A 57,671-nucleotide genomic window follows, 5' to 3' on the forward strand; every position below is an offset into this window, starting at 1 on the left:
GTCGCGCGACGGCCACACCTGGGTGCTGAACTTCCGGAGCGATCCGGTCGCAGTGACGGGCGACGAGGACGTATCGTGGCGACTCGGCGGTCCGGAAATCGATTCGTTCGATCTCGCGATCGCCGAGACCGACGCGGTCGACGAGTTCTCGGTGCAGATTCGAGAGTAGCGCGACGGCGTAGCGTGCACGGAGTTATTCCCGTTTTGTCGTCGCCGCCGCCGTGCTCGCGTGGTTCGGCGATGCGAGCCCGCAGTCGAGAACTCGAGACCGGGCGACGACTGCCGGGCCATCGATCGCCGCGGAGGAGCCGAACCCGCGATCAATCCATTTTCAGCGTGACCGTGCCGTCGAAATTGAGCAGAATCCGCTGGGCGACGTCGCCGAACACCGCTTTGCCGGTCGGAGAGCGCCGCCGGCCGACGACGAAAACGTGGTCGCAGCCGAGGCGCTCCGCGGTCTCGATGATCGCGTCGGCGCGGTCGGCCTCCTTGCTGACGAGTCCGTCGGCGGCGAACTCGATCGACTCGTCGAACGACTCGAAGACGTCCTCGGCGAACTGGCGGGCGAACTGCGTCGCGGTGGCGGCCGGATCGGGCTCGCTGTACGACGTTCCCTCCACCTGCTCGATCGTCTCGAGGTTGTCCGCCGTTTCGTCGACCTGATCCGGCGTGATCCACCCGAGAACGGTCAGTTTCGCGCCGGTATCGTGTGCGAGGCGGCCGGCTTCCGCGAGCAGTTTGCGGTGCGTCTCGGTGTCGTCGACGACGACGAGTGCGTTATCCATGCCATCGTATTGATCAGTCACCGAAATAAGTGTACGGTCTATCGCGCCGGTCGACCGCTGGGGGAACCAAATCGTACGAGAGGGTACTCGAGGATGCACGAACGATGCCCGAGAACGGCTTCTATGGGTCGAACGCGATCGAGTTCCCGCAACCACTAAATGAGCCGGAGGGAAAGGGGCTACTATGACAGAAATCGTCGACTACGAACTGTTCGAGGTCCCGCCGCGATGGCTGTTCCTGCGTCTCGAGACGGCCGACGGAACGGTCGGCTGGGGCGAACCGGTCGTGGAAGGGCGCTCGAAGACCGTTCGGACTGCGGTAGAGGAACTACTCGATAACTACCTGCTGGGGGAGGACCCGGACCGGATCGAGGACCACTGGCAGGCGATGTACCGCGGTGGCTTCTATCGCGGCGGCCCGGTGCTGATGAGCGCCATCGCCGGGATCGACCAGGCCCTCTGGGACATCAAGGGCAAGCGGCTGGGCGTCCCGGTCCACGAACTGCTGGGCGGTGCGACCCGGGATCGGATCCGAGTTTACCAGTGGATCGGCGGGGATCGCCCCTCCGACGTCGCCGAACAGGCTCGAGCGCAGGTCGAGGCGGGCTTTACGGCGCTCAAGATGAACGCGACGGAGGAGATCGAGCGCGTCGACGATCCCGCGACGATCGAGGCCGCTGTCACGCGGCTCCGCGAGGTTCGCGAGGCCGTCGGCGACGAGGTCGACATCGGCGTCGACTTCCACGGTCGCGTCTCGAAGCCGATGGCGAAGCGGCTCGTCGAAAAGCTCGAACCCCACGAACCGATGTTCGTCGAGGAGCCGGTCCTGCCCGAGCACAACGACGCGCTGCCGGAGATCGCGTCCCACACCACGATTCCGATCGCCACCGGCGAGCGGATGTTCTCCCGGTGGGACTTCAAGCAGGTCTTCGAGAACGGGGCCGTCGACGTGATTCAGCCGGATCTCAGCCACGCCGGCGGGATCACAGAGGTCAAGAAGATCGCGTCGATGGCCGAAGCCTACGACGTGGCGATGGCCCCCCACTGCCCGCTCGGACCGATCGCGCTCGCCTCCTGTCTCCAGGTGGACGCCTGCTCGCACAACGCGTTCATTCAGGAACAGAGCCTGAACATCCACTACAACGAGACCAGCGACGTGCTCGAGTACCTGGCCGATCCGTCCGTCTTCGACTACGACGACGGCTACGTCCAGATCCCGGACGAGCCGGGGCTCGGCATCGATATCGACGAGGACCACGTGCGCGCCCAGGCTGACGTCGGCCACGACTGGCACAACCCCGTCTGGCGGCACGACGACGGCAGCGTCGCCGAGTGGTAACGGACGGCCGGTAGTGCGACGGATATTCTTTCGGGACACTCGCGGCGTGAGTGCTATCGCTGCCTCAGCGGCGCCTCTCGAGGGTGGACGCGTGCCGCGCTCGATCGTGAATTCTCGCTTCGGACTCGATTCGAACGCCCGAGCGGTTCCACCTTCGCGTCCGCTCTCGCCGGAAATAGCTGTGAGAGCGATACAGATCGACGATAGGGACGCTCGAGAGTTCTGTGCGTCTCGTTTCGTTCAGGATCCTGATACAGGCGTCCGCCATGGCCGGACAGAATACCGCGTCGATCGACTGGCCTCGGTCCCTGTATTACGTCCATACAGTTGTAAATTTCTGTAGTTGCTCGATCCGAAATCGATCGGGGAACTGCATTCACCCGATAGAAGGGGGGAGGACCGAGTTTTGAGGGCGTCCGGTCTCACCGAACACACCGTGCGCATCACTGCCACAGTGAGAGCGAATCCGAAGCGGACGGTCCGATCACGCCGTCGGTATCGGACGACGAACGACGCAACTACTTTATATTTCGATCGCCCTACGGAACGTATGCACCGACTCGAGGAGAGAGTGCCGTCGCAGTCGCGTTCGTCGGTGAAGATCGGCTACGTCGGCGGCGGCAGTCACGGCTGGGCGCACACGCTCGTCAACGACCTGCTCCAGTGCGACGATCTCGCGGGGACGGTATCGCTCTACGACGTCGACTACGACGCGGCCGAACGGAACGCGAGACTGGCGAACAGCCTCGCGGACCGGCCGGACGCCAACGGCGCGTGGACGTTCGAGGCGCGTCGGGACGTCGACGACGCGCTCGCGGACGCCGACTACGTGATCTGCTCGATTCAGGATCCGGTCGAGGAGACGTTCGTTCACGACATCGACGTCCCCCAGGAGTACGGGATCTACCAGACCGTCGCGGATACGGTCGGCCCCGGCGGCGTCCTGCGCTCGCTGCGAGCGATCCCGCAGTACCGCGAGATTGCAGCGACGGTCCGCGAGCAGTGTCCCGACGCCTGGGTCGTCAACTACACGAACCCAATGACGGTCTGTACGCGGGCGCTCTACGAGGAGTTCCCCGATATCAACGCGATCGGGCTCTGCCACGAGGTGTTCGAGACCCAGCGGCTGCTGGCCGACGTCGCCGAGCGGTACGTCGACGCGGCCGAGGACGTCGCGGCCGACGAAATCGAGGTGAACGTGAAGGGGGTCAACCACTTCACGTGGGTCGACGAGGCGTACTGGAACGGACGCGACGTCTTCCAGTATCTGGATCGCGAACTCGAGGAGCGAAAACCGATTCCGGGGTTCGAGCCCGGCGACTTAGACGGCGAGTCCTACTGGACGAACCACCACCAGACCGCCTTCGATCTGTACGATCGGTTCGGGCTGCTCGGCGCGGCGGGCGACCGCCACCTCGCCGAGTTCGTCCCCTGGTATCTCGACATCGACGAACCCAGGGAGATCCAGCGGTGGGGAATCCGGCTGACGCCTAGTTCCGCCCGGACCGGCGACGACGAGGGGCCGGCGAAGATGGAACGGTATCTGTCCGGCGACGAGGCGTTCGAATTCACCGAGTCCGGCGAGGAAGTCGTCGATATCGTGCGCGCGCTCGAGGGACTCGAGCCGATCAAGACACACGTCAACCACCCGAACCGGGGCCAGACGCCCGACCTGCCGACGGGCGCCGTCGTCGAGACCAACGCCGTCATCACCGGCGGCGGTGTCGCGCCGATCACCGCCGGCGACCTCCCCCGCGAAGTGCGGTCGATGGTGCTGACGGCAGTGAACAACCAGGAGACGCTCATCGAGGCCGGCTTCGCCGGCGATCTGGACCTCGCCTTCCGGGCGTTTCTCAACGACCCGCTGGTCACCGTCCAGCGCGATGAGGCCCGCGACCTGTTCGCCGATCTCGTCGACCTCGAGCGTGACTACCTTCGAGACTACGACCTCGAGGGCGCCGCCGTCCTCGAGGACTGAAGGCGAGAGGGGAGCGACAGCCCAGGAACCACAGCAGGCGGGTCCGCGCGGCGAAAACGACGGCATCGACACACCGTGACGTTCGACCGCAGAACGGGACCGCCGACTACCGTTCGATTCGCGGTCTCGATTTTCTCGGAGACGATGAGCACTGGCCAGTACTCGCTCGACTCACCGGAGGAAACCGGATTCTCGCTCGAGCCGGGTTTGAGTTCCGATCACGGCTATGCAGATTTTACTGTAGATACAATAATTATATTCTAGAAATAAACCTTAACAATACTGTCCACGATAGCTACGGATGCGACCATGTCACAAGACGACACACGAGAGCGGAACAGCGAAGAGACCGAGTGCGCCGACTCGAACACGACGATTCCGAGCGTAACCCGCCGCCGGACGTTATCGCTCGCAGCCACGGGGCTGGCAGCGGGTGCGATCGGGACCGCGCAGGCGGACAATCACGACGCTGAGGTCTGGCAGACCGACGGCACCTGGTACGCCGCGAACGACGGGACGGTGTACGAGGGGCCGGATCACCTCGACGCGATCCAGGCGGCCGTCGATAGCCTCACCGCCGGTCGGACCTCGAAGGAGACGGTCCTGATCAAAAACTCCGGGACGGTCGGTCCCCACTCGTGGGACGGTGACGTCAAGGCCGTCGATCTGCCCAGCTACACCGTCATCGATCACAACGGGACGATCTCCGTCGAAGACACCGGAGAGGATTTGATCGTGCCGTTTCGCGCACAGAGCGTCGAATCGATCGAGATCCGGAACGTCACCATCGAGGGCAACCCACGTTACGGCATCTGGGTTCAGAGCTGTTCGGACGTGCAGCTGGGGACGATCAACATGTCGCTGTGGGACACCGAGACCGTCGGGATCGGGATCCGGATCGACGACAGCGACGGCGGTCGGAGTCAGAACGTCTCGCTCGACTACGCCTTCGTCGAGGGATCCCAACACCACGGGGTGGAGACGTACGGCGTCGACGACCTCACGATCGGCACCGTGGAGACCGTCGACACGGGCGGCTGCGGGCTGTTGTTGAACGACACGGCCTACGCGACGGTCGACCACGTCGACGCCACCCGTGCGGATCAGGGCGGCGGCTACGCCGGGTTCCGGTGTGCGAACGGCGCCGGCCCGGAGATCGTCGTCAATCGGGTCGACGCGGTCGACTGCGGTCGCGGGATCTTCACCGTCTCCGGGAGCGAGGGCATCGAGATCTACAACGTCTATCTCGACGGCAACGGCGGGAACCTCGTCCAGGACACCCGGTATCTACTCATCGACAGCGGTACCGTCACGAACACCGGCAGCAGCGGTATCCGCATCGACTCGCGGAGCAGCGACACCCATCCGCACACGTCCGACATCACGATCCGAAACCTCGACATCACGGGCAACGCCGAGTACGGCGTCTACGAGACCGGGCCCGACACGGAATCGAACGCGATTGTCGATAACTACTTCTGTACCAACGCCAGTGGACCGGTCGAGACGTACGCGAACAGTACGAAGGTCAGCGGAAACTCCTACTGCGGCTAGGACGAATCGGGCTCCACGAGCGCAGGTCCCAATCGTGCCGGAAGCCGAGTCGCCAAATATTTGATATGGCGATCGGGAGAACGTGTCCGCTATGCACCACGACGGCGTCCAGTTTCACAACGTCGACGACGTGCGCTCGCTCGAAGACCGGGACGGGAAACTGCTGCAACGAGTTCCCGAAGCGGTCAGAACCGAACTCAACGACGGTGCGCAGTCGCGGATGCGCCACCCAGCAGGCGTCGAACTCCGTTTCGTTCCCGACGGCGCCGCGACAGTGACGCTCTCGACGGTGCCCGGCGGAAACGTCGAGGAGAGTACCGTTCGCGTCTTCTGGGGACCGATTCAGGGTTCGACAGCGGTTGTTGTTGACTCTGAGCCGACCGAGATAGAGGTCTCGCTGCCGGAGAAACTCGCCGACCTCGAGCCGTCGGCCGTCGAGGATCTCGCCTTCGATCCCCGCGTCTGTCGAATCCGACTACCGGGCGAGCACCGCGGCGGGCCGATAGCGTATCACGGTCTCGAGGGCGAGGTCCGTCCGCCCCACGAAGACGAACTGCCGGATAGACGCTACCTCGCTTACGGCACCTCGATCACCGAAGGCGCAATGCCGCTGGGCGAGCACCTGACCTACGTCAGCCAGACGGCCCGCCGACTCGACGCCGACCTCGTCAACCTCGGCTCCTGTGGTACCGCCTACTGCGACGCCGTGATGGCCGACCACATCGCCGAGCGCCACGACTGGGATATCGCGACGCTCTCGATCTCGGTGAACATGGTGGGAACCTTCTCTCCCGAGGAATTCCGCGATCGCGCCGAGCGGCTGATCGACCGCGTGGCGAGCGCCCACCCCGAGAAGCCGGTCGTCGCCATCACTATCTTTCGCAACGCTCAGGACGTCTGCCGGAGCGCCGATCCCGAGGGGCTGTGCGATCGGTTCCGCGAAGAACTTCGCGAAATCGTCGCCGAGACGCCCCACGAGAACGTGTCGCTCCTCGAGGGACCGGATCTGCTACCGACAATCGGCGGGCTCACCACCGATCTGGTTCATCCCGGCGACAACGCGATGATCTCGATAGGCGAGGCCCTCGCCGCCGAGCTCGAGCCGCTGCTCGAGGACTGATGAGAAAACGGGCACCGAGTCGCCGGGTTCGTCGCGTTACTCGAACCCGAACTCGTACGTCCCCGATTCGACGTCGATCTCGAGGCGCTCGCCGTCCCGAACGGCCGAGACGCCGTCGGGAAGCGTCGCCGCTTCGTCGCCGTCCCAAACCGGCTCGCCGTCGACGGTCGCGACGGCGTCTTCAGTACTCGTCGGGAGGACGACCGTCGCCGACGCGTTCCACGGAATCGTGGCCTCGAGATGGAACGACTCGCTGCCGTCGTCCGTCTCGGGGTCCGTGTGCTCGCCGCGCGTCCACGAGACCGCGACGGGTCCTCGCTCGGTCGGCACCCGACCGGACGCCGACTCGAGTCCCGCCTCGGGCGGACGGATCTCGAGGCGTTCGCCCGCGAGGCCGTCGGAGCGAACGCCCAGGAGCGTCCGGAGGATGTACACCAGCACGGTCGCGCCCATAGCGTGGGACTCGCTGCGGTTGTGCCGCTGGTCGTCCGGCAGCGAGGAGTCGCGGCAGTGCCAGGTTTCCCAGGTGAACGTGCCGCCCTGCGCGATGATGTTCGCCCAGCCGTCGTCGTCGGGGTTCGTCAGCAGGTCGACGACCGCGTCGGGACGACCCGCGGTCTCGAGGGCCTCGAGCAGCCACGGCACCATCATCGGCCCCATCGACATTCCCTGGTCGGCCACGCGCTCGGCGACGGCGTCGACGCGCGCGTCGGGAACGAGACCGAACGCCAGCGGCAGCGCGTTAGCGTGCTGAGAGGCGGAGTCGCTCGCGTCGGTCGCGTCGCAGCCGTCGACGTAGCGGTCGCCCTGACGGAGACGGTCGTCGATCGCCGCCTCGAGCGCGCGCTGACGGTCGCGGTAGTGTGACCGCTCGTGGTCCGGCCGGTCGAGTTCGGCCGCGATGTCGGCCGCCCGGCCGAGCGCGCTCGTACAGAGGACGTTGACCGTGGTCCTGACGGGCCAGTCTCGGTCGTAGCCGTAGCGCATCTCCGGCGGCCAGTCGACGATCCCCTCCTCGTAGGGACCGCCCCCGCCGCCCAAGAGGTTCGCGACGAGCCCGGTCTCGCCGTCCACGTGGCGCTCGACGTACGCCGCGATCGCCGTGATTACGGGATAGGCGCGCTCGAGCGTCGCCCGGTCGCCGGTCGTGCGGTAGTACCGCCAGACCCATTCGGGGAACGAGACCGTGAAGTCGGGGATGTCGCGCTTGCCGTCGCCGTTCGGATAGACGGCGTTCAGCCGGCCCTCGCCCGCCCAGTACCGGTAGTGCGAGCGGCAGAACTCCGCGATCGCCTGTCGGCTCAGCGCGCGCTCCGCGAAGGCTCGCGTCGTCGTCCGCGAGACGTTGAAGCCGTCCATCAGAAACTGGCCCTTCTCGCGGGTCGGCGTGTCGACGAACTGCCCCTGACAGCCGTACAGCGCCGAGTGGCGCGCAAGGTCGAAGACCGCGTCGACCGTCTCGTCGTCGGACTCGAACGTCGCCGCCCGCTCGTCGGGGACGGCGTTGCGCGTCGCCAGCAGCCCCACCTGTTCGGGCTCGAGCTCCTCGCCCGGATCGTCGATCTGCAGGTAGCGGATGCCGAGGTAGTTGAACGGGCGAAACGTCCCCTCGCCCTCGCGCTGGACGTACTCGTAGCGCATGTCCGTCCACTGCGTTCCTTCGGTCTCGGCGACCGAGCCGTCGTCCGCGAGCCGGTAGCCCGCTCTGAGCGCGACCCGGTGTCCGTCGGTTCCATCGGCAAAGCGCACCTCGGGAAGTCCGGCGTAGACCCGGCCGAAGTCGACCACGTACGAACCGTCCTCGAGTCGGTCCATCGAGACAGGCTCGATCGGCGACCGGACGACCTCGCTGCGCTGGGCGACGAGCCGTTCCCACGGCTCGGTCGGGTGGGTGCCGACGACGGTTGCGTAGTCCCACGCTCCCGCGTCGAATCCCGGTTCGTTCCAGCCGCGCGGGACTCGCCGAGCGTCGATTATCTCGATCGGCTCCGCGATCTCGTCGTTTCGCAGCGGGGCGTCCTCGCGCCACTCGGCCTCGCGGACGCGCCACGACCCGTCGGTGACGACGGTGCGCTCGGTCCCGTCGGCGAACGTCACCTCGAGCTGACAGATGAATCCGGGTTCGGCCGCGGGTCGCCCCTGCCCGGCGCCGTTCCAGTTGCACAACGCGCCGATCGCGTTCGCCCCCGTCTCGAGGTCGTCCGTGAGGCCGACGGTCTTGTAGTACTGGAAGTCCGGATAGGACGCCGACGGGCCGCAGTCGACCGTGCGCCCGTTGACCGACAGCTCGTATCGGTGGCTCGCGGAGACGTACGCACGGGCGCGTTCGATCTCCCCCTCGAGGGAGACCTCGCGGCGCAGATAGGTGAATTGACCGCGCTCGAACGCGCCGTCGTCCGGGCGAGAGATCCAAGATGCCTCCCAGTCGGCGGGCTCGAGCAGCCCCGTTTCCCACCGGGCCGGATCGCTCCACGCGCTCGGTTCGTCGGACTCGTCCCACACGCGAACCGCCCAGTGGTACTCGCGGCCGGACTCGAGAGGGTCGCCGTCGTAGGTCACCGCCGGCCGGTCCGACGACCGCTTGCCGGTGTCCCAGCAGTCCGCCTCGCCGGGCGAGAGTCGGTCGGGCGTCGACGCGACAAGCACTCTGAACGCGGTCTGTCGGGCCCCGCGGCGGTCGGCGTCGACCCGCCAGCGCAGGTCGGGTCTCGCGGCGTCGAGCCCGATCGGAGTCGACGCGTACTCGGTTCGAAGGGCTACTGGCTGGTTCCCTGACATCGTCGTGTTCGTGTGCTACCCCTTTCGGCGGCCGTAAAAACGTACCGACACGAGGGGGCTGGCGCTCGAGCTTGCCATCTCACATTCTTACTTTACAGCCAGGGCCAGCTTATGCACAGTATGCCGATGACTACGAATAATCCCCCGGCAGCTAACCGTTTACTCCCGGTCCGTTTCAGTCGTTGTACTACCTCGTCCTTGGATTGATCTGAGAGGACAAAATCTCCGGCTTCCGTTGGTTCATCAATCAGATACTTCTGTTCACCCCAGCTACCCTGTATCTCACGAGCTGTTCCGAGCACATAGACGTTCTCCCCGGGTTCAATTACTTCTTCCGTGTAGCGCCGATGTTCCCCGACACCCACTGGACCGTAGCGGCGTCTTGGGGCTTCATCAACATTCGGTTCGGTCTCGACATATCGCTGAATCCGCTCTGGAGGCTCGTGTCCACTATGAACCTCCGTTTGCATCTGCTCAACGATCAATTCTCCATCAAGGGGGAATTCAACTCGGATCTCACCGGTCCGATCGTCGACGACCAGTGGCTCTCTGATCGTTTCTTCGTGAATGATTTTCCAGTTTGTCCCCTCACTGGCGGTATTCTTCTCGACCGTAACGCGAGCTACTAGTGCATCGTCCATTTCTATCGGGGATTTTCTCACCGTTGCATCCTCCGCAGGACGAGCAATCCCTTCAACCCCAATCGCCCCTGGCTGGAGACTACTAATAGAGGACGTAGTGGTGTCCGTAACCCGATCGCTCTGTGCAGATTGCTTGTGACCAAGATTTATGACGTGACAGCCAACGCCGACAAAGAACAAGCCAAAGGAGATCGGTATTAGTGTGCTGAGTATCTCTGGGGCCATTAGATGCGGGTTGTTTTCACGGATAGATGAAAATTTCGTTAGTGTTTTCGAGTGGGACAAGATGCGGAGAGAAGAACGATATCGCTGCGAGATTGTGACCAGGCGAACGATCTCGCGGTCGACGTTTGGGTGACCGATCCCGACCCCGGCGCCGACTTACGCCACCGGAACGTACCCGACGGCAGCAACCGGCTCCGGTCGTTCCAGAATCGCGATGATGGAGAGGGCCCGTTTCGGCCGAAACCGTCCGGACCCATTCGCGTCGGTCTGCGACCGACTACAAGACAGGTGGACGTTGTAACGACCAAAATCTTGACACACGTCCGTCGAGTATACGGAGCTGCGCACTGAAACGTGCGCGGTACACGGAATAGCCTCTGGCAAGTCTATTCTCGGCTATCTCTCCCAGTGGGGCTGCTCCCACCAACCCCACTGGTGGGGAGATCCGACGGACGAAACGCAGAAGACGAACGAGCCCTACAGCCGCGAGCGACCGGTACGCACTCGAGCCCGACTACTCCGTCCCGTCGGTCTCCGAAATCTCGCCCGCCGTACACTCGAGGAGTCGGTCGCCGTCGGCCGTCTCGAGCGCGACGCGGTCGTCACTGTCGGCCGTCACAAGTTCCGGCGTCCGATCGAAATCGGTCGGCCCCTCGGGCGTCGCTCGGACGGCAGTGGCCAGCCAGTGTTCACCGGCGTCGTACCGCTCTTGAAGCGTCGGAACGACCGTGCGCGGGTGCATGAGATTCGTGTTTGGTTCCTCCGGGACGATCTCCGGCTGTCGATCGCCGCGCAGGTCGGTGACGAGACTCGTTCCGTTGGGATACGCGGCGCGGGCGGTCGCTCCCTCGGTCCCGTGGGAGAACTGCGTCGGGTCGTCGTCGCCCGTCCGATCGAGCGCGAATCCGCCCTCCTCGCTGTGAAGCGGTCGCGACGTCTCGAGGCGGTGGACCCGAACGTGCCAGGGAAGCGCCGGCGCCAGCCAGGTTTCGACGCTGACGTCGTCCCACGGGGTCCACAGCGATTTGAGAGTCGTCCCGTCGACTTCGGTCGCGGCGACCGACTCGGGGGCGGGGGACTTGTACAGGTCGCCGTCCGGGCTGAGCGCGAGCGTGCTGTCGTGTCCCGCCTCCCCGAGACCCGCGTTCTGCCCGGCCATGGAGAACCCGAAGGTCGCGGAGTAGGCGAACTTCCCGTACTTCTCCGGCCCGTAGATGCTGTCCTGGGCGAGCGAGAGCGCGAACAGGTGGTCGTCGTCCCGGCAGATGACCTTCCGAGGTTCGGACTGGACGACCGTCTCGGGGCGGTCGGGAAGCGGTTCCTCGTCGGCCTGCCAGAACGGGTGCGTCGGCTCGAGCGCGAGCGGCAGGAACGCCTTCGTCGCCCAGTACGGCGAGTTCGGCGAGTTGTACACCTCCGACGTCTTCAGCGTCGGATACCGGTAGCCGACCGACAGCAGGCCGCCGTCCGTGAAGATCGGCTGGTTCAGCCACCAGCGGATGTTCCGCGCCCAGAGCCCTCTGAGCACGCCCCACGGGAGCGGGTTCAGATCGGCGAACGCGAGCGCGCCCCAGAACCCGGCCTGCGCGAAGCGGTAGGTGAGGCTCCGTCCGAAGGGGAGCGCGCGCCCCTCGTCGTCGAACCAGTGGACGTGCTCGGTCGCGAATTCCCGCGCTCGGTCGCGAAACCGGCGGGCTCGCTCCGGATCCTCGTCGCCACAGACGGCGGCGTAGACGAGCCCGTAGAAGTGCATCGCCCACGGCAGGTAGTAATCGATCGGACTTCCATCCCCCGGCTGGCCGTCAGTGTACCAGCCCTCGCCCTGGTAGAACGACTCGAGTCGGTCGAGCGATTCCTGGGTACGCTCCCAGTCGTGGGCCGCGCCGACCGATCGGAGCCCCATGTTGACCATGACTCGGAAGAACAGCCAGTTGCAGTCGTGGAGCTCGGCGTCGTTGATCTGGTTCAGCCAGCGGACAAGTCGGTCGCGCTCCGGTTCGGAGAGCGGATCCCAGATTCGTTCGGGAGTCAGCGCGAGTCCGAGCCCGATCGCAGCCATCTCGACGTGTTTCTGGGAATAGTCGTCCGCCTCGCCCCAATACTCGTCGTGGCTCGGGTCCGTGCCGTTGACGAGGCCGCGTCGAACGAGGTCCCACTGATCGGACGTCCCGTGGACGCTCAGCGGGACGAGCCCCCACAGCGGTCGCGCGAACCCCTCGAGTTCGGCGGCGACGGCGGGAAAGTGTGCGCCGGTCGCCGTCGGTCTCACTCGCGCGCCGCCGGGGCTGGCGTGCTCGTACAGCGGCTCGACGAGGTCCTCGACGGCTCGTTCGAAATCGACTCGCGTCCGAAGCGGATTCTCCGAGACCGGATTCATGGCCGAGATATACTGACACGGGTCTAAAACGATTGCCATATGGGATCCGTTCGGCTTCGGACTCGTGTCACGCTCGAGGCGACGGACTCGACCCGTCTCGACCGAGGATTGATGATGGTTCGTCGAACACTAGCGGTCGATGACTCGAGACTGGGCCGACCCGGAGACGGTCGGTCGAAACCGGATCGATCCGCACGCGTACTTCCTCCCGTACGCCGAGCCGAGCGACGCGACCGCGAGGAACCGGGCGGCTTCGCCCTGGATCGCGTCGCTGAACGGCGAGTGGCGGTTTCAGTTGGCGGAGACGCCGACCGCCGCGCCCGACGGGTTCCACGAGCCGGAGGTCAATGTCGACGACTGGGACACCATCGCGGTGCCACAACACTGGCAGACTGCCGGTTACGGCGACCCACACTACACGAACGTAGTCTACCCGTTCCCCCTCGATCCGCCTCAGGTCCCGACGGAGAACCCGACCGCGTCGTACCGACGTTCCTTCTACGTCCCCGAGGAGTGGGACGAGCGCCAGCTCCGGCTCCGCTTCGGGGGTGTCGACTCCGCGTTCCACCTCTGGATCAACGGCGAGGAAGTCGGCTACGGCGAGGGGAGTCGGCTCCCGTCGGCGTTCGACGTCACCGACTACGTCACGCCGGGCGAGAACACGATCGCCGTCCGCGTCTACAAGTGGTCGACCGGCAGCTACCTCGAGGACCAGGACATGTGGTGGCTCAGCGGGATCTTCCGCGACGTCACCCTGTCGGCCCACCCGAGGGTACAGATTACGGACGTCGACGTTCGGACCGAACTCGACGAGCGGTACGAGGACGCCGTCCTGCGGGCGTCCGTCGACGTGCGCAACGTCGGCGACGACGCCGGGACGGCCCGGATCGAACCGACGCTGCGCGACGCGGACGGCGCGCCGGTCTCGACGACGCTCGAGGCCCGCTCCGTCTCGCTCGAGGCCGGCGAGACGACGACCCTCGAGTTCGAGACGACCGTCGAGGAACCTCGCAAGTGGACCGCAGAGACGCCCCACTGCTACGATTTCGTCCTCGACGTCTCTCAGGAGAAGGGTGAGGGAGAGGACGAAACGGTCGTCTCGCAAACGGTCGGCTTCCGCGAGGTCGAGATCACCGACGGGCAGTTGCTGGTCAACGGCCGACCGGTGACGGTCCGCGGCGTCAACCGCCACGACTTCCACCCCGACCGCGGCCGCGCCGTCCCGCTCGAGGCGATGCGGGAGGACATCAAGATGATGAAACGGCACAACATCAACGCGGTCCGGACGGCCCACTACCCGAACGATCCGCGGTTCTACGAGCTCTGTAACGAGTACGGGCTCTACGTGCTCGACGAGACCGACCTCGAGTGCCACGGGATGATCCGGGCGGAGACGACCGAGCATCTCAGCGACGACCCGCGCTGGGAGAACGCGTACGTCGATCGGATGGTCCGGATGGTCGAACGCGACAAGAACCACCCCAGCGTTATCTGCTGGTCGCTGGGTAACGAATCCGGCTTCGGGGCCCATCACGAGCGGATGGCGGCAGTGACTCGCGAGCGAGATCCGACGCGGCCGATCCACTACGAGCCCGACACGGAACAGGCGGTCTCCGACATCATCGGGCCGATGTACCCGCCCTTCGAGCAACTCGAGGAGTGGGCCGATACCGACCTCGAGCACCCGGTCGTCCTCTGTGAGTACGCTCACGCGATGGGGAACGGGCCGGGGAACCTCCGGGAGTTCTGGGACCTGTTCTACGAGCACGACGGGTTGCAGGGCGGCTTCGTCTGGGACTGGATCGATCAGGGACTCCGGCAAACGGCCAACGACGGGACCGAGTGGTTCGCCTACGGCGGCGACTTCGGCGACGAACCGAACGACGGGAACTTCAACATCAACGGACTCGTCTTCCCCGACCGGGAGCCCTCGCCCGGCCTCACCGAGTACAAGAAGGTCATCGAACCGGTCGTCCTGCGCGAGGCCGATCTCGAGCGCGGCGAACTCACCGTCGAGAACCGCTACGATTTCCGGTCACTCGAGCACCTCCGGGCCTCCTGGCGCGTGCTCTCAGACGGCCGCGTCGTCGAGAGTGGCCGGCTCCCGCTGCCGTCGGTCGCCGCCGGAGAGGCCGGGACGGTCACGGTCCCCGTCGATACCGACGGTCTGAACGGTCTGGATGCCGACGCCGAACGCGTCCTCACCGTCGACGTCTCGCTCGCTCACGAGACGGCGTGGGCGCCGCGAGGGCACACGGTCGCGACCGGCCAGTTCGAACTCCCGGGGAGCGAGGACGGGCGTTCCTCGAGTCCGGTCGCGACCGACGCCATCGCGGCACCGCTGACCTGTGAGGCGGACGAGGCCGAGATCGTCGTCTCGAACGACCGGTTCGAACTGGTCTTCGACCGGACGTTCGGCGCGATCGACTCGCTGACCTACCGGAACCGGTCGCTGCTGGAGGACGGTCCCTCGGTCGGAATCTGGCGCGCTCCGACGGACAACGACGAAGGACTTCCGCTCTCGCGGACGTTCCTCTCGCGGATGACCGACCGTTACGAGCGCGGCGAACCGCTCGAGGCGGGCGACCTCGCGACCGTCGGGTTCGCGCAGCTCTGGCGCGAGCACGGACTCGATCGGCTGCAGTTCCGCACCGACGAGGTCGCGTGTGTCGAGGGCGGGGAAGACGCCGACGGCGTCGCGATCACCGTCGAAGGGCGCCTCGCGCCGCCGATATACGATCACGGGTTCGCCGTCGAGCAGACCTATACCGTCGAATCCACCGGCGCGATAACGATCGATACCAGTCTCGAGCCCGAAGGCGACCTGTCGGTGCTGCCCTCGCTTCCCCGGGTCGGGCTCGATCTCACACTCGAGGACGATCTCGATCGGGTCGCGTGGTACGGCCGCGGACCGGGCGAGTCGTACGTCGACAGCAAGGAGGCCGCCCTGCTCGGCCGGTACAGTCGCTCGGTTGCCGACCTCCACACGCCCTACGTGCGGCCCCAAGAGAGCGGAAATCGGACGGACACCCGCTGGGTGACGTTCACCGACTCGAGCGGAATCGGGCTCCGCGTGACCGGCGACGCGCCATTCGATTTCGGCGCCCGCCGCTTCGACGTCGACGACCTCGAGGAGGCCGCACACGACCACGAACTGCCGGAGCGCGAGGGGATACGGGTGTCGCTCGACGACCGCCACTGCGGGCTCGGCACGGGGAGCTGCGGTCCAGCGACGCTCGAGGAGTACCGGATCGACCCGCAGCAGTCGGTCTCGTTCAGCCTCGAGTTCCAGCCGATCGACGCGAACGGCGGACCGCCGGTCGACGGCCGCTGACGGCGGCCGTCCATCGTCTCGACGGGAGGCGGGTAGATCGACTACGACGGGTGTTGCGTCCGGGGCGATTACTGCTACGTCGGGGGACTCGTTCGAGCGACCGAGCACTGATCCCGGTACTGGCGACGGACAGAGGATTTTTACCGGCCCGTTTCGAGTATCGAATCACGCGCTATGATAACTCACGAGCCGTCAGACGGCAGCGTGCCGATCGTCGCCGGAGAGTCGGTCGCGGACATCTACGTCGACGGGAACGATCACGAGGTCGCGACCATCGCGGCGACCGACCTCGGCGACGATATCGAGCGGGTTACGGGACGCCGGCCCGCGGTCACCGATTCGCTCGCCGAACTCTCCGAGACCGCCGTGATCGTCGGGACGATCGGTCGCTCCGCAGGCGTCGAGCGGTGCCTGCAAGCGAGCGACGTCGATGCCGCGGCGCTGACGGACGAGCGGGAGAGTTTCGTCGTCGGAACGGTCGACGATCCGCTGCCGAGCCTCGAGTCGTGCGTGCTGATCGCCGGGAGCGATCGCCGCGGGACGGCCTACGGGGCGTACGAGTTGTCGAAGCGGATCGGCGTCTCGCCGTGGTACTGGTGGGCCGACGTGCCGACGCCCGACCGGGAAACCCTCTACGCGACCGAGGATCTCGAGCGGGCGGGACCGCCGTCGGTTCGGTACCGCGGGGTGTTCGTCAACGATGAGGACTTCGGGTTCCGCGAGTGGGCGCAGCAAACGCACGATCCGGCCACACCGGACGGCATCGGTCCGGAGACCTACGAGCGGCTGTTCGAACTGCTCTTGCGACTCAAGGCGAACACGATCTGGCCTGCGATGCACGAGGGAACGAAGTCGTTCTACCGGTGTGCGGGCAATCGCGAGGCCGCCGAACGGTACGGCATCGTCGTCGGCACCTCCCACTGCGAGCCGATGCACCGCAACAACGTCGACGAGTGGGACCGGGAGACAGACGGCGAGTGGAACTACGCGACCAACGCGGAGCGGATCCGTGAGTACTGGACCGACCGCGTCGCAGAGGTCGCCGGCCAGGAGAATCTCTTCACGGTCGGCATGCGCGGGATCCACGACTCGGGGATGCCCGGCGGCGACACCCTCGAGGAACGCGTCGACCTGCTCCAGCGGGTGATCGACGACCAGCGCGAGATCCTCGACGAACACCACGAGTCGCCGGTCGAGACCGTCCCGCAGCTATTCTGCCCATATAAGGAGACGCTCGAACTCTACCGGAACGGGCTCGAGGTGCCCGAAGACGTCTGTCTCGTCTGGCCCGACGACAACTTCGGCTACCTCCGGCGGCTGCCGACCGGCGAGGAGCGAGCGCGGTCCGGCGGCCACGGCGTCTACTACCACCTCTCGTACTGGGGACGTCCGCACGACCACCAGTGGCTGTGTTCGGTCCCGCCGGCGCTGACCCGCGAGGAACTGCACCGAGCGTACCGCCGCGGCGTCGACACGCTCTGGATGGCAAACGTCGGCGACCTCAAGCCGGCGGAGAAAGAGACGGAGTACTTCTTCGAGTTGGCCTGGGACGTCGACGGCGTCGCGGAGCGATCGGCGACCGACTGGCTCGCCGAGTGGGCCGCCCGCGAGTTCGACCCGGCCCACGCGGACGAAATTGCCGACGTCCTCGCCGAGTACTACCGACTCGCGCTCGCCCGCAAGCCGGAACACGTCGGCTGGAACGCGGTGTACCCGAACACCGAGAAGAACGAACCGACGTTCAGCGCGGTCGATCACGGCGACGAAGCCCGGCGACGGCTCGAGGCCTACGAGCGGATCGACGAGGCGGCCGCGGCGATCCGCGAGGAACTGCCCGAGAAATACAGAACAGCGTTCTTCCACCTCGTCGAGTACCAGATCCGGTGTGCGCGAGCGATGAACGAGGGAGCCCTCGAGGCGATGCGGAGCCGGCTCTACGCGGGTCAAGGGCGGACGAGCGCAGCAGCGTACGCGGATCGATCGCGGGCGGCGCTCGACCGGATCGACGCGGCGACGGAGCGGTACAACGCCTCGTCGAACGGCAAGTGGCGCGGGATGATGTCCGCGAGCCCGCGGGACCTGCCGGTGTTCGACCCACCGGCGACCGGGCGCGTGACCGACGATCAGGGTCCGACCCTCGAGGTCGCCGTCGAGGGAACGGCGGCCGTCGCCGGAACCGGTCCGCGAACCCGCCGACTGCCGACGATCGTGCAGGGCGTCGACCGGCCGCGGTTCGTCGACTGCTACAACCGCGGCGGGGGAACGATCGAGTGGACGGCGACGGCCGCCGACGACTGGATCGACCTCGAGCGAACGTCGGGGACGTTCGAGACGGACGAGCGGCTGTGGGTCGGCGTCGAGTGGGACGCCGCGCCGGACTCGCGGACGACCGGCCGTATTCGGATCGCGGGCGCCGGTCGGGAACTCGAGGTCGCGGTGCCGATCCGGCCGCGGGAGCGACCGACTGCGGGCGGGGTTGACGGTGATTCCGAGCCAGGTCCCAAGCGAACGCCGGTCTTCGTCGAATCGAACGGCCGCGTCGCGATCGAGGCCGACCATCCGACGACCGTCCGACAGGCGGAGACGCGCTGGGAGCCCGTCGACGGCCTCAGCCGAACGACCGGGACCGCGATGGCCGGGCGAGCAATCGACGGCCCGCGCGTCGACGCCGATGCGATCCGCGAGCGGGCGGCCCGTCTCGAGTACGACTTCGAGGCCGATGCCGGCGCCGTTCGCGTCGAAGTGCAGCTGTTGCCGACGCACGCGCCGACCGAGTCGACACCCCACCGGTACGCGGTCGCGATCGACGGCGCCGCACCGACGGTCGTCGACTTCGACGCGAACGGCGGCGAGCACGACCCGCAGTGGCAGCGGAACGTCCTTCGCTCGAGCGTCCGTTCGACGACCGACCATGAACTCGATCGGGGCGGTCGCCACACGCTGTCGCTGTACGCGATGGATCCGAGCGTCGTCGTCGATCGGGCAGTCATCTACACTGATGACGACGCCCGCCGGTCGTACCTCGGGCCGCGAGAGACGCGGGATCGGCGACTCGAGTGACTCTCGCTCGCAATGTCGATGGATAACTCGTACTACTTCGATAGTGGAACGAGATCGCCGTGATTAGGACCGTTGAGACACGTGGCCGGCAGTCGACGACTGCGTACGGGAACTACAAATTCGGTCATAGCGAACAGTATTGGTCACATGTAGCACGGAACGTTCCCGAGAGGGAGAGACGAAGGTGATGTCTTTACAGCCATACATTTGTATATTGAGGGTCGAATACGTCGACCCTGGTTCGGCGCAACAGAACGTAGTGAATTGGACGCTCCAGTTCGCAAACGGAAACTGCTGTATCGGACCGCTGCGTATCGGCTTCGAGAGTTCGTCGTGGGAGACGTTCGGCGAGAGCGGACGAAAGTGCGGGAAGAGGAGCATCGGTCCCGTCCGTGACCGGAGTAGCAGCGTTGAAGAGACAGACGACCGACGAGATTGATATTCAATCTATCGCGACCGTTCGGAGTTACCGAACGAATTCCAGCCGTCGGGAGCGCGAAATGTTACTCGACGAGGAGACATACCAATCTCAGCCTATCGACTAATGAGATTCCGTGCTGTATGAACACACACATTGAATAAACCCGTTAGGTTACGATTCCTGTCCAGTGTCGGTAATTCTGTAATCGAGTTAATAAATAAAAGAAATAAAATACCATTGTATATCATTATATTCGTTGTCGCGAGACAACGACAGTTGTTATCGGGGAAGAGATAGTGAGCAGGCCATAGCGATAGATTTCGACCGCACGGAGAAGAATCGAGCCGCAAAGGCGGACACAGCTGATGCCACACCGCTCTCCACAGGGCAGTGCTCTGGCGATGCTCGGCGCGACCGGATTTGGCAGACTCCTCTCGAGCACAGCAGGCGGCCGTCACGGGTCCGGCGACGAGTCGGCGACCGACACCACCGCCTCGATGAACGACTCGTAGTGCTCCTAAAACTCCACTTCGGTATACTCGCGCTCGAGGCCGGGCCGAGTTCGTCCGGATCGTCGACCTCGTCGTAGTCGAACGCCGTCCCCTCGGCGCCACCGCGGAGTTCGGCTGTTCCGGTTCGCATCGGCACGACGCCCTGCGGGTTCCACTGATAGCCGAGAATCGGGATATCCGCCACGCCGAGGTTCCGGATCAGCGTCGTGATCTGCTCGAGCGTCTCGTCCACCCCGTCGCGGTCGAACATGATATCGCCGTACAGCGAGTACGGCAGCGACTGGATCCCGGCCAGGGAGAGGTCGGCCGCCTCGACGCGGTCTTTCGCTGCCTCGAGGTCCGCGACCGAGGGATCGCGTCGCGTCCGACCGCGAACGTTGCGTTCGCGTCCCGGTCGTTGAACTCGTCGGGTTCCTCGTCGACGTCCGCGTGATCGACGAAGACGTCCGTCGCGCCGAGCTGGCGAATATACTGGAGTCGCGGTCTCGAAAGGGAGCGCGTGCGAACGCCGACTCTGATCGTCGTCTCGGTAGTCATATGGTACATGTTGACGCAGTATGAGCTACCTGCTGACAGTGTGTCGTTCTTACGGAAACTAGTATCGAAATCATCGGGATACCCGGGCGGTTTTCGCGACGCTCACAGTCGTCGGCCCGGCCGAATCGGATCGGTTCCCCTCCGATTCACGGTGTACTCGACTCCCGTACCCCGTCGAGAATCCCCAAAGTTATGTTCGTCGCCGGGAACTCCAAATTGACCAGTATGACGGATTCCACCGATGGGACGACGACCGAGATTACGACGTTCGGTGAGACGATGCTCCGGCTGGCGCCGGAACGCGGAGAGCGACTGGAAACGGCGGAGTCGCTCGACTTCCGGACGGCGGGCGCCGAGAGCAACGTTGCGATCGCGGCGAGTCGGCTCGGCGCCGACGCGGTCTGGATCTCGAAGCTCCCGGAGACGTCGCTCGGTCGGCGCGTGACGACCGAAGTACGGTCGCACGGAGTGACGCCGGCGGTCGCCTGGAGCGACGAGGGGAGACAGGGTGCGTACTATATCGAAGAGGGCGGGGAACCGCGGGGAACGAACGTCATTTACGACCGGCACGACGCGGCGATAACGACGGCGAAACCAGACGACGTGCCGATCGACACGATCCGATCGTCGGACGTGTTCTTTACCACGGGTATCACGCCGGCGCTGTCCGAAACGCTGTACGAGACGACCGCCGAGCTCCTGGACGTCGATACCACGACCGCCTTCGACCTCAACTACCGGAGTAAGCTCTGGTCGCAATCGACGGCGCAGTCGGCCTACGAGGACCTCCTCCCGAAGGTCGACCTGCTGTTCGCCCCCGAACGCGACGCGCAGTCGATCCTCGGCGTCGACGGGACGGGCGAAGCGATCGCCGACGAACTCCGCACGCGGTTCGACTGCGAGACGGTCGTCGTAACGCGGGGCGCGGACGGCGCGGTCGCGAGCACCGCCGAGGGAAGCGCGAGCCAAGCCGCGTTCGACACCGAGACGTTCGACCCGATCGGGACCGGCGACGCGTTCGTCGGCGCGTTCCTCTCGCGGTACGTCCGCGACGCGTCCGTTTCGGAGGCGTTGACGTGGGCGGCGGCGACGGCGGCGTTGAAACGAACGATCAAGGGCGATCTGGCTGTGATCACCGAGGACGAAGTCGAAGCGGTCATCGCCGACGACGGGGCCGGGATCGACAGATAGCGAGCCGGACACCGACCGGGCGCTATCAGTATAGTTCGTCATCGGTACGATTTATTAGGTCTCGCACACGGAGTATCGATATGAGTACTCGAAAGAGAGAGCAGATCGTTGACAGTGGCGTGATCGGGATCCTTCGCGGCGTCGACCCGGACTCGGCGATCGACGTCGCTTCTGCAGTCGTCGACGGCGGCGTCACGGCGCTCGAGGTAACCGCGGACACGGAAAACGTCGTAGAAACGATCGACACGCTCTCGAGCCGGTTCGACGACGTGCTCGTCGGTGCGGGGACCGTCTTGGACGCGGAAACGGCCCGAGCCGTGCAGTTAGCCGGTGCGGAGTTTCTGGTGACGCCGACCGTCGACACCGACGTCATCGAGGTGAGCAATCGCTACGGGACGCCCATCGCGTCGGGCGCGTTCACGCCGACCGAGGCGCTACGAGCCTACGAGGCCGGCGCCGACTTCGTGAAGGTGTTCCCGGCAAAAACCGGCGGGCCGGAACACGTCGCGGCGATCGGCGGCCCGCTCTCGCAGATCCCGCTCGTTCCGACCGGCGGCGTCAGTCCCTCGAACGCGGACGCGTACATCGAAGCGGGGGCCGTCGCGGTCGGCGCCGGCAGTGCGATCGTCGAGGACGAAGCCGTCGCGACCGAAGACTACGCGAGGATCACCGAGAACGCGCGTCGAATGGTCGACACCGTCGAATCGGCGCGAGAATAACGCTGTACGACGCGATTGGGCCGTCGTACTCGATCTGAAAGGAGCGGTGGTGAGGATGTCCCCTGAATCATAAGTTACCAAATACTATTACATACATACCAGATTGGAGACTGTTTCGAGGAAGGAAGGTGATCGACTTCTGGACGGGATGAGGTAGGTGCTCTACTGGTGAAGTCAACTACTCGAGGAATACCTAGCAGCACCGTTCTCGTTTCCGTCCAACGGAAACTGATCCTTCCGCTCGTTCTCTCTAGCACTTCTTACATACGCATCTCATGTAGCGTATCGTAGGGGTATAGCCGGTCACTCGTTGATAGCGTAGTGCTCGGTTCATCGGGAAGATCTATGATTTTACTAGAGAACACGCCCTTCGACAGACATATTATCTAAGACCCTAATCTAAGAGTCAAATATAACTATCTGAGTAATACAAGAGGTTCGACGACTATACTCGAGGTGACCTGCCACCGTTCAAGTCGGGAAACGGAGTTATTCATGAAACTGATAGAAGAATCGTCTACCGCAATTGGAGAGAGCCGAACTATAAGCACCGACAGAGTAACAAGGAGTAGTGGAATAGATTTGTTGATGGAACTGTACGTACTGTCGGAACAGGTCGGGAATGATTCGGCAGAAACCAATAGCTCATGAAGAGGTTTCCATCGATACCGCCGATCATCGACGTCGCTGACGGCTGCTTCGAGGACGGGCATCTCTGGCTGATAGAGAAGGTCGACGGGGCGCATTTCCGCTTCCAACTCCAGGGGTCGGGATTGATTCGATTCGGCGATCGGAATCGCGTCTACGACGATCCGGCTGCCGTTCCGGAGCCGTACCAGCACGCCGTCCGTCACGTGCGAACGAACCTCGAGCGAGAAGCGCTTCGGGACGCCGTCGACGACGTCGAAGCGCTCGTTTTCTTCGGCGAGGCGATGCACCGGCACACGATCGACTACGACTGGGAACGGACGCCGTCGTTCCTCGGCTTCGACGTCTGGTCGGCCCAGAAAGAACGGTTCTACCCGGTCGATACCGTCGAGCGAATCTTCGATCAGCTCGGTCTCCACACGGTGAACATCTTCGAGCGCGAACGGCGGGCTCGAGACTTCGATCCCGACTCGTATTCCGTCCCCCAGTCTGCGTGGTACGACGGACCCGCCGAAGGAGTGATCGTCCGGAACAAACGGGGCCAGCGAGCGACGCTTCTGCATCCATCGTTTCGCGAGATCGAGGAGACGACGCCAGTCGACGCATCCGCGGCGGAGGTAGCCGAAACGTACGCGACGCAACGACGGTTCGAAACGCTCTCGAGCGAACTCGAAGACCGGGGCCGTCCCGTAACGTTCGACACGCTTTACGAGCGCGTCCTCGAGGATATCGGTCGCGAAGAACACAACCGGCTCTACCACGAGAGCGACCCGATCGACATGAAGGCGTTCCGATCCGAAGTTAGTGCGCTAACGCGCCGATTCCTTGACGAGTGACGGAATCTCCTAGAGACCCGCCTCGATACAGCGTGTGCTTGAGAAGGCCGTTTTGCTTGCTAACGGTTCCCTCACCCATACACACCCCGAATTTCCGTCATCCATTCGGACCCCCCTCGTTTCCGTCGTTTCCGTACGCCCCACCCCGGATTTCCGTCGTTTCCGTCGTAGTTCGAACACACCCCGTCGCACCCCGGGTTTCCGTCGTCCATTCGGACCCCCCACGTTTCCGTCGTTTCCGTACGCCCCACCCCGGATTTCCGTCGTATATTCTTGTTTGATATTCTGGAAATTTATTCGTCATCCCAGTTCTGCATTCGGCTATCCTCCAGAATGGTCTCGCGGACGACCTGCGGATCCTCGATGAGCCGGTTCTGCAGATGAATTCCGCCTGCGCTCCCCTTGTTGATCTTCTCGATCTCGAGGACGCCGAGAAACGCCTGCTCTTTCAGGATGTCTCGGAACCGGCGAACCGAGAGAATATCCATATCGAGGTGTTCGCAGATGCGCTCGTACTGGTCGTACACGCGACTCGTGAGGAAGGCGTCGTCGTCGGAGTTGACGCTGAGTTCGGTCAACGCGAGCAGCGCGGCCTTCGCCTGGGTTGGCGCACCGTTGACGAGTTCCCGAAAGCGGTCCTTTTCGGCGTGTTGTTGGGCCTGCCGGACGTGTTTCTCTCGGACTATCTCGGCGCCGTCCTCGTAGGCGACCTCGCCGGCGTGGCGCAGAATATCGATGGCCTTCCGCGCGTCGCCGTGTTCCTGGGCGGCGAACGCGGCGGACAGCGGAATCACATCGTCGGACAGAACCCCGTCCTGAAACGCGTCCGCACGATTGAGCATGATCTCGCGGAGCTGGTTCGCGTCGTAGGGTTTGAAGAACAGTTCCTTGTGCTGGAAGCTGCTCTTGACGCGTTCGTTCGTATTATCGACGTACTGGATCTTGTTGCTGATCGCGATGACGCCGATACTACAGTCGATCTTCCCCGCTTCCTCGGCCCGCGAGAGTTTCATGAGGAGACTGTCGTCGTTCATCAGATCGATCTCGTCGAGGATGATGATCGCGGAGTCGAACTGCGCGTCGAGCGTTTTCCAGAGCAGTTTGTAGTATTTCGACGTGCTGAGACCGGTATGCGGGACGGTGATCTCGGTAACGGATTCGTCGTTTAACTTCGCGGCGAGAGAAGAGATCGCCTGCGTTTCCGTATTATCTTCAGCGCAGTCGATATACGCCGTTCCGATCGTGACACCCTCCTGAGCCGCACTTTGTGCGCGTTGACAGACGTGCCTCGAGACCAACGACTTTCCCGTTCCCGTCTTCCCGTAGATCATCACGTTTTCCGGGGAGTACCCGTGAACTGCGCCGTTCAGACGTTTCGCTAGCTTCGAGATCTCCTCATCGCGCCCGACGATTCGATCGGCTTCGGGAACGTGACCGATTTTCAAGAGATCCTTGTTCGAGAAGATCCGATGCCCTGATTCGAAGAGCGGATCGTCGACGGAATCGGACGAGGAGTCGGGTGTCATTCGATAGGAAACGATGTGAGCGGTAGGAGTATAAAACTAGTGGGGAGGCCCACCCCACGTTTCCGTCGTAATTCTACTGAATACCTGGCTTAGAGAGTTTGGAAAGAGGGAATAAGACAGTTGATAGTATAACCGTATTTCCGACGTAGATCGGAATACCGCCGATAACGGGACGGTAGAGACGATAGAGAGAGAAGAGGACGCTCACCCCCACACCCCACGTTTCCGTCGTAACTCGATGAGAGGGAGTGGTGTGGAGTTGAAGCGATCGTTCGGAGGGAGATTTTTACGGATTACTCGCTAGATACCGGTGTTATCCACCAAAGACAGCTACGGAAAGGAGAAGTTAGCCAACCTCTATTTCGACCGACGAAACGAAGAACTACCGTTTCGTCAATAAACGAAGTTAGCTTAGTGGACTATAGTCAATCTAACTACTTCAATCTAGGTATTGGAAGCAGCTGCCGCCATTCAAGAACCGGTAACATGATCCGTTATCTGCACACCCCTGCCTCCGTTCGTGGAGAAACGACGGAAACGTGGGGGGTGGGGGTTCACCTCTGTTCTCAGCACCCCTTCGGTTCCCTCTCGATACGTCGGAAACGTGGGGTGGGTGTCTCCTCCCATCTAGCTCTCCTTTCCGAGTCGCCTTCCCAATACGAGCATACTCAGTAGTCTCGACGTCAGCTGATTTTCGAGTCGATGAGTTCCATCGCAGTAGCGAACTCACTTCCGGGAATACTCCCGTTGCTGACCAGGAGATCAGAGACGATTACTGCCGCTCGAGGACAGTCAGTCCGCCTTCCCGACACTCGAGGCCTCCCCAACACTCGAGGCCAAGAATATTTCCCCGTGGGTGGTTGCTGTTCTGGTCGCGAGTCGTACGGAAGAGCGTCACTTGAATCGGTCATGCTCGTACCGAAGTGACGACGTCTTCGACCTTGATCCGAGCTATTCGGTTCCCAGTCTGCTTAAGAGCCAGATGAGAACTACTGAAACGAACGCCACCGACGACGCGTCCGAATCGCATCGATACCGACTTCCTTCCGACCGGCGAGTGATCGGGTATGACCGATTCCGGTACCGCGCTTCGAGAGCGTCTCGACCGCGACGAACTACTGGTCTGTCCCGGCGTTCACGATCCGCTCACCGCCGGCGTCGCCGACGCCGTCGGCTTCGACGCGATCTACATGACCGGGTACGGGACGTCGCTATCGAAGACCGGCTATCCCGACGCCGGGTTCATCACGATGCCGGAGATGATCGACAACGCCGCGACCATTCAAGAGCGGATCGACGTTCCGCTTATCGCCGATGCCGACAACGGGTACGGAAACGCGACGAACGTGATCCGGACCGTCCGAGAGTACATCAACGCCGGCGTCGGTGCGATCCACATCGAGGACCAGACCTTCCCGAAACGCTGTGGCCACACGAAAGGCCGACAGGTCATCCCACGAGAAGAGGCGGTCGGAAAGATCGAAGCCGCGGCCGACGTTCGCGACGATCGCGCCGAAGACTTCGTTCTCATCGCTCGAACCGACGCCCGCGGAACGGGAGACGGCTCCCTCGACGAAGCGATCGGGCGCGCGAACGATTTTCTCGAGGCCGGCGCCGACGTCGCGTTCGTTGAGGGACCGACCGACGAATCGGAACTCGAGCGAATCGGCCGGGAGGTCTCGGGTCCGCTCGTCTACAACTTCGTCGGTGACCTCGGCTCCTCGCCGTACGTCGACCTCTCGTCGCTCGACGAGTGGGGATTCGATCTCGTGATATTCCCGATCGCGTCGACGCTGTCGACGATCCCGAACGTCCACGCCGACCTCAGCGCCTTCGCGGACGATCCCGTCGGGGCGATGCAGGCCATCGACGACGAGTTCAACGCCCAACCCGTCGGGAGCCTCCACGAGTTCGCCGGCTTTCCGGAGGTCGTCGACTGGGAACGGCAGTACCTCCCCGACGAGGAACAAGACAAATACGCGGGCTCGCTCGGAGACGATCCCGAATCTGAATGAGTTGAGACGGACGCAGCCCTATTTCACGACGCGCACGCGTTGGAGACTGTTGGCGACTTGGAATTTCCACGGCACGAATGAACGTCGCGGCGGCTATCAAGCGCGCTTACGGAGGGTGGCCGGCGTCGGCGAGTTGCTCGAGGAAGTCTTCGAGGAGTTTCCGCGCGGTATCGTCGTCGCCGTCGGAATTGCGGTGACTGTCGACGGGGAGGTCGTAGACCGTTATCTCCGCACTGGTGAGGTTCGTTAGCGTCCCCGTCCGACACTCGAGGTTGAGAATCGCACCGGCGAAGATAACGATCGCCCGATGGTCGTCGACGTCGAGGAACTGGATCTCGAGTCGCTCGAGGATCGTCGTGACGTCGATCGCCGACGCGAACGTACACTGTTTGGAGACGTCGACAGCCGTACTCATCGTAATCGTCTTCGAGACGCAGTCTATTAGAACCTTACCTCGTTTCGAAATCTGTTCGGCGAGGTCGCAGATCGCAGGAGCTTCGAGACGCCGCGCTCCGGCGGCTCAGCAGCGCTTCGTTTTCCTTCCGTCTCAGTGGGATTGTTCTTTTTCGCGACCGCCGTCCGATCGTACTGGTGAACATGTTGGAACGCGGGAGCAACGCCAGTTTCGACGCAGTATTAAGCCGCTAGAGGGAGTCGTTCGACGCGATTCCATGCGATTGCTCGTACTCGGCGATCTCCACCTCGGCGAGGACGGATTCGACGCCGAACCACATCCCTCGTGGGATCGATTCGACGCGATCCTCACCGTCGGCGACGTCACTCACTCCCGCGTGACCGTAACGGACGGACGACCACAGCAGGGGGAACTGGTGGGTCTCGAGGAAGCGCGAGCGTTCTTTCGGCAGTTGGACGATCTCGGCGTCCCGGTCCTAACCGTCCCCGGCAACCACGATTACCGACGGCATGCGGAAGTGGTCCGCGAGCCGACGCGAGTGCGGAACCTCCATCGCGAGACGTATCCGATCGAGGGATACCGCGCGTTCGGACTCGGTAGCGAGACGTTCGATGCCGGCCCGGAGGTTCGATACGATCCCGACGCGGTGACAGAACCGGACGATCCGGACGCGTGGCTCGAGCGGGCGCTCGACTGCGCCGGTCGCGGCGAGGCGGACGCGCCCCTTCCCGAGTTGCGCGAGCGAATCGACGCGTTCGACGACCAGTTCGCTACCTACACCGACCGGTACGAGACGCTCCGGTCGCTCGCGACCGAGTGCGAAGGCGAACCGAACGCCGGGCGGATCGCGCTGACTCATCTCCCGCCGTTCGATACGCCGCTGGATCGCGTCGCGGAGTCGGTCCCACGTATCGGTGGCCGCCACTGGGGATCGATCGCGCTCAAGAACGTGCTCACCGAGTGCGATATCTCGTTCGTCGCGTGCGGCCACATTCACGAACGGGAAGGCGTCGCTACTGTCGCTGATACGCCCTGTCTCAATGCGGGCTTCCGGAGCGGCTACGACGTAACGCTTGAGGGCGACGACGTTTCGATTGCCGACGCCGAACCGCCCGAGCGGTGACGATCGATCGAGACGGAACGCAAGCGGATGTTCCAGTCCGACTCTGTTAGTTTCCTCAGATTCTAATCTAAGTATCTTAGACGCCTTTCTTAGGAAAGTTATGTAGACAACAGTAGCAGACATCTTCGAAGCAAGGGTAACGATCCTGACTGTCCAAGGCCGTCGGTCTCCGGTCACGAAATCCTGCGAACGGCGAAGATTTGTTGTGTTTCGCCCCTCGAAATCGGTCTCGAATTGGAATATCCGCTGAGCTCCTTACAATCGCACCTCTCACGAAGAACAGCCTATATCATCGCTGAGTCGAAGATAGCGGATATATCTAAGATACATATCTCTGTTTCTTAGATATCTTATTTTGATGACTGAGTTTGATACCGTCTCCTCCGCCGTTGTAATCCATGTTGTCTCTCGAACGTCAGCGGGATAGTAGTATGATCAATGGGGCTGGGGCTCTCAGATAAGGTTCTTAGATATGCTTCTTAGATATGTTCTTTAGGAATCTTACTTAGGCATCATATCTGTATGGCTTATTTGGAGAACATTCATATCAGCGTAGACCATCAGGGTTTCTTATGCTCTCGTACACCGTTTACAGCGAAGCTGGAGGCGTCGGGAAATCGTCCCTCACAGCGAATCTCGCTGCCGCGCACGCTCGAGCGGGACTCGACGTTCTCGTCGCCCCGTTGGATCCCCAGGACGGCGACCTCAGCCGACTGCTCGGCGTCGACGACGAGCGCGCCGATCACGAAGCCGACAACCTCGTCCGCCACATGGTCGGCAGTCCCCGCGGATCGTTCGACGATTTAATCCGGTCCGCCGAAGGGATCGACGTCATTCCGGAACACAATCTGCTCTCGGACCTCTCCGATTTCCTCACGCGCGAAAAACAGCAAGCCGAGAAGCTCGGTGACGCATACAACATCTACGCCCAACTCCAGCGCGTTCTTCAGGAAGCTGGCATCGCCGAGCAGTACGACGTTCTGATCTGTGACCCGCCGGCGACCGAATCGGATCACCTCTACAACGCGATTTATGCCACGCGGAACCTCGTGATTCCGGTCGAGCCCTCCGCGAAGGGCGAAGCCTCCGTCGACGGCCTTCAGCAGCTCGCGACGAACTTCGCCGACCGGATGGGTATCGAGGTCGGCGTCCTCGCCGCGGTGCCGAACGGGTTCAAGGGAACGAACGACCAGGCGGAACTCCTCGAGGAAATCTCGTTCCCGACGCCCGAGGTAATCGGCGACCGAACGTCGCTGATGGAAGGCTGCTGGAAGCAGCAGTGCTCGGCGTTCACGTACCAGCGCGAGCACCGCGACTACCCGCGAGATCACGAACTCGAGACGCTCGCCCAGTTCGATCGTCTCGCCCGGTATCTCGAGGAACAACGCGGAATCGAAGCGCCGAACCCACCCGAACCCGGCGCGCTCGAGGACGAGGTGACAGCATGACCGGGTTCAAGAGCGGTGCGAGCGCTGACGATCCGTTCGGCGACGCCGACGAGACGGATGACGAGTCCGAGACCGAGTCGGGGTCGGCGACCGAGTCGGCCGACTCGGCGTCTCGAGACGAGTCCGAGTCACCGGAGTCCGCTAGTCGAGACCAGCACCAAGAGACGGACAGCGAATCGACGGCTGATAGCGAACCGACGACGGACGACGACTCGGCGACCGATAGCCGCGGCTTGCCGTGGATCTACGAGCGCAACAGCATCACGGACGGACGGAAGAAGACCGTCCAACTGCACCTGCAAAAGTCCTCTCTCGACCGCGAACGCGATACGCGGTTGGAGATCGAAGACGTGCTCGACGAGTCGGTCAAGAAGGCCGATCTCCGCGAAGCCGCGTTGCTCGTCGGCCTCGAGCACATCGACCAGGTCGCCGATCAGCTTCGCGAGTGGGGGTACGACTTCGACTAGCCTCGCTGTTTGCCCCGTTCTGACGGCGAATTAGCTGTACTCCCTTTACGCTAGTCATCAAGCGTGTCCAAGAGTCCTCTTCGTCTATCTGATCGCCAAATCACTGTTCGTACGTAATCCTTCTCAACCACTAAATAACTGAATCGAACCGACGCTGACACCCTCAACGGTCGCGAGAGACGCCAGCCGACCATCCGATCTTCATCCGTAGTGCGACTCGAGTGCGTTCCGAACGCGATTCAGGCAGGAACTGAAGCGCTCGAGTTGACGGTCGATTGAATATACCGTCGACCCACGAGCGTAGCAACGACGACGACCAGCATGATGCCGAGTGAGAGCGGGAGCGGTTGGCTCCCGACCAGCCAGTCCCCCGCCGGAGTTTGGTAGAGAATCGTCGCCGGGGCCGCTCCGCCGAGTGCGACGGCGGCGAGTCCGACCAGACTCTGGAGAACGTACTGCTCCGGTTCGACATACAGGTAGACGCCGATCAGGACCGGCAGGCTACCGAGTACGAGTCCCGACACCTCTCCGGTTAGCGGGTCGATGTACAGGATCCAGTACAGTGCGAGAACGGCACCGATAACGATCGAGAGATCGAATTTTTGGTCAGTATATATCGTTGATACCATACGATTTCAGACGGGAGAGTGATGTATAGCTCTTCGCGTGGTTCAAAGAGGGATTGTAGTTTATCAGCGCGTTCTCCCTACTTCACACGTTTCGCATTCAGCAGCCGGCCGAGTGCCCTTCAATATCGACGAAATTTCACCAACAAGCGCCTTCGCGATCACACCTACTCTCGAGCCGTGGACCCACTAGAAGACTGGCTCGAGACGCCCCAGATGAACAATAGGCTCCTTCAATACACAGTGCAGACGACTACTACTATGTTAGATATAGTTATTATACTATTACTTGTTGCACTCGTGATCCAGTTTCCGATAGGAATCCTCCTGTACCTCGATGCGAAACGGCTCGATCTCAAAAACCCGGAACTGTACTGGCTGGGTGTAATCGTCCCCGCAGGAGGATTTGCGGTGATCCTGTACTACCTCTCAGAACGAAAAACCCTCCTGAAGAACGAACCTGAGATGCCATAGACGTCTTCGATCGACCGTAAGAGGGACGAACCGAGCGGCTTGCTGGTAGCCGCTCACGCTGCCGGGAGCGTAAACGAGAACGTGGTCCCCTCTCCAGGCTCGGAATCGACGCGAATATCGCCGTCGTGGCGCTCGACGATCCGTTGGCAAAGCGAGAGTCCGATGCCGGTCCCCGGATGTTCGTCGCGGCCGTGAAGCCGCTGAAACACCTCGAAGATCCGGTCTTGGTCTTCGGGATCGATCCCGATCCCCTCGTCGCGGACCGAAACTTTCCACCTCGAGCCCCGTCGGTCGGCCGAGATCCGAACCCGCGGCGGCTCGTCGCCGCTGTACTCGAGCGCGTTGCTCACTAGGTTCTGGAAGACCTGCTGAAGCTGGCTCTCGTCGCCGCGGACCCGCGGGAGCGATTCCGTCTCGATAGAGGCGCTGGTCTCCTCGATCCTCACCTGCAGGTTCCCGATCGCGTCGTCGACCACCTCGTCGAGATCGATCGGTTCGAGCGGCTCGCCCTGCGTTTCGACCCGGGAGTACTCGAGCAGCCCGTCGATCATCTTGCGCATGCGCTCGGCGCCGTCGACGGCGAACTCGATGAACTCCTCGGCGTCTCCGTCGAGCTCGTCGGTGTAGCGACTCTCGAGCAGTTGCAGATAGCTCGTGACCATCCGTAGGGGCTCCTGCAGGTCGTGGCTCGCTGCATAGGCGAACTGCTCTAAGCGCTCGTTTGATTCCTCGAGTTTGCGCTGGTACTCCTTTCGCTCGCTCACGTCCCGAAAGTAGACCGAGAGTCCGGTCTCGGAGGGGTAGACGTTGAACTCGAACCAGACGTCGTCTTCGTCCACGTAGATCTCGAAGGTGACGGGCTCTTGGGTCTCCAGGGCCCGTTCGAACTCCTCCCGATGGCGGTCTTCCGTTCCGTCGGGAACGACGTCCCAGGCCTTCCGATCGAGGATTTCGTCTTTCGGTCGCCCGACGAGTTCCGCGGCGTGATCGTTGAGGTGGGTGAATCGGAACTCGTCGTCCAGCGCGTAGAAGGCGTCGGAGATCCGGCCGAGGATCTCGCTCAGTTCGGTCTCGAGCTCGCTCTTTCGTTGTTCGAGCTGTCGCTCGCGCTCTTTCAGTTCGGTGATGTCCTTGCTGCCCGTGATGATGCGTTCGATCTCCCCGTCCGGTCCGAAGACCGGCGCCGTATTGACCCGGAAGTACAGCCGCTCGCCGTCCGGCGGTTCGAATATCAGCTCCTCGTCGAAGATCGGCTCACCCGTCCGCAAGACGCGGCCCGACGTCGTCTCCTCGGGCTCGAGGAGTTCGCCGTCGGCGTCGTAGATCTTCCACTCGCCGGTGTCCACCGGATTGTCGGTGAACTCCGACTCCGAAAGTCCGAACGTCTCTTGGGCCCGTTGGTTGGCCAGTATCGTCTCGCGATCGGCGTTCTGGACCGCGATCCCCACCGGCGCCGTTCGCAGGAGCTTTTCGGTCTGCTCGTACTCGCGGCGGAGTTCCCGTTCTCGTTCCTTCTGCTCGGTGATGTCGTCCACCGCCAGGACGACCCTCGACTCGTCGTCCTCGGCGTGCTCGAGCGGCACGGCGGTGATCGAGAGCCACCGGGAGCCGACCGCCGGCACATCGACCTGACACTGGTAGTCCTCTATCGGGCGCCCGGTCTCGAGGACCCGCGTCCAGGGCCGCTCGTCGGCCGGAATCGGCTCGCCGTCGACGTCGTAGAGGTTCCACGAGTCGATCGATGACGACTCGGACGCTCCCGGCTCGATATCGAATCGGTCGGCCAGCCGCTGGTTCGCCCGAACGATGTCGTCCGACGGCGTGAGCAGGCCGATACCGACCGGGACCGTCTCGAGGATCTGCTCGGTGAAGTCGCGCTCCCGCTGCAGTTGCTGCTCGTAGGCCCGCCGCTCGGTCATATCGCGAGTGACCTTCGTAAAGCCCTGCAGCGTTCCCTCCTCGTCGCGGACGGCCGTGATGGTGACGGTCGCCCAGAACCGGGAGCCGTCGGCGCGGACGCGCCATCCTTCGTCCTCGACCCGGCCCTCGTCCCGCGCGATGTCGAGGTTCCGCTCGGGCGCTCCGTCGGCGACCGCCGCGTCGGTGTAGAACGTCGAGACGTGCTCGCCGACGATCTCGTCCGTCTCGTAGCCCTTGATCCGGTTCGCCCCCTCGTTCCAGCTGGCGACGGTGCCGTCGGGATCGAGCGTGATGATCGCATAATCCGTGACGGCGCTCACGAAGGCCTCGAACTCCGCGCCGTCGTTTCCGTCTCTCTCGTCGGTCGACCGCTCGGATCGCCACCACACTCGAGTCCCCGGCTCGAGTTCCCTCGTCTGCAGTTCGTCGCGTTCCGCGAGTTCCTCGAGGACTCGGCGTGCGGTCTGTGGCGGACACGCTATCCGGTCGGCGACTTCGGGTGCCGTGATCGGCGCGGACGACTGGTCCAACCCCGCAAATACGCTCCGGACGTCCTCGCGGGTCACGTCCTGAGCGGAATCGGGACGGTCCATGAATATGTGCTGCGTACGAGTCGGATCCGTAAATCCTTGACGTGAGAGACGAGTGCGGAGTGAGCCGTGTGCCTTCGTCCGAGCTACCGTACTTGCAGTGCCATCGCAGTGACGCTGGTAACGGGTGTCGCTCGCTGATCGATGCGGCGTCGAGATTGTCCGGGACAATGACGAGATCGCCCAGCTGCCGCCGGCCGACGGTCACATCGAAACCAGCGGGGTGATCACGTCTGGATCAAACACTCCTTCAACTGCCGTGTTGAATAGGGGTACGGCACGGTGATCAGAGTGGCTCACAAAGCTGTTCGATGTTTGGAATGGCAAACATAAGGACGATCTCACGGAACTCTCGATACCAAGCCTGCGCTCGCACGGCGGAGCCGAGCGAGCGCTTCGTTGTTTAACTAAGCGCTTACATGTCTCAACGAAGTCGAGGAGGTCTACTTCAGTCATACTGACTTTCCTCGGCTTCGTCCTTACTGATTTGACGGTCTACCCCGACGCTGTCTTGCTATTCAACAGAAGACTTTCAACAACTATACAGATGCGTCCCGATATCACTCCGTGGGAGTACGGCCGATCAGTTCGAACGGATTCAAAACCACCTCGAGACTGGCGTGGTCACGAACTTTCACGGGCCGATGTCGTTGGGGTCTTGATGGCGGACTTCGAGGAATTCGAAGCGGTACCGTTCGACGACGTAGCGGGCCGTGAACCGACAGTCTCCGAACTAGTGATCCGGCCTTCTCTCGAGGATGTCGAAAATATCGATCGCTTTGTACTCTTGATTCCGCTGTTTGCCAGTCGCCTCAACGAGAACACCGTCGGATACTAACTCCTCGATGGCGTTATACGCGGTTTGCCGACTGACATCGAACTCGTCTTGGACATCGGTAGCAGTGAAGTACGGCATGTCGAAGACGCCCCGCGCGAGGCGATGACTCGTTTTCTGGTGTGGATACCGTTGCTCGTAGTCGCGCCGAAGTTCCATCAGCCGCTGTGTCCGCTCGTACGAGTCCCGCGCCTGCACCTCGATTCCGTCGATGAAAAACGCGATCCAGTCGTGCCAGTCCCCGGTTTCGCTCACAGAGCGCATCTTCTCGACATATTCCTGCTTGTTGCGATTGAAGTAGGCGCTCGGATAGAGATACGGCTGACTCAGATATCCTTCAGCGCAGAGCTGTAATACGATGAGAATGCGACCAAGCCGGCCGTTCCCGTCTGCACAGGGATGAACCGTCTCGAACTGATAATGCGTAACCGCGAGATCAACGAGCGGGTGATATTGGCCGCCCATTTGGATATACGTCTCCAGAGAGTCCATCAGCTCGGGAACCGATTGGTGCGGCGGGGGAACGAACGGCGGTTGACTGGCGTACGGAGACGGGAGGTGGACATCGGTCGTCCGCCATTCTCCGACGACTTCACCTTCGTTTCGAACGTTTTCGAGGAGCAACTCGTGGAGCGACTGGAGGAGTTCGAGCGTTATCGGTTCGCCCTCTTTGATCGCGTTAAATCCTTTTTGAAGGGCGCGTTCGGCATTCAGGACCTCCTGCAAGTCTCGACTCACGTCGACGTTCTCGTTTCCGCTGGTCCGCGTGTGATGGGCGTATACTTCGTCCACGTCGACATTAGCGCCTTCTATTTCGGCGGTTTCGACGGCCTCGAGTCGAACGAGGGACGTATAGAGGACCGGTGAGAAATCGACGGTTGGACTGATTCCGTCGATTCGGCCGAGCTGAAAGGACGCCTCGGCGATACGTTCCGTGAGTTCGTCGTCGATATCGATTCGTGTCGAGAGGGGGAGCTTGTCCGGAATGTAGTATGGGTGTGGATGAGATTCGCGATAGTGTCCGGGTGCCTCTTCCGGAAGTTCTCGAGTCCGCATTTGACTATACCACGAACTCTGGCCTGTTAATCATACCGCTCTTAAATGGACTTGATTACTGGTGTCTGAGACGGCCCTACTCAAAATACGAGACGAGAGTTTGGAGAACGGGTCCTCTTGCGACAGCGATTGACTGCAGAGCAGGCCACGCAGGTCCCTTTGACGGATCGGCAGTTCGAGGTCTTTCTGACCGCTCTCGACGCGTGGTACTACGACGTTCCACGCGAGGCGACGCTGACGGCAGTCGCGTCGGCGCTCGGCGTGACCAAGTCGACCTGTAGCGACGTCTTACACCGCGCGGAGAGCGCGGTCGCCCGCTGGTTCGCGGACGAATCCGTCGACTCTCGTGAGCGCGCCTGATGAACGCTCACGGCGGATCGGGCCGGAGACGGTTCCGGTTTCGGGTCGCCTATCAGGCCGTTCGGTCCGGGGGGATCAACATGACGTTGCCGTCCGCTCGCGCGACGATGTCTTCGGAGACGCTCCCGAGCAACAGTCGGCGGAGCCGGCTGTGACCGCGCGAGCCGACGAGGACCGTCGTCGGCTCGTACTCCTCCTCCGCGGCCAGAATCTCGCCGGCGGGATCGCCTTGCCGGACCTCGGTTCGCGTCTCGATCCCCCACTCCTCGAGTTGCGCCGCCAGCTCCGCCAGTCGCGCTTCGGGATCAGCGTCCTCCGGAAGCACCGGATCCTTCGGCGTTTCGACGTGGACCAGCGTCGCCTCCTGCGTCGCGTGGCGGAGGTAGGAGAACGTCTCGAACGCCCGCTCGGCGTTCTCCGAGAAGTCCGTCGCGTACAGCATCCGCCGGAACAGGTGTTCGCGGAGGACGTCCGGCTCGTCCGCCCCGCGCTCGATCCGGTTGACGAGCAGCGGGACGACCGTCGTCCGCGCGAGGTTGCGCGCGGTCGATCCGATGACGCGGTTCTCGAGCGGGCTCTTCCCCCGCGAGCCGACGACCGTGAGGCTGGCGCCGATCGCCTCGGCAACGCCGTTGATTCGCCGGTGGGGCGTGCCGCGGACGACGTGCGCCTCGACGTCGAAGCCCGCGTCTTCGATGACGCGGCGGTAGCGCCCCAGTGCCTGCTCGCGCCGTTCCTCGAAGTCGATCCCAGGCATCCCCGCATGGACGTTCGACGGGATTACGGTCACGAGGTGGATCTCCTCGACGCCGATTCGACCGAGGCACTCGAGGCAGGTCTCGCTCTCGATCGTCGCCTCGCTGGCGGCGGAGAGGTCGGTCGCGCAGATCGCTTTCATACTACTCGTAGGGCCGACGCCATGATATTGTTTCCGGTGGTCAATACCGACATCGTCCGATCGATCGCGGACATGTGGACTGCGACTCGGACACCGGCGACCACTAGCCGGAAAGACGTCACTGCGGTGACCGATAGAATCGCTCGAGGCAGTCGCCTCGACCGCGCGCGAACTGTAGCAGACGGCTCGCCACTTGAACCGTATATCCGAATAGGTTATCCAAATATTTCCGTAGGATAGCCGTGTGATTGATCGCAGTAATATTGTACGCAATTCCCAAAAGCGTTATAGCCATCCTCCGGGTAGACGATAGTGAGCAGAAAACCATGAGATGCACACAACCGAACGGCGGTGGTCGATCGCGATGATCGACCTCGCCGCGTCTTCGTCAACAGTACAGGCGGGAACCCTCGTCGGCGCCGTCCTCCTCGAGGCGTTCGTCCTCTACGTCGGGTACGGCGCGCTCGAGCGAGTCGCAATGCCGATCGTCGAGCGGGTGAAACACGCATAATGGAGCTATTCGGAATCGCACTGGCGACGCTCGCGCTGTTCGTGAGCTTCGGCTTCATGGTCGGCGTGCTGTTCGGTTTCTTCGGGATGGGCGGCTCGTTCCTCGTCACGCCCGCGTTGCTCGTGATGGGATATCCCGCCAGAGTCGCCGTCGGGAGCGGGATGGCCTTCGTCTTCGGGACGGCAGTGATCGCGACGTTAAAACACCACGACCTGGGACAGGTCGACTACAAACTCGGCGGATTGATGATCGTCGGCACGTCCGTCGGCATCGAAATCGGGCGAATCGGGGTGTTCTACCTCGAGGAACTCGGTCTCGCCAGCGGGGTCATCGGCGTCACGTACGTCGTCCTGCTGGGCGCGATCGGCTTGTTCGTCACGCGTAACGCGCTCACGGACGACGGTGGAGAGGATTCGAGCGGCGGCCACCACGACGCCGCGGACGAGGAGATCGATCCGGACGCGATCCCGGACGTCGCGAAGAAGATCCAGTCGTACCGCGTCCCGCCGATGATGACGATCGCGGGTGGCATCCAGGTCTCGCTGTGGATGGTCCTCGGCGTCGCGTTCGCGACGGGGCTGCTATCGGGCTTCCTCGGCGTCGGCGGTGGCTTCATCCGGATGCCCGCGATGTTTTACCTCATTGGGGTCCCCGTTCCGGTGGCGGTCGGGACCGATCTGTTCGAGATCGTCTTCTCGGGTGGGATCGGCTCGTTCCTCTACGGGATGGAAGGCGGCGTCGATCTCTCGATCGTCGCGCCCTTGCTCGCGGGGAGTGCACTCGGTGCTCGCATCGGATCGGCCGCGACCGGTATCGTCGACGAGGCCGACATCAAAATCTACTTCGGGCTGATGCTGCTCGGTGGATCGATCGCCGTCGCGTTCCGCCAGGCTGGCGACTACCTCGGAATGGAAGTCCTGAGTACGATCAGCTTCGCGCTGATTCTGCTCTCGGCGTTCATGGTCAGCGGGGCCGTGATCTACAGCACGATCGCGACGATGCGATCGGAGTCGAAGGCGTCTGCGGCGTCCGCGGACTAACGTCAGAGACGCCGCTCACCGCGTTCGACTGCGGCGCATTGAGATTGCGCAATATTCACACAACCCTTATACCGGTGCGGTCCTTATCAGCGGATAGTAAAATGGCTAATTCGATGGCGGAACAACTGCAGCAGGATATGGAGTGTGAAGGGCTGTTGGAGTGTATTCACGGACTCAAGCAACTCGACAAGGAGTGCTTTCGCGTGCTGGTCGAGAGCGAAGAAGCGCTGACGATCGACGGGGTCGCCGACCAGGTCGACCGTGAACGCTCGACCGCGTACCGCTCGATCCAGCGGCTGCTCCAGAGCGGCTTCATCCAGAAAGAGCAGATCAACTACGACCAGGGCGGCTACTACCACGTCTACTATCNCTATCCGACGGACCCCACGCAGATCGCGAACGACATGCAGCGGATGTTAAACGACTGGTACGCGAAGATGGGGCAACTCATCCAGGAGTTCGAAGACAAGTACGAACACGCCGAAGCCGGCACCGAAATCCCAGCCCAGAGCTAACGAGAGCGCCTACAAGACACGTTCACGGTCCTCGAACGGGAACGACTCACCGCAGATGCGGTGCCGTTCACAGTTGTGACGTTCTTTTTCGATTTCTCTTCGAAATCCTATCCACGTATCGAATACGACCAGAGTCATGGACGCACCGTCAACAGGAACGAGAACAGTCGAATCGAACGTAAAGTCACGTAAATTTATTCGTTCGATCTGACCGACGGATTTAACACTGGGTATGGTGTAGTATTGGATGTAATGAGCAATACCAAACTCGATCCAGCCGACGTCGCTCGACGCATCGAGGAGGATGATGCAGCAGACCTCTTCGTCTTGGACGTCAGAAACAAAGACGACTACGAGGAATGGCGGATCGACGGGAGCACGAACGTCCCGATCTACGACGAGTTGCTGGAGTACGACTACTCCGGGCTCGAGGAGCATCTGGACGACCTCCCGAAAGACACGGAGATCGCGGTCGTCTGCGTCGCCGGTATCACGTCCGCGCGAGCGGCGGAGTTCCTGCGCGAACACGGATTCGACGCGAGATCCATCGACGACGGCATGAACGGCTGGGGTCGCGTCCACCGCCAGTACGACCTCGAGGAGCGTTCGGGTGTCGAGGGGGTCGTTCAGGTCGTCCGTCCCGGGACGGGGTGCGTCTCGTATCTCGCTCATGACGGTGACGAAGCGATCGTCGTCGACCCGAGCCAGTACATCGATCAGTACCTGAACGCGGCCGACGAGCGCGACCTCGAGATCGTCGGTGTCGCGGATACGCACGCCCACGCCGACCACGTTTCGGGAGCTCGCCGACTCGCGGGCGAACTGGACGTGCCGTACTACCTCCACGGGGACGACGCCGGCGACCTCGAGAACGTGACGGAACTCGAGGACGGCGAGACGATTCCCGTCGGCGAACGCGAACTCGAGATACTCCACACGCCAGGTCACACGCCCGGCAGCGTCTCGTTCCGATTCGGCGATGCGCTGCTCTCCGGCGACACGCTGTTCCTCCGCAGCGTTGGCCGTCCCGACCTCGAGGACGGCGCAGAGGAGGCCGTTCGGGAAGCCTCCGGCCAGTTGTTCGACAGCCTCGAGCGGCTGACGGCTCTCGAGGACGACACCGTCGTGCTGCCCGGTCACTTCAGCGACGAATCGGTTCGCCCCCTCGCGACCGAACTCGGTGACCTCCGGGCGGAGGCTACCAACGAACTCCTGAGTTACGTCGGGGACGGTGACGAGCAAGCGTTCGTCGAGACGATCGTCGAGAGCCTCGCGGACGAACCGGCCAACTACAACGAGATCAAGCAGATCAACTGGGGCAAGGAGCAGCCCGGTGGCGACATCGAGGCGCTCGAGCTCGGGCCGAACAACTGCGCAGCCAACTAACAGCCACATCGAATCCCGACACTGATCGCACCCGGTTCGGTTCGCGAGCAGGGACACGGTTCGATTCGGCGTGACGCTTCCAACTCGATCGACACGAACAACGGACCGGAGGCGACCACTGCTAGACCGTTTCGCCACTCTATTTTAGGATAGCCTAAATAAATTTGTTATTTTAGAAAAACTCTTTGTCGCCGCGTTCATACGTCGCATATGGCACTCGCGGAAAACCTCGTCGTCGTATTCGTCGCGGGCTTTATCACCGCGTTAGCGACGGGAATCGGCGCGTTGCCGTTCTTCTTCGTCGACGACTTCAGCGACCGCTGGAACGTTGGGCTGTGGGGGGTCGCGTCGGGAATCATGGTGACGGTCTCCGTGTTCGGTCTCGTCGACGAGGGACTCGCGTACGCTTCGGGCGGGGTTCCGGCGCTAATGGTCGGCGGTCTGCTCGCGGGCGTCGCGCTGGTTGAACTCTCCGACAGGGTCCTCGACGGGGTTGACCTCCACGGGAACGGGGACCACGAGCACGACCGCGAACGAGCCCGCAACGACGAACACGGACCCGACCTCGAGGCGGCGGACTCGAGCGAGGTCCGGGCGAACGGCGCCGGTCACGGACACGGTCACGGGGATGCGCCGATCGAGGCGACGGCGTTCGCCGAGGGAGACCTAAAGAAACTCGTCCTCATCCTCGGCATTCTAACGGTCCACAGCTTCCCCGAGGGCGTGGCGGTCGGCGTCTCGTTCGCCGAACTCGGACTCGAGGGCGGCGTCTCGATACTCGGATTTTCGATCCCGCTGCTCGCGGTGTTCATGACGATCGCCATCTCGATCCACAACGTTCCGGAGGGAACCGCCATCGCCATTCCGATGCGGACGATGGGGCTGTCCAACTGGCGGATGGTCGGTGCGGCGGTCTTCTCGAGCCTTCCCCAGCCGATCGGCGCGGTCATCGCGTTCGTGTTCGTCTCGTGGGCCGAGGCGTTCCTGCCGTTCGGTTTCGGATTCGCCGCCGGCGCGATGGTCTATCTGGTCGCGACGGAGTTCATTCCCGAGGCGCTCGAGACCGGCGCGGACCTCCCGAACAAGGGTCGTCGAGAGTTGCTCGTCGGGTTCGGTGCGGGTGTCGTGGCGATGGCACCAGTCACGCTCGTGTGACGTCCTCGCCTGCCCCAACTCGCGGGGCTTCCGACGAGGCGTACGAGAACGACATTCACTCGGCGACTCAGCGCTTCTCATCGGATCCGAGACCGGAACGCGCTCGCTCGAGTGGTTCCAGGCAGCCACGCCGAGCGTCGTCGAGGATATCCGGCCGATACGCACGGTTTTAGGTGCGTAGCGGCGATGGGGCGCTGTTGTCCGGAGGGGCCCGTCGTCCGCACGGCGATATATTCGACGATTTGCTGACCCAGCAAATCGTCACTGCCGTTTTGCTGTCGTCTGAGTTCGGGTAGAGTACGGTTACTTTCACGAGCCATGACTGACTATCGACTCGCGTTCAAACCCGCAATCGGACTCTACGGCCAGCACGATCCGAGCGCTGTCCTCTTCGAAGACGGCACGCCGGTCTTCGGCGTCGAGGAAGAGCGATACGCGCGGGAGAAACACGCGACGAACACCTTTCCGGAGCGCGCGATTCGAGCCTGTCTCGACCACCGCGATCTGACGCTCCCGAACGTCGATCGAATCCTCCTCCCGTACGAGCCGCGGCTCCGGGGCAAAATCGCCTCGCACTACGTCACCGACGCGATCCGAGCACCCGGCGGCGCACGGAAACTCTCCGCGCTCGAGGAGACGCTCGTCACGCAGGCTCGGAGTCGGTTCGTCCCGACTCGACAGATCGAGAACCGCCTCGAGTCCATCGGCGCGCCGGTGCCGCCGATCGAGACGATCCCTCACCACCGCTGTCACGCCGCGAGCGCGTTCCACCCGTCGGGATTCGACGAGGGCGTCGTCCTCACGATCGACGCGAAAGGCGAGTACGACTCGACGGTTGTTTGGCACGCTGACGGGGACGGATTGACGCGCGCCTACACCTACGAACATCCGAACAGTCTCGGTCTCTTCTTCGCGATCGTGACGGAGTATCTCGGCTACCGGATGTTCAACGGGGAGGGGAAAGTGATGGGACTCGCCCCGTACGGAAACGACAACCCGGAAATCGAAGGCGTGCTGCGCGACCTGATCGACACCGGCGCCGATTACGACGTCACCGCGCTGACGAAACGGTGGGGGACCGACCACGGCGTCGAGGTGCTCGAGGACGCGTTCGACCGTCCGCGTACCGAGACGCCCGGCGAGTTCGATCAGTGGGAGAAAGACCTCGCACACACCGCCCAGAAACTGCTCGAGGAGACGGTCGTAGCTATCGCGGAGACGGCCATCGAACAGACGGGGACGGACAACGTCGCGATCGCTGGCGGCGTCGCACTGAACTGCAAGCTGAACAAGCGCGTGCGCGAGTCGCCGCTGGTCGACGACGTCTTCGTCCAGCCGGTCGCCCACGATGCGGGCCTCGCGCTCGGCGCGGGCTGGTCCCAGCAGCCGCCGTCGGCCGTCGACCGCCAGACCGACGTCTACCTCGGGCCCGAGTACGACACGGCGGCGATCCGATCGATCCTCGAGACGAACAAGCTCGCGTACGCGGAGCCGGACGGCCTCGAGCGGTACGTCGCCGAACGGCTCGCGGACGGCGATCTCGTCGGCTGGTTCCAGGGACGGATGGAACTGGGGCCGCGGGCGCTGGGTGCCAGAAGCATTCTCGCCGATCCCCGCACCGCCGCGTCTCGCGATCGAGTGAATCGGTTCGTCAAACACCGCGAGGAGTGGCGCCCGTTCGCGCCATCGATGCTCGAGTCGGCCGCCGAGGAGTACCTCATCGACGGCGGTCCGGCGCCGTTCATGATCGACGCTTACGACATCCGACCCGAGAAGACGGACGACCTCGAGGCAGTCCTACATCCGGCCGACGACTCGACGCGCCCGCAGACCGTCCGCGAGGACCAGCACCAGCGCTATCACCGGCTCATCTCCGAGTTCGCCGACATCACCGGCGTGCCGGTCGTGCTGAACACCTCGTTCAACGATCACGCCGAACCGATCGTCCGGACGCCGACGCAGGCCATCAAGGATTTCTACGGGATGGGGCTCGACGTGCTCGTCCTCGAGGACTTCGTGATCGAAAAGAGAACGTCGAAAGCGGATCGGGACTCGGAGCTCTCGTTCGAGGAGAGCGACGGATCAACTCCGATCCCGGAGCAGTAGCGAAACCGCTCCTCGAGGTCGGTTAGCGCAGATTTAGTGCGCTGCGTGCGTTTCGAGCAGGTCGACGATCGTGTCGGCACTCTGGAAGCCGTCGTCGAGGCGAGCGACTTCCTCACCGTCTTTCAGGACGACGAGCGTCGGGACGCGCTGGACGCCGAATTCGGCGGTAAGGGCCAGGACGAGGCCAGCGTTCACCGTCGCCACGGCACCCGGCGCGCTGCGTGCGACTGCGCCGAGTACCGGTTCCATCGACGCGCAGATTCCGCATCCGGACGTGACGAACTCGAGCAGAACGAGGTCGTGTTCCTCGAGCAGGACCTCGTAGTCGGCTACGTCGTTCAACTGGACGGGTTTTTGCACCGGCCGGCCGTCGTCGGTGGGCTCCGAAGCTGTCGGTTCAGTCATTACCGGTGTTATGGGCCGGACGCATTTTAGTGTTGTGTGGATATCGTACAACACTACTGCGTCGATCGGCGAACAACGGTCGGTCGACGATAGCGTTCTGCCGATCGCGTACCCGCGGAATATATTGCTTCTATCTGTGACGGTCAGATCTCGCGATACGACCCCGAGAGTACGCTCGAGTGTGTCCGCTTCGCCGCTTTAGCGAACGATCGATGACTCGAACCGGAATGATTCTCGCCGTATTGCACAGTGGAATACGTTCGGGCCACCGAGAGGCTAACAACTTCGACTTCGTGTTGTCTTCCCTCGTCTTCGAACTAGTATGAGTGCCCCCGAATCCAGAGTCGACGTCGAACAGTTCCTGACTAACCTCCTCGAGTTCCGCTATCGCGAAGTGACGATGGTCGGCGCGGCGCTGACCGTTCTCGTCGCCTCGATCGCGTTCTTTCCTGGATTCGAGAACGTCGAGCAGGGCGTCCAGTCCGACCTCTCGGTCGGCTTGCTCGCCGGGCTGGTCCTGGTGGCGATCGTCGCCGGCGCCGTCAAGGGAATGACCGGGTTCGGCTACTCGCTCATCATGACGCCGATCTTCGCGTCGGTGATCGATCCGACCGTCGCCGTCGTCGTCCTGGCGATTCCGCCGTGGATGCTCAACATGTTCCAGATCGCCGAGACCGGTACCGGGCGGTCGTTCGTTCGCGAGGAGTGGGCGCTGCTGGTGCTCGCTATCGTCGGGACCGTCATCGGCGTCGCGGCGCTGGCGACGTTCAGCGTCGGACCGGTCGTCTCGTTCGTCATCGGCCTCGTCCTTCTGGGCTACGTCGCCTTTCAGGCCGTCCAGAATTTCGTCACGGTCGAGGAGGCCCACCACCCGTTCGCTCTCGGTACGGCCGGCTTCTCCCAGGGCTTCCTGCTCGCCTTCGCGAACCTCGGGCCGCTATTGCCGGCGTACTTCCACACCTTCGAGCGGGACGCCGAGCGCTACATCGGCGGGCTGTCGATGGTACTCGGGACGATTTTCACGGTTCGGATCGTCCAGATGGCGCTGTTCACCGACCTGCTCACGACCTACCGGCTCTGGCTCGGTTCGGCGATCGCCGTCGTCACGATCGTCGGCCTCCTGCTGGGCACGTATCTCCGGCGCCTCGAGTTCGACGAGCGGACGTTCAACCGGTTCGTCGTCGGGCTCCTGTTCGTCATCTCGCTCAATATCTTCCGGAACACCGTGCCGGCGCTGTTCTTCTGATCAATAGACGACCAGCGCCAGGTAGAGTTGGCCGATCCCTGCGACGATCATGATGGCGCCCGCGAGTCGCTTCAGCCGCTCCGAGTACGCCGCGAACCGGCCCGCGCTCGCGACCAGTCCCATCCCGGTTGCGACCGTCATCGCGACCATCAAGACCACCACGCTGCCGACGTAGGTCACCAGAACGAGCGCCGCTGCGTCGTGTGGGAGTGACAGCGCGCGGGCGACGACCGCGAGGAAGACCGGTGCGACGCACCCGGCTCCCGCGAGCGCGTATCCCGCACCGAAGATCCCGAACCCGAGGACGCTCGAGCGTCGCTTCGGAAGCGGAATCGACAGCGAAGGAGCGCGACCGGCGACGACGAGAGCGCCGAAGACCACCAGCAGTCCGCCGACGAGCGATTCGAAGATCGTGAAATTCGACAGCGCCGACCGACCGAGCCAGAACGTCACGCCGATGAGGGCCGCGAACGTCCCCAGAACGCCAATACCGGCGACGATGCCCCGGAGAGTCGCACCGACGAGCGACGCGTCATCCCTGTCCGTTCGACTCACGTAGAACCCGACGTATCCCGGCAACAGCGGATACGCGCAGGGGCTGAAGAAGGTCGCGACGCCGGCGATGACTGCGAAGCCGACCGTCGACAGGTCCGTCGCCTCGATCACGCGTCGGCCTCCGTCTCGAGCGCTCGTTCGATCCCCGCCGCGAGTTCGTCGGCGGTCTTGACGCCGGAATCGGACCACTGGACGTGTCCGTCCGCGTCGATCGCGACGGCGGAGGGGTAGCCGCCGGCGAGGTACCGCGCGGTCAGTTCGGCGGTCGGGTCGAGTCCGAGGAGCCAGCTCCCGCCGTGTTCGGTCCACCAATCGACCAGTTCGTCCTCCGTCACGGACGAGCCGACCGCCTCGCTCGTGACCGAGAGGAACAGCACGTCGTCGCCGAGTCGGTCGTTGGCCTCGGCGAGGGCGGGCATCTGCTCGATACACGGCGGACACCACGTGCCGAAGAAGTCGATGAATGTCGCCCGCGACGTCGTCGGTACGCGGACCTCTCCGGCCTCGCTTCCCGGTGCGTCGACCGTCTCGATCGCGACTGGATCGGGAGTCTTCGATTCCGAACCACTCGGCTCCTCCGAGTCGCCGGTTCCGTCGGCTGACGGCGGGCCGCGAATCGCGAGCACACCTGCACCCCCAACGACGCTCAGACTGCCGACGCCGGCGAGGACGTCCCGTCGCCGCATTCACGCGGTCACCACCGTTTCGAAGTCGTCGACCAACTTCGACGTCGCGACGGTGGCGCCGTCGGGATAGACGCGTTCGACGAGTCCGCGCTCGTTGACGAGGAAGATATAACTGTAATGGGGGAACATGTACTCGAGGTTCTCGTACTCGTCGGCGTCGCGTTTCTCGAGGGGCAGTCCGAACTGCTCGGTGACGATCCCTTCGGCCGTCTCGTATCGCTCCGGTCGCAGGAAGTGCCAGTTTTCAGCGTCGTGATCGACGCCTTGTTCGCCAGCGTACGTTCGGAGCACGTCTTCGGTGTCCCGCTCGGGGTCGAACGTCATCGCGAGGAACGCGGCGTCGTCGCCGTACCCCCCTTCGGCCGCGACTTCCTGTGCTCGTCGCAACCGCAGCAGGAGCGCAGGGCAGACGCCGTCGGGACACGACGTGTAGAAGAAGGTCATCAGAACAGTCCGATCGTTCTCGAACTGGTCGGTCGAGACCGTCTCGCCGTTCAGCGGGTTGGGGAGTTCGACTGCCGGAAATTCGTCGCCGTAACTCGGATGGGACGCCTCGCTCAAATCCCGTTCCGGCGGCTCGAGGACCGCCCCGTCGATGCGCTCCCGCTCACTACCGTCGCTGTTGTTCGCACCCTCGTCACCGCTCGAGAGAGTATCCAGACAGCCCGCAGCGACACCGATACTCGAGGCGGCGATCGATCGGAGATACAGACGCCGGTTCATGGGTCGACATTTCGGTGGCGATCGTAAACCCTGTACGGCGATTCCCCGAGTCGGAAAAAGTACCAGCGGAGGGAAAAACGGGACGGCGGTGCGCTCGAGGGGCCGCGGAATCACTTCGTCAACGAAATGAGGACGAGCACCATCCCGCTCGAGACGATGACCGCCTGCACGAGGGCGGCGGACGCGATGGTCGTCCCGAACAGCTGGTAGATGAGTCCCTCACAGATCGCGCCGGCGCCGATGAAGACGAACCCGCTGGAGACGTACAGCATCGGCTTCTGTCCGCTCCGGCGGTAGCCGTGATACGCGAGATACGCGATCGCGAGGCTCAGGACCAGCGTGATCAGTTTGGCGATCAGGAACGATGCCTCCATCAGTCCTCACCTCGGAGACCGCTCCAGAGCGACGTGAAGTTGTCCGCGAGCTCGTCGCGGGTCTCGACTGTCAGCGAGAGTTGGCCGTCGGTGATGTCGACGTGGAGCTCCTCGAGCGCCGTCTGAAACTCGCTTCGATGGGAGCCGTCCGAGTCGATGGTTCTGCGTTCCTCGAGGAGGTCGTGTTCCTGGAGCGTCGACACACGGCGGTAGACCGTCGTGAGCGAGGCGTCACACTCCTCGCTGAGCGTTTTCGCGGTCTTCGGTCCGTCTCGATCAGCGGCGAGGAGGATCTTCCGTGTGTATTCGTCCGCGAGGATCTGGAAGATTTCCGCCGAGTCCGAGGAGCCACCGTGTTGCACACGATAACCCCCGGCGTTCAGCGGCAAATAGGCCACGATTCGCCGACCCAGCAAATCACCGTTACTGTCTTGTATCCCTCTCAGGGAGCCATACTACTAGCGTTTGTCGTTCGGTTCGTCTCTCGGCGGTACCCAGGCGACGTCGAACCAGAACTTCCCGAGTGTGCGGACGACGTCGACGAACCTGTCTCGATCGTCCGGCTTCCGGACATACGCGTTTGCGTGATTCGCGTACGACTGTGCGATAGATTTTCGCTCGTCCACTGCAGTGAAGACGACGACGGGAACGCCCGTCCACCCGGGGTCGGCATCGAACTTCTCGAGAAGCGTTCGCCAGTCCATCTCCGGGAGGTCGATATCGAGCACCACGAGGTTCGGACGGGAACGGTCGGGATCTGAGTCACACTGCCGAACGAACTCGAGCGCTTCGGCGCCGCTGGCAGCGGTCGAAACGGTGTTCGCGTTCGTTTCGTCCTCGAGTGCGTCGAGAAGGAGCCGAACGTCCTCACTGTTCGGATCGATGATGAGTGTCTCGACGGGTTGTCGGTCAATCATTGGCTTGCAGCGGTAGCTCGCTAAATATTGCGATAATATGGATCATCTATACAATAGTATGATCGTTTCGATGGTGACCGGCGGTGGAACCCATCACGTTGCGCAAGTCGGACACGACCGACTGTGGCGAACGTATATCAACCCCGTAAGAAGCGCCACGGAGAGCGCCCCGAGAGCGGGTCGTAACGGATCGAAGTACGTCATGAGCGCGGACGAACTGAACAGCGCGAGCAGAATGACATTACAGATCGGACAGCCGACCGCTAGGAACCCACCGACGAGACCGCCGAGTACCCAGCGATCCTCGCTCCGTGAGTCGCCGGTTTCGCTCCTGTCGGTGTCCATGCAATCGGATTCGACTACCTCTGTCGCCAACCGCTGTGCGGTGTAGACCCCAGCCAGCAGCGCGGTCAGCACCAGAAACAGATAGTCGATGGGCGTCCGCGGGACCATCCGAACGTAAAGCGGGTTCGGGACGAGCCCGGTGACGAGTCCGAACAGCAGGAACACGCCGATTCCGGCGGCCGTTCCCCACGCCATCGCTCGCCGGTCCGATCGGATCGATCGGAGGAAGTCCTGTACCGTCATTTCGCTCCCTCCGTCGCGATCGCACACCGTTCGGGATGGCCCGCCCGTCCGAGGAAGAACAGTAACAACAGGAGACCGCCGAAACGAAGCGACGCGCCGTCGTACGGCAGTGCCGAGAGACCCCCGGCGAACCCGAGAAAACCGAGGAGGCCGGCACCGCAGCTCGCACAACCCGACGCGAGGAGCCCGGGCACGACGCCGGAGAGGTCGGTGAGACTCGAGAGACCGACGATCCGCAGTTGGGCGACGGCGTTGACGATCGCGATGCCCGAGAGCAGGGCGTAGAGGACGATGACCGTAAATCCCGTCCAGCCGTCGGTGCGGTACACCGTCTCCGTGAGCGAGACGACGACGTACTCGAACCAGTGGAGGCCGTCGCCGAGCATCTGGAGCGAGAACTCCGGCATCGTACTCAGGATCAGGAGGACGTAGGTGGCGAATGCAACGACGACGAGTCCAATCGTCCCTCGCCACGTCTCGAACGGGTACGAGACCGCTTCGGAGAGGTTCGTCAGGTGCCCATTGACCGAATCGCGCGTGAACATCTATCTGCACTGATGCAGGACTGACTGAAATTTTCGGCTCCGATTTGCTGGGTCAGCAAATCACCGGTTCCGTTTACGCTATCGGAGAGAACGTAACGATGAGTAACCTATCGACAATGGCTCACGAACGTGACGCAAACGACGGTCCGTCTCGGCGGCGAATGCTCGCCGCACTCGGTGCCGCATCGACTACTCTCGCTGGCTGTATGGACGCGCTATCGGACGGCGAATCCGAAGCGAACGGCAATGGAGTCGGCGAGCGGGAGATGGCTTCCGACCCCTCGCACTGGCCCGCTATCGAGGCGGGGCAGGGACTCTCTGACTTCGAGGATCTCGACGAGTGGTCCCCCCGAACCGGCGAACTCTCGGCCGCTCCTGACGAGGCGCGACTCGGATCGCAAGCGGCGGTCATCGAGAGCGACGAGGCGACGGCCGGCCTAGAGATCCGGTTCGATGACGGAATCGATTTCGAGGGCTGGGACGCCTCGCTGGCGGTCAAACCGGAATCCGCCGATCGAATCATCGTCGAGTTCCTCGCACCGACGCGGAGCGAGCGCCTCACCGGTATTCGAATCGTCCCGGACGGGTACGACGGCTGGTTCCGAATGGACTGTGGCTACCAGCAGAAGCCGGGGGAAGATCCGGACCTATCGAACGTCACCGGTCTCAATATTACCGCGGACGGACCGGACGGCGGACCGACTAAGTTGCTGGTCGACGACCTCCGCCGAACCGAGTCGGCCGCCAACGGCGCGGTGATTCTCGCCTTCTACGGCGGGCACGAGTCCCATTACGACGTCGCGGCCGAAATGCTCGCGGAGCGCGACTGGGCGGCGGCGGTTCCGGTCTCCCCCGAGCGGATCGGCGAGGCGGGACGGATGGGACTCGACGAACTCCGGGACCTCCGTGACCGCGGATGGGACGTCTGCTCGCTCCCGCAGGTATCGACGCCACTTCCGGAACAGCCCGCGGATCGCCAGCGGCAGGTTCTCGAGCACGCTCGAGACGCGCTCGCGAGCGAGGGCTTCGAGGACGGAGCACGCCACCTGTTCGTTCCGGACGGACGGATGGACGCGGAGACCTACGACGTCGCCCGTGACGTCCACGAATCGGCGTTCCTGTACAGCTCCGGGACGACCGGCGTGCCGCCGACCGAGATGCACATGATTCCGTACATCTGGGGGCCCGCGCTCCACACCGGCGTTCGCCGCTACGCCAACCTCTCCGATCAGTACGGCCTGCTGACCGTCGTGCGCGTTCCGCGGATCGTCGACGAGGCCGACGTGGGCGTCGACGAGAACCGGATGTCGCTGGACGACTTCGGACTGCTCCTCGACCACCTCGAGCACCGCGGGCTCGACGTCGTCACGCCCTCCGATCTCGTCGACGGGGATTTCGAGCGTGCCGACGGCGAGAACGAGACGACGAGCCCGAAGCGTCCGAGCGGCGTCGTCCTCGAGGCGGGCCAGTCCCACGCGTTCGAGGGATCCGGATCGACCGACTCGCAGACGGTCGGCCTCGACGGCGGCGTCCTCGTCGCGAACGTCTCTCACGACGGGTCGGCGATCGCCGTCGACGTGACCGGCGTCGACGGAAGCGGCCGCAGCGAGAACCTGCTGACGACGGCGGAGAACGCCACCGGCGAGTCGATCATGGCCGTCGAGGGAGGAACGTACGGACTCGAGGTCGACGCCGACGACGCGTGGTCGATCGAACTCTCCCAGCCGGCGGTCCGGGCCGACGACCTCGCCGACCTCCCCGTACAGGCGTCCGGGACGGGATCGGCGTTCGTCGGGCCACTGTGGACCGAGGGCGACGTTAGGGTCGTCGCGACCCACGACGGCGACGGGCAGTTCGTCGTCGACGGCCACGGCGCCGACGGCAGTCGCGAGATACTCGTCCACCGGACCGGGTCGTTCGACAACTCGCGGTCGTACAAGGCGGGCGGGGTCGTCTGGCTCGACGTCGAGGCCGACGGCGACTGGACGCTCGAGGTCGTCGACTCGTAGCGACGCCGTTCGTCGCCGTTTTGCTGACCCAGCAAATCCACGGACCGGTTTTGGCCCGGCGGTGTGAACGTGATAACGAATTCGATCAATGGCACTCGATCAGCCATCCCGTCGCGCCTTCCTCGCCGGCTCGGTCGTGACAGTCGGTGCCGGCGGCGCCTACTATCTCTCGCGATCCGACGACGCGGCTCACGACCTCTCCCCGTCGTTTCACTCGAGCGACGAGACGTCCGCGTTCGGCGTCGACCTCGCCGGAAAGCCGATCATGGGATCGCCCGAGGCGCCGATCGAGATCTACTACTGGACGGACTTCCAGTGTCCGTTCTGCGAGCGGTTCGAACGCGAAACGCTCCCCGATCTGGTCCGGAACTACGTCGGCCCCGGCGACGTTCGCATCGTATTGATTACGTTGCCGTATTTCGGCGCGGACTCGATGACCGCTGCGGTCGCCAGCAAGTGCATCTGGGATCGAGTCCGCGACGACGAGCCGTCCGCCTACTGGGACTGGCACGCGACGATATTCGAGAAACAGGGAGGGAAGAATTCGGGATGGGCCTCGGCCGAGAACCTCCTCGAGTACACCCGTTCGGTCGACGCCGTCGACGCGGACGCCCTCGAGTCGTGTCTCGAGGACCGACGATCGGAACTCGAGGACGCGGTCGAGTTCGATGCGGATCGGGCGACCGAACTCGGCGTGTCGGGCACGCCGACGTTCGTCGTCTTCGATCCGGAGTCCGAGGCCGCCGGATCGCTCGTCGGCGCACAGCCGCTGGAACGCTTCGAGGAGGCGCTCGAACGGATCGAGGACGCGTGAGGGACTGCTCCGGGCCGGCGACTCGCGGCGGCATGCGCGACCTTAGTCGAATCGCGTAACGGGAATAATATTGTAATAACATTACAAGACCTTGCACACGCGGACGAGGAAATGCACGAGTGCATCGACAACTGTCTCGAGGCCGCACAGGCCTGCGAGTGGTGTGTGGACGCCTGCGCCGACCACGGCGAGGAGATGGCCGAGTGCATTCGGCTCTGCCGCGACGTGGCGGATCTGGCGACGCTGCACGCGCGACTGATGGCTCGCGACTCGGATTATCACGGCGACCTGCGGCGGTCTGTGCCGAGGCGTGCGAGGCGTGCGCCGAGGAGTGCGAGCAGTTCGATCACGAGCACTGTCGGGTGTGTGCGGACGTCCTGCCGGAGTGTGCGGAGTCGTGCCGCAACATGGCCAGCTAGGGCGAACCGACCCAGCGGTTCCGGTTTCAGGTGGGCCTCATTTCGTGCGGTCCGGATCACGCTTGCAGCAGACAGCAGTGCACGCTTTTCCCTCAACCGTGATCATTCGATATGGCCAGTGACGGAGAGACGTGGTTCGGGTTACACGAACGAGTGAAACCGCTCGTTCGAGCGGGTATCGTCCTCGGGATCGGTCTAGGCGGCTTCTTCGACGGGATCGTCCTCCACCAGATCCTGCAGTGGCACCACATGCTGTCAGCCCGGACGGATCCGACCGTTCTCAGCGATCTGCGGCTGAACGTGGTCGCCGACGGCCTCTTCCACGTCGGCACCTACCTCTTCACGATCGCGGGGATCGTCCTCTTGGTTCGCGCGTGGCGACGGTCGGACGTTCCGCCCTCGGGACGAGCGCTCCTCGGGCCGACGATCCTCGGCTGGGGCGTCTTCAACCTTCTCGAGGGGCTCGTTAACCATCAGATCCTCGGGATTCACCACGTCTGGCCGGCCGGGCCGGGGAGCGTCCTCCTCTGGGACGTCGCCTTCCTCCTTTCGGGCGCGCTTTTCATCGTCGGCGGCTACGCCGTGATCCGGCTCGACGGACGGTCGGTCGCCGGCGCTCGAGACGAGCGCGCGACGGACGATCGGCCGACGTGATCGCGATTGTCGTCCGGTGACCGCGCTCCGAAACCCACCGTCGGGCCCGCTCAGTCGTACTCGAACACGCGAGCCATCCCCCGCTCGAGGTGGTAGACGTTGTGACAGTGGAACAGCCAGTCGCCGGGGTTGTCCGCGCGGAAGTCGAACGTCACCTGATCGCCGTGAGGCGCGACGAGGACGGTGTCCTTGACCGCGTCGCCGACCTGAAAGAAGTGGCCGTGGAGGTGCATCGGGTGGATCGCCGGACTGCGGTTCACCATCCGCACGCGGACGTGGTCGCCCTCGCTGATCTCGAACGGGTCGGCGTCCGGGTACACCTCGCCGTCGATGGTCCACGCGTCAGCGTCGGCGCCGCCCATCATCCCGCCCGACAGGGTGAGGTCGAACGTCCGGTCCGGCTCCCCGTCGAGTTCCAGCGGCTCGAGCACCGCGAGGTCGCCGTACTCGAGTTCTCGACCGTCGAACCCCGGCCGTTCGGCGGAGCCATCGTCGGCAGTTTCGTAGCGCAGTCTCGCCTCCGCAGGGTCCTCATCGCCGACGACGGGTTCGGCGACGACGGCCCACTCGCCGGGCGAGTCGGCCTCGAGGATCGCGTCGTAGCGCTCGCCCATGCTCATCACGAACGAGTCCACGTCGACGGGTTCGACCGGTCGGCCGTCGGCGTGCGTGACGGTCAACGAGTGTCCGCCGACGCCGACGCGATAGGTCGTGGTGCTACTCGGATTGATGAATCGCAGCCGAACGCGCTCGCCCTCTTCGACCTCGAACACCGGCGGTTCCGACGGGGGGCGGCCGTTGACGAGCAGTCCCTCGTACGGCGGTCGCTGACTCATCATCTGACTACCCGGTCCCATGCCGTCGCCGTCTCCGCCAGGTCCGTCATTAGGTCCCATTCCATTGCCGTCTCCGCCAGGTCCGCCACCGGGACCCATGCCGTTACCGCCGGGACCCATGCCGTCGCCGCCGGGACCGCGACCGTTGCCTGGGCCACCACCACCTTCACCGCCGGGCCCCATCCCGTCACCACCGGGGCCCATCCCGTCGCCATCTCCCTCTGGTCCGCCGCCAGGCCCCATTCTGTCACCGCCGCCTGGCGGGGCTTCGATCGAGTCCAGCGCCGGCTCCTCCGCGAGGTAATCGTCGAACTGTAGCGTGTACTCGCGGTCGTACTCGACGTGCGGTGACTCCTCCTCAACGATCAACGGCCCGTAGAGTCCCCTGTCGAGTTGCAGCCCGACGTGGCTGTGGTAGACGTACGTGCCCGCCGGTGACGCCTCGTACTCGTACTCGAACGTCCCGTCGGACGAGACGGGGTCCTGCGTGACGTCCGGAACGCCGTCCATCGGATTCGGAACGGGAACGCCGTGCCAGTGAATCGTCGTCCCCTCGGGTAATTGGTTCTTGAGCGACACGCGCAGCGTCTCCCCCTCGTCGACCCGGAGTTCCGGGCCGGGGAACTGCTCGTCGTACACCCACGTCTCGGTGCTCTCGTCCACTCCGATGTCGGCCTCTCCGCTCGAGGCGACCAGCGTTTCTTCGAGTCCGCCGCCGTCGTCTCCAGCCTCGTCGTCCTCGTTCTCCTGTGCGGTCCGCTCGAGTGCGGCCGCTCCGATTCCGGTCCCCTTCGGTAGTCCCGCGAGTCCGAACAGCGTCGCGCCACCGACGCGCAGCGCCTGCCGTCGCGGGACGGGTCGCTCGTTATCGTCCATCACAGAACCGTCCACGACTGCGATGAAAAATGAGGGGCATGCCAGCGCATATCGGTCTCGGTCCGCGTCTGCGAAACGTGACCTCGGGACCGTCCGGAAGCCGCTCCTGCGCGGATCGCTTGCGTTCTCACTCGAGCGTGGCGATCAGCAGGAAGGTCTCCGGTCGGACGGCCTCGTGTTCGATGTCGAACCCGGCGTCGCGAAGGGCGGTCACAGCCTCGTCGGCGCTGTATCGCTCGTCGACCGGCGGTCCGTCCTCGCCGGAGCCGGTCGACGCCCAGTCGACGACGACGAGTCGACCGTCGGGCGCGAGGACTCGTCGAATCTCCGCGAGCGCGTCGTCGCTCGCGAACTCGTGGTAGGTCATCGTCGAGAACGCGGCGTCGAGCGCGTCGTCGTCGAACGGGAGGTCGCTCACGTCGCTGGTCGCGAGGGTGACGTTCTCCGGGACGCCCTTCTCTCGGTAGTGCTCGTGCATCGCCTCCTGAACGTCGACCGCGTGGACCGCGCCGGGGTGGGGCGCGACGTCGTCGGTGAAGAAGCCGGTGCCGCTGCCGAGGTCGGCGACGGTGTCGTCCGGCGAGAGCGAGAGCGCCCACAGCAGTTCTTCGGCCGACACGAAGCGGTATCGCCGTCCGGCCCGTTCCAGTTCGTCCGCTCGCTCTGCGTCGAACGTGTGGTAGCCCACGGTTACAGTTCCTCGAATGCGTTATCGACGAGTTCGCCGGTCTCCGCGACGATGTCCGCCATCTCGTCGTCGTCAGGTGCCATCCCGACGAGTCGCGCGATTCGCATGATCGAGACGTGGTAGACGCGCTGTCGACCGGGCTCTTCCTCCCAGACGACGACGTTACACGGGAACAGCGCACCGAGTTTCCCGTCAGTGGCATCGAGCGCTCGGTCGGCCACCGCCGGGTTACACGCACCGAGCACGTAGTAGGGGTCGCGGTCGGCGTCGTCGGACTGCGTCCGACTGCTTGAGGCGCTTCGCGCCTCTCTGTCGACCTTCTCGTTGAGCAACTCCGAGGGGGAGAACTCGACGGGAACGCCGAACCCCGCGTCGGTGAACACCTCGCGGACGCGTTCGATCGCCTCCTCGTGGTCCATCTCGAGGGTCGTCTGTTTCGCACCGATATCGTCCGGGTCGATCTGGGCAGGGTCGATAGGCAATGTCATCGTGTACAGTATTGGGGCCACAACGAAAATCACTTCCGAATCTCGTCCCAGTCCGGCCGTCGAGACCGGTCGCTCGTCAGTCGCTGCTGGGCACCGGCGTTCACCGGCGAGCGCCGTTACTCGTCGGGAGCTCGCTCAGCTCCGGGCGGTCTGTAGGGACGCCAGAAACACCGTCGATAGGAGATGATCAAAATCGCGACGAGAAACCCGATGTCGTGCGACGACCTCATATCGATTAACTGGCATAGTTGCCGCTGGCGGCTTCCCGAAAGACGGTCATACGGTGTTCGATGTCGCTCCAGCGACTGCTGCTGCCAGTTATTTAAC

General features: G+C 63.5%; 47 protein-coding genes and 3 pseudogenes. 26 read left to right on the plus strand and 24 right to left on the minus strand.

The window, feature by feature from the left end; translation table 11 throughout:
* Nucleotides 1–320 precede the first annotated feature (320 nt).
* The gene (locus C477_RS00605) at nucleotides 321–785 is read right to left on the minus strand and encodes a universal stress protein (RefSeq protein ID WP_008892476.1); all 465 of its coding nucleotides are present in this window, start codon (nucleotides 783–785) and stop codon (nucleotides 321–323) included.
* 184 nt (nucleotides 786–969) lie between these two features.
* Between C477_RS00605 and dgoD the strand changes: the two genes are divergently transcribed.
* From dgoD to C477_RS00625, 4 genes are all read left to right on the plus strand, one after another.
* Nucleotides 970–2,124, plus strand: a complete 1,155-nt coding sequence (dgoD, locus tag C477_RS00610; protein WP_008892477.1) for a galactonate dehydratase — start codon at nucleotides 970–972, stop codon at nucleotides 2,122–2,124.
* A gap of 550 nt (nucleotides 2,125–2,674) precedes the next feature.
* Nucleotides 2,675–4,102: a family 4 glycosyl hydrolase gene (locus C477_RS00615; protein ID WP_008892478.1), complete on the plus strand. Its 1,428-nt coding sequence runs from the start codon at nucleotides 2,675–2,677 to the stop codon at nucleotides 4,100–4,102.
* Nucleotides 4,103–4,411: 309 nt separating this feature from the next.
* Entirely contained in the window at nucleotides 4,412–5,656 is a 1,245-nt protein-coding gene (locus C477_RS00620; RefSeq protein WP_008892479.1) for a right-handed parallel beta-helix repeat-containing protein, read from the plus strand.
* A 91-nt stretch (nucleotides 5,657–5,747) separates the two neighbouring features.
* Nucleotides 5,748–6,776, plus strand: coding sequence for an SGNH/GDSL hydrolase family protein (locus tag C477_RS00625; RefSeq protein WP_008892480.1), 1,029 nt, complete (start codon nucleotides 5,748–5,750; stop codon nucleotides 6,774–6,776).
* Between the two features lie 36 nt (nucleotides 6,777–6,812).
* Here C477_RS00625 and C477_RS00630 read toward each other — a convergent pair whose 3' ends face one another.
* The 3 genes from C477_RS00630 to C477_RS00640 form a co-directional block, all read right to left on the minus strand.
* Nucleotides 6,813–9,554: a family 78 glycoside hydrolase catalytic domain gene (locus C477_RS00630; protein ID WP_008892481.1), complete on the minus strand. Its 2,742-nt coding sequence runs from the start codon at nucleotides 9,552–9,554 to the stop codon at nucleotides 6,813–6,815.
* Between the two features lie 92 nt (nucleotides 9,555–9,646).
* A complete protein-coding gene (locus C477_RS22690) occupies nucleotides 9,647–10,420 on the minus strand; it encodes a GIDE domain-containing protein (protein ID WP_083870219.1) in 774 nt (257 codons plus the stop codon).
* A gap of 514 nt (nucleotides 10,421–10,934) precedes the next feature.
* Nucleotides 10,935–12,797 (minus strand): DUF2264 domain-containing protein, encoded by a 1,863-nt coding sequence (locus C477_RS00640; protein WP_008892483.1) that lies wholly within the window; start codon nucleotides 12,795–12,797, stop codon nucleotides 10,935–10,937.
* 139 nt (nucleotides 12,798–12,936) lie between these two features.
* Here C477_RS00640 and C477_RS00645 point away from each other — a divergent pair, with 139 nt between their 5' ends.
* Complete coding sequence (locus tag C477_RS00645) at nucleotides 12,937–16,131, plus strand: glycoside hydrolase family 2 TIM barrel-domain containing protein (protein WP_008892484.1); 3,195 nt, start codon at nucleotides 12,937–12,939, stop codon at nucleotides 16,129–16,131.
* A 174-nt stretch (nucleotides 16,132–16,305) separates the two neighbouring features.
* Nucleotides 16,306–19,191, plus strand: a complete 2,886-nt coding sequence (locus tag C477_RS00650; protein WP_008892485.1) for a glycosyl hydrolase 115 family protein — start codon at nucleotides 16,306–16,308, stop codon at nucleotides 19,189–19,191.
* A 941-nt stretch (nucleotides 19,192–20,132) separates the two neighbouring features.
* Here C477_RS00650 and C477_RS24880 read toward each other — a convergent pair.
* A pseudogene (locus C477_RS24880) lies at nucleotides 20,133–20,661 on the minus strand (mannonate dehydratase); the annotation flags it as partial.
* Between the two features lie 225 nt (nucleotides 20,662–20,886).
* Here C477_RS24880 and kdgK1 point away from each other — a divergent pair.
* From kdgK1 to C477_RS00670, 3 genes are all read left to right on the plus strand, one after another.
* The gene (gene kdgK1, locus C477_RS00660; RefSeq protein WP_049914076.1) at nucleotides 20,887–21,852 is read left to right on the plus strand and encodes a bifunctional 2-dehydro-3-deoxygluconokinase/2-dehydro-3-deoxygalactonokinase; all 966 of its coding nucleotides are present in this window, start codon (nucleotides 20,887–20,889) and stop codon (nucleotides 21,850–21,852) included.
* An 80-nt stretch (nucleotides 21,853–21,932) separates the two neighbouring features.
* Nucleotides 21,933–22,571, plus strand: a complete 639-nt coding sequence (locus C477_RS00665) for a bifunctional 4-hydroxy-2-oxoglutarate aldolase/2-dehydro-3-deoxy-phosphogluconate aldolase (protein ID WP_049914064.1) — start codon at nucleotides 21,933–21,935, stop codon at nucleotides 22,569–22,571.
* A 647-nt stretch (nucleotides 22,572–23,218) separates the two neighbouring features.
* Nucleotides 23,219–24,055, plus strand: coding sequence for an RNA ligase family protein (locus C477_RS00670; RefSeq protein WP_008892489.1), 837 nt, complete (start codon nucleotides 23,219–23,221; stop codon nucleotides 24,053–24,055).
* 293 nt (nucleotides 24,056–24,348) lie between these two features.
* Here C477_RS00670 and C477_RS00675 read toward each other — a convergent pair whose 3' ends face one another.
* On the minus strand, nucleotides 24,349–25,581 hold the full coding sequence (locus tag C477_RS00675; protein WP_008892490.1) for an orc1/cdc6 family replication initiation protein: 1,233 nt from the start codon (nucleotides 25,579–25,581) through the stop codon (nucleotides 24,349–24,351).
* Nucleotides 25,582–26,648: 1,067 nt separating this feature from the next.
* Between C477_RS00675 and C477_RS00680 the strand changes: the two genes are divergently transcribed.
* The gene (locus tag C477_RS00680; protein ID WP_008892491.1) at nucleotides 26,649–27,596 is read left to right on the plus strand and encodes an isocitrate lyase/PEP mutase family protein; all 948 of its coding nucleotides are present in this window, start codon (nucleotides 26,649–26,651) and stop codon (nucleotides 27,594–27,596) included.
* A 106-nt stretch (nucleotides 27,597–27,702) separates the two neighbouring features.
* Here the strand turns inward: C477_RS00680 and C477_RS00685 are convergent, their stop codons facing one another.
* Nucleotides 27,703–28,011, minus strand: coding sequence for a hypothetical protein (locus C477_RS00685; RefSeq protein WP_008892492.1), 309 nt, complete (start codon nucleotides 28,009–28,011; stop codon nucleotides 27,703–27,705).
* Between the two features lie 256 nt (nucleotides 28,012–28,267).
* Here C477_RS00685 and C477_RS00690 point away from each other — a divergent pair, with 256 nt between their 5' ends.
* From C477_RS00690 to C477_RS00700, 3 genes are all read left to right on the plus strand, one after another.
* A complete protein-coding gene (locus C477_RS00690; protein WP_008892493.1) occupies nucleotides 28,268–29,134 on the plus strand; it encodes a metallophosphoesterase family protein in 867 nt (288 codons plus the stop codon).
* Between the two features lie 572 nt (nucleotides 29,135–29,706).
* A complete protein-coding gene (locus C477_RS00695) occupies nucleotides 29,707–30,582 on the plus strand; it encodes a ParA family protein (protein ID WP_008892494.1) in 876 nt (291 codons plus the stop codon).
* Nucleotides 30,579–31,049: a hypothetical protein gene (locus tag C477_RS00700; RefSeq protein ID WP_008892495.1), complete on the plus strand. Its 471-nt coding sequence runs from the start codon at nucleotides 30,579–30,581 to the stop codon at nucleotides 31,047–31,049. The genes C477_RS00695 and C477_RS00700 overlap by 4 nt, the downstream gene beginning before the upstream one ends.
* A gap of 239 nt (nucleotides 31,050–31,288) precedes the next feature.
* On the opposite strand, the gene C477_RS00705 is transcribed toward C477_RS00700, so the two are convergent.
* Nucleotides 31,289–31,678 carry a hypothetical protein gene (locus tag C477_RS00705; protein WP_008892496.1) on the minus strand — a complete coding sequence of 130 codons (390 nt, stop codon included), beginning with the start codon at nucleotides 31,676–31,678 and terminating at the stop codon, nucleotides 31,289–31,291.
* Between the two features lie 177 nt (nucleotides 31,679–31,855).
* On the opposite strand from C477_RS00705, the gene C477_RS00710 reads away from it, so the two are divergent.
* Nucleotides 31,856–32,149 carry a hypothetical protein gene (locus C477_RS00710; protein WP_008892497.1) on the plus strand — a complete coding sequence of 98 codons (294 nt, stop codon included), beginning with the start codon at nucleotides 31,856–31,858 and terminating at the stop codon, nucleotides 32,147–32,149.
* Nucleotides 32,150–32,202: 53 nt separating this feature from the next.
* Here the strand turns inward: C477_RS00710 and C477_RS00715 are convergent, their stop codons facing one another.
* From C477_RS00715 to C477_RS00720, 3 genes and pseudogenes are all read right to left on the minus strand, one after another.
* The gene (locus tag C477_RS00715) at nucleotides 32,203–34,662 is read right to left on the minus strand and encodes a PAS domain-containing sensor histidine kinase (protein WP_008892498.1); all 2,460 of its coding nucleotides are present in this window, start codon (nucleotides 34,660–34,662) and stop codon (nucleotides 32,203–32,205) included.
* Between the two features lie 283 nt (nucleotides 34,663–34,945).
* Nucleotides 34,946–35,062 (minus strand): annotated as a pseudogene (locus C477_RS23320) (IS5/IS1182 family transposase); the annotation flags it as partial.
* A 330-nt stretch (nucleotides 35,063–35,392) separates the two neighbouring features.
* Entirely contained in the window at nucleotides 35,393–36,550 is a 1,158-nt protein-coding gene (locus C477_RS00720; RefSeq protein WP_049914065.1) for a Fic family protein, read from the minus strand.
* Nucleotides 36,551–36,679: 129 nt separating this feature from the next.
* Here C477_RS00720 and C477_RS00725 point away from each other — a divergent pair, with 129 nt between their 5' ends.
* Nucleotides 36,680–36,910 carry a helix-turn-helix domain-containing protein gene (locus tag C477_RS00725; protein ID WP_338032974.1) on the plus strand — a complete coding sequence of 77 codons (231 nt, stop codon included), beginning with the start codon at nucleotides 36,680–36,682 and terminating at the stop codon, nucleotides 36,908–36,910.
* 52 nt (nucleotides 36,911–36,962) lie between these two features.
* Here C477_RS00725 and C477_RS00730 read toward each other — a convergent pair whose 3' ends face one another.
* On the minus strand, nucleotides 36,963–37,808 hold the full coding sequence (locus tag C477_RS00730) for a universal stress protein (protein WP_008892502.1): 846 nt from the start codon (nucleotides 37,806–37,808) through the stop codon (nucleotides 36,963–36,965).
* Nucleotides 37,809–38,172: 364 nt separating this feature from the next.
* Between C477_RS00730 and C477_RS00735 the strand changes: the two genes are divergently transcribed.
* The 6 genes from C477_RS00735 to C477_RS00760 all read left to right on the plus strand — a co-directional run bounded on the left by C477_RS00735 (nucleotide 38,173) and on the right by C477_RS00760 (nucleotide 44,521).
* Nucleotides 38,173–38,319 carry a DUF7512 family protein gene (locus tag C477_RS00735; protein WP_449404389.1) on the plus strand — a complete coding sequence of 49 codons (147 nt, stop codon included), beginning with the start codon at nucleotides 38,173–38,175 and terminating at the stop codon, nucleotides 38,317–38,319.
* Nucleotides 38,319–39,359, plus strand: a complete 1,041-nt coding sequence (locus C477_RS00740) for a sulfite exporter TauE/SafE family protein (protein WP_008892504.1) — start codon at nucleotides 38,319–38,321, stop codon at nucleotides 39,357–39,359. Before C477_RS00735 ends, C477_RS00740 begins: the two co-directional genes overlap by 1 nt.
* A 101-nt stretch (nucleotides 39,360–39,460) precedes the next feature.
* Nucleotides 39,461–39,874 carry a helix-turn-helix domain-containing protein gene (locus C477_RS00745; protein ID WP_008892505.1) on the plus strand — a complete coding sequence of 138 codons (414 nt, stop codon included), beginning with the start codon at nucleotides 39,461–39,463 and terminating at the stop codon, nucleotides 39,872–39,874.
* A 252-nt stretch (nucleotides 39,875–40,126) separates the two neighbouring features.
* A complete protein-coding gene (locus C477_RS00750) occupies nucleotides 40,127–41,260 on the plus strand; it encodes an MBL fold metallo-hydrolase (protein ID WP_008892506.1) in 1,134 nt (377 codons plus the stop codon).
* 210 nt (nucleotides 41,261–41,470) lie between these two features.
* The gene (locus C477_RS00755; protein ID WP_008892507.1) at nucleotides 41,471–42,415 is read left to right on the plus strand and encodes a ZIP family metal transporter; all 945 of its coding nucleotides are present in this window, start codon (nucleotides 41,471–41,473) and stop codon (nucleotides 42,413–42,415) included.
* A 318-nt stretch (nucleotides 42,416–42,733) separates the two neighbouring features.
* Nucleotides 42,734–44,521: a carbamoyltransferase family protein gene (locus C477_RS00760; RefSeq protein ID WP_008892508.1), complete on the plus strand. Its 1,788-nt coding sequence runs from the start codon at nucleotides 42,734–42,736 to the stop codon at nucleotides 44,519–44,521.
* A 33-nt stretch (nucleotides 44,522–44,554) separates the two neighbouring features.
* Here C477_RS00760 and C477_RS00765 read toward each other — a convergent pair whose 3' ends face one another.
* Nucleotides 44,555–44,926: a thioredoxin family protein gene (locus C477_RS00765; RefSeq protein ID WP_008892509.1), complete on the minus strand. Its 372-nt coding sequence runs from the start codon at nucleotides 44,924–44,926 to the stop codon at nucleotides 44,555–44,557.
* A 322-nt stretch (nucleotides 44,927–45,248) separates the two neighbouring features.
* On the opposite strand from C477_RS00765, the gene C477_RS00770 reads away from it, so the two are divergent.
* The gene (locus C477_RS00770) at nucleotides 45,249–46,172 is read left to right on the plus strand and encodes a sulfite exporter TauE/SafE family protein (RefSeq protein WP_008892510.1); all 924 of its coding nucleotides are present in this window, start codon (nucleotides 45,249–45,251) and stop codon (nucleotides 46,170–46,172) included.
* Here C477_RS00770 and C477_RS00775 read toward each other — a convergent pair whose 3' ends face one another.
* The 8 genes from C477_RS00775 to C477_RS00810 all read right to left on the minus strand — a co-directional run bounded on the left by C477_RS00775 (nucleotide 46,173) and on the right by C477_RS00810 (nucleotide 50,560).
* The gene (locus C477_RS00775) at nucleotides 46,173–46,838 is read right to left on the minus strand and encodes a cytochrome c biogenesis CcdA family protein (RefSeq protein ID WP_008892511.1); all 666 of its coding nucleotides are present in this window, start codon (nucleotides 46,836–46,838) and stop codon (nucleotides 46,173–46,175) included.
* Complete coding sequence (locus tag C477_RS00780; protein WP_008892512.1) at nucleotides 46,835–47,413, minus strand: TlpA family protein disulfide reductase; 579 nt, start codon at nucleotides 47,411–47,413, stop codon at nucleotides 46,835–46,837. The genes C477_RS00775 and C477_RS00780 overlap by 4 nt, the downstream gene beginning before the upstream one ends.
* Nucleotides 47,414–48,136: an SCO family protein gene (locus tag C477_RS00785; RefSeq protein WP_008892513.1), complete on the minus strand. Its 723-nt coding sequence runs from the start codon at nucleotides 48,134–48,136 to the stop codon at nucleotides 47,414–47,416.
* 110 nt (nucleotides 48,137–48,246) lie between these two features.
* Nucleotides 48,247–48,510 carry a DUF7521 family protein gene (locus tag C477_RS00790; RefSeq protein ID WP_008892514.1) on the minus strand — a complete coding sequence of 88 codons (264 nt, stop codon included), beginning with the start codon at nucleotides 48,508–48,510 and terminating at the stop codon, nucleotides 48,247–48,249.
* Nucleotides 48,510–48,872 carry a winged helix-turn-helix domain-containing protein gene (locus C477_RS00795; RefSeq protein ID WP_008892515.1) on the minus strand — a complete coding sequence of 121 codons (363 nt, stop codon included), beginning with the start codon at nucleotides 48,870–48,872 and terminating at the stop codon, nucleotides 48,510–48,512. Before C477_RS00795 ends, C477_RS00790 begins: the two co-directional genes overlap by 1 nt.
* Nucleotides 48,873–48,968: 96 nt before the next feature.
* On the minus strand, nucleotides 48,969–49,427 hold the full coding sequence (locus C477_RS00800; RefSeq protein ID WP_008892516.1) for a response regulator: 459 nt from the start codon (nucleotides 49,425–49,427) through the stop codon (nucleotides 48,969–48,971).
* 93 nt (nucleotides 49,428–49,520) lie between these two features.
* A complete protein-coding gene (locus C477_RS00805; RefSeq protein ID WP_008892517.1) occupies nucleotides 49,521–50,015 on the minus strand; it encodes a hypothetical protein in 495 nt (164 codons plus the stop codon).
* A complete protein-coding gene (locus C477_RS00810; protein ID WP_008892518.1) occupies nucleotides 50,012–50,560 on the minus strand; it encodes a hypothetical protein in 549 nt (182 codons plus the stop codon). Before C477_RS00810 ends, C477_RS00805 begins: the two co-directional genes overlap by 4 nt.
* 206 nt (nucleotides 50,561–50,766) lie before the next feature.
* Here C477_RS00810 and C477_RS00815 point away from each other — a divergent pair, with 206 nt between their 5' ends.
* The 4 genes and pseudogenes from C477_RS00815 (at nucleotide 50,767) to C477_RS00825 (ending at nucleotide 54,456) form a co-directional block, all read left to right on the plus strand.
* Nucleotides 50,767–52,569, plus strand: a complete 1,803-nt coding sequence (locus C477_RS00815) for a polysaccharide deacetylase family protein (RefSeq protein WP_008892519.1) — start codon at nucleotides 50,767–50,769, stop codon at nucleotides 52,567–52,569.
* Nucleotides 52,570–52,657: 88 nt separating this feature from the next.
* Nucleotides 52,658–53,383 carry a DsbA family protein gene (locus tag C477_RS00820; protein ID WP_008892520.1) on the plus strand — a complete coding sequence of 242 codons (726 nt, stop codon included), beginning with the start codon at nucleotides 52,658–52,660 and terminating at the stop codon, nucleotides 53,381–53,383.
* A gap of 111 nt (nucleotides 53,384–53,494) precedes the next feature.
* Nucleotides 53,495–53,802: pseudogene (locus tag C477_RS24405) on the plus strand (four-helix bundle copper-binding protein).
* 111 nt (nucleotides 53,803–53,913) lie between these two features.
* Complete coding sequence (locus C477_RS00825; RefSeq protein WP_008892522.1) at nucleotides 53,914–54,456, plus strand: DUF2243 domain-containing protein; 543 nt, start codon at nucleotides 53,914–53,916, stop codon at nucleotides 54,454–54,456.
* A 50-nt stretch (nucleotides 54,457–54,506) separates the two neighbouring features.
* Here the strand turns inward: C477_RS00825 and C477_RS00830 are convergent, their stop codons facing one another.
* The 3 genes from C477_RS00830 to C477_RS00840 form a co-directional block, all read right to left on the minus strand.
* Complete coding sequence (locus tag C477_RS00830) at nucleotides 54,507–56,168, minus strand: multicopper oxidase family protein (protein ID WP_008892523.1); 1,662 nt, start codon at nucleotides 56,166–56,168, stop codon at nucleotides 54,507–54,509.
* 127 nt (nucleotides 56,169–56,295) lie between these two features.
* A complete protein-coding gene (locus C477_RS00835) occupies nucleotides 56,296–56,856 on the minus strand; it encodes a class I SAM-dependent methyltransferase (RefSeq protein ID WP_008892524.1) in 561 nt (186 codons plus the stop codon).
* A gap of 2 nt (nucleotides 56,857–56,858) precedes the next feature.
* On the minus strand, nucleotides 56,859–57,344 hold the full coding sequence (locus tag C477_RS00840; RefSeq protein ID WP_008892525.1) for a DUF302 domain-containing protein: 486 nt from the start codon (nucleotides 57,342–57,344) through the stop codon (nucleotides 56,859–56,861).
* Nucleotides 57,345–57,671 lie beyond the last annotated feature (327 nt).

It is taken from the genome of Haloterrigena salina JCM 13891 (assembly GCF_000337495.1).
GTDB lineage: Archaea > Halobacteriota > Halobacteria > Halobacteriales > Natrialbaceae > Haloterrigena > Haloterrigena salina.

Coding starts and splice junctions, on each gene's coding strand:
- C477_RS00720 (WP_049914065.1), bottom strand. CDS start 36,550: ATGCGGACTCGAGAACTTCCGGAAGAGGCACCCGGACACTATCGCGAA.
- C477_RS00790 (WP_008892514.1), bottom strand. CDS start 48,510: ATGGAGGCATCGTTCCTGATCGCCAAACTGATCACGCTGGTCCTGAGC.
- C477_RS00640 (WP_008892483.1), bottom strand. CDS start 12,797: ATGAATCCGGTCTCGGAGAATCCGCTTCGGACGCGAGTCGATTTCGAA.
- C477_RS00705 (WP_008892496.1), bottom strand. CDS start 31,678: ATGGTATCAACGATATATACTGACCAAAAATTCGATCTCTCGATCGTT.
- C477_RS00815 (WP_008892519.1), top strand. CDS start 50,767: ATGGACGCGCTATCGGACGGCGAATCCGAAGCGAACGGCAATGGAGTC.
- C477_RS00605 (WP_008892476.1), bottom strand. CDS start 785: ATGGATAACGCACTCGTCGTCGTCGACGACACCGAGACGCACCGCAAA.
- C477_RS00740 (WP_008892504.1), top strand. CDS start 38,319: ATGGAGCTATTCGGAATCGCACTGGCGACGCTCGCGCTGTTCGTGAGC.
- C477_RS00735 (WP_449404389.1), top strand. CDS start 38,173: ATGATCGACCTCGCCGCGTCTTCGTCAACAGTACAGGCGGGAACCCTC.
- C477_RS00715 (WP_008892498.1), bottom strand. CDS start 34,662: ATGGACCGTCCCGATTCCGCTCAGGACGTGACCCGCGAGGACGTCCGG.
- C477_RS00730 (WP_008892502.1), bottom strand. CDS start 37,808: ATGAAAGCGATCTGCGCGACCGACCTCTCCGCCGCCAGCGAGGCGACG.
- C477_RS00650 (WP_008892485.1), top strand. CDS start 16,306: ATGATAACTCACGAGCCGTCAGACGGCAGCGTGCCGATCGTCGCCGGA.
- C477_RS00620 (WP_008892479.1), top strand. CDS start 4,412: ATGTCACAAGACGACACACGAGAGCGGAACAGCGAAGAGACCGAGTGC.
- C477_RS00625 (WP_008892480.1), top strand. CDS start 5,748: ATGCACCACGACGGCGTCCAGTTTCACAACGTCGACGACGTGCGCTCG.
- C477_RS00825 (WP_008892522.1), top strand. CDS start 53,914: ATGGCCAGTGACGGAGAGACGTGGTTCGGGTTACACGAACGAGTGAAA.
- kdgK1 (WP_049914076.1), top strand. CDS start 20,887: ATGACGGATTCCACCGATGGGACGACGACCGAGATTACGACGTTCGGT.
- C477_RS00805 (WP_008892517.1), bottom strand. CDS start 50,015: ATGACGGTACAGGACTTCCTCCGATCGATCCGATCGGACCGGCGAGCG.
- C477_RS00830 (WP_008892523.1), bottom strand. CDS start 56,168: ATGGACGATAACGAGCGACCCGTCCCGCGACGGCAGGCGCTGCGCGTC.
- C477_RS00645 (WP_008892484.1), top strand. CDS start 12,937: ATGACTCGAGACTGGGCCGACCCGGAGACGGTCGGTCGAAACCGGATC.
- C477_RS00630 (WP_008892481.1), bottom strand. CDS start 9,554: ATGTCAGGGAACCAGCCAGTAGCCCTTCGAACCGAGTACGCGTCGACT.
- C477_RS00840 (WP_008892525.1), bottom strand. CDS start 57,344: ATGACATTGCCTATCGACCCTGCCCAGATCGACCCGGACGATATCGGT.
- C477_RS00615 (WP_008892478.1), top strand. CDS start 2,675: ATGCACCGACTCGAGGAGAGAGTGCCGTCGCAGTCGCGTTCGTCGGTG.
- C477_RS00785 (WP_008892513.1), bottom strand. CDS start 48,136: ATGAACCGGCGTCTGTATCTCCGATCGATCGCCGCCTCGAGTATCGGT.
- C477_RS00760 (WP_008892508.1), top strand. CDS start 42,734: ATGACTGACTATCGACTCGCGTTCAAACCCGCAATCGGACTCTACGGC.
- C477_RS00820 (WP_008892520.1), top strand. CDS start 52,658: ATGGCACTCGATCAGCCATCCCGTCGCGCCTTCCTCGCCGGCTCGGTC.
- C477_RS00685 (WP_008892492.1), bottom strand. CDS start 28,011: ATGAGTACGGCTGTCGACGTCTCCAAACAGTGTACGTTCGCGTCGGCG.
- C477_RS00690 (WP_008892493.1), top strand. CDS start 28,268: ATGCGATTGCTCGTACTCGGCGATCTCCACCTCGGCGAGGACGGATTC.
- dgoD (WP_008892477.1), top strand. CDS start 970: ATGACAGAAATCGTCGACTACGAACTGTTCGAGGTCCCGCCGCGATGG.
- C477_RS00675 (WP_008892490.1), bottom strand. CDS start 25,581: ATGACACCCGACTCCTCGTCCGATTCCGTCGACGATCCGCTCTTCGAA.
- C477_RS00800 (WP_008892516.1), bottom strand. CDS start 49,427: ATGATTGACCGACAACCCGTCGAGACACTCATCATCGATCCGAACAGT.
- C477_RS00700 (WP_008892495.1), top strand. CDS start 30,579: ATGACCGGGTTCAAGAGCGGTGCGAGCGCTGACGATCCGTTCGGCGAC.
- C477_RS00765 (WP_008892509.1), bottom strand. CDS start 44,926: ATGACTGAACCGACAGCTTCGGAGCCCACCGACGACGGCCGGCCGGTG.
- C477_RS00810 (WP_008892518.1), bottom strand. CDS start 50,560: ATGTTCACGCGCGATTCGGTCAATGGGCACCTGACGAACCTCTCCGAA.
- C477_RS00755 (WP_008892507.1), top strand. CDS start 41,471: ATGGCACTCGCGGAAAACCTCGTCGTCGTATTCGTCGCGGGCTTTATC.
- C477_RS00665 (WP_049914064.1), top strand. CDS start 21,933: ATGAGTACTCGAAAGAGAGAGCAGATCGTTGACAGTGGCGTGATCGGG.
- C477_RS00695 (WP_008892494.1), top strand. CDS start 29,707: ATGCTCTCGTACACCGTTTACAGCGAAGCTGGAGGCGTCGGGAAATCG.
- C477_RS00770 (WP_008892510.1), top strand. CDS start 45,249: ATGAGTGCCCCCGAATCCAGAGTCGACGTCGAACAGTTCCTGACTAAC.
- C477_RS00750 (WP_008892506.1), top strand. CDS start 40,127: ATGAGCAATACCAAACTCGATCCAGCCGACGTCGCTCGACGCATCGAG.
- C477_RS00680 (WP_008892491.1), top strand. CDS start 26,649: ATGACCGATTCCGGTACCGCGCTTCGAGAGCGTCTCGACCGCGACGAA.
- C477_RS22690 (WP_083870219.1), bottom strand. CDS start 10,420: ATGGCCCCAGAGATACTCAGCACACTAATACCGATCTCCTTTGGCTTG.
- C477_RS00670 (WP_008892489.1), top strand. CDS start 23,219: ATGAAGAGGTTTCCATCGATACCGCCGATCATCGACGTCGCTGACGGC.
- C477_RS00780 (WP_008892512.1), bottom strand. CDS start 47,413: ATGCGGCGACGGGACGTCCTCGCCGGCGTCGGCAGTCTGAGCGTCGTT.